45 protein-coding genes and 2 pseudogenes (1 of these 47 cut by a window edge) are annotated in these 57,671 nt (G+C 70.5%); 26 read left to right on the top strand and 21 right to left on the bottom strand.

Annotation, left to right across the window (positions count from 1 at the left end; all coding sequences use genetic code 11):
- Positions 1–525, top strand: the 3' end of a protein-coding gene (locus AAW14_RS04935) for an alpha/beta fold hydrolase (protein WP_265560247.1). It extends 612 nt beyond the left edge of the window; 525 of the gene's 1,137 nt are visible here — the last part of the coding sequence; the start codon falls outside the window, past its left edge; it ends in the stop codon at positions 523–525.
- A gap of 78 nt (positions 526–603) precedes the next feature.
- Here the strand turns inward: AAW14_RS04935 and AAW14_RS04930 are convergent, their stop codons facing one another.
- The 4 genes from AAW14_RS04930 to AAW14_RS04915 all read right to left on the bottom strand — a co-directional run bounded on the left by AAW14_RS04930 (position 604) and on the right by AAW14_RS04915 (position 7,155).
- Entirely contained in the window at positions 604–1,890 is a 1,287-nt protein-coding gene (locus AAW14_RS04930) for a vanadium-dependent haloperoxidase (RefSeq protein ID WP_265560246.1), read from the bottom strand.
- 883 nt (positions 1,891–2,773) lie between these two features.
- Positions 2,774–4,798, bottom strand: a complete 2,025-nt coding sequence (locus tag AAW14_RS04925) for a glycoside hydrolase (protein WP_265560244.1) — start codon at positions 4,796–4,798, stop codon at positions 2,774–2,776.
- Positions 4,799–4,948: 150 nt separating this feature from the next.
- The gene (locus AAW14_RS04920; protein WP_265560243.1) at positions 4,949–6,373 is read right to left on the bottom strand and encodes a sensor histidine kinase; all 1,425 of its coding nucleotides are present in this window, start codon (positions 6,371–6,373) and stop codon (positions 4,949–4,951) included.
- A gap of 38 nt (positions 6,374–6,411) precedes the next feature.
- A complete protein-coding gene (locus tag AAW14_RS04915; RefSeq protein WP_265560401.1) occupies positions 6,412–7,155 on the bottom strand; it encodes a response regulator transcription factor in 744 nt (247 codons plus the stop codon).
- A gap of 52 nt (positions 7,156–7,207) precedes the next feature.
- Here AAW14_RS04915 and tsaA point away from each other — a divergent pair, with 52 nt between their 5' ends.
- On the top strand, positions 7,208–7,804 hold the full coding sequence (tsaA, locus tag AAW14_RS04910; RefSeq protein ID WP_265560241.1) for a tRNA (N6-threonylcarbamoyladenosine(37)-N6)-methyltransferase TrmO: 597 nt from the start codon (positions 7,208–7,210) through the stop codon (positions 7,802–7,804).
- Positions 7,805–8,262: 458 nt separating this feature from the next.
- Positions 8,263–9,504: a MalY/PatB family protein gene (locus AAW14_RS04905; protein ID WP_265560239.1), complete on the top strand. Its 1,242-nt coding sequence runs from the start codon at positions 8,263–8,265 to the stop codon at positions 9,502–9,504.
- A 108-nt stretch (positions 9,505–9,612) separates the two neighbouring features.
- Here AAW14_RS04905 and AAW14_RS04900 read toward each other — a convergent pair whose 3' ends face one another.
- Positions 9,613–9,897 (bottom strand): hypothetical protein, encoded by a 285-nt coding sequence (locus AAW14_RS04900; protein ID WP_265560238.1) that lies wholly within the window; start codon positions 9,895–9,897, stop codon positions 9,613–9,615.
- A 439-nt stretch (positions 9,898–10,336) separates the two neighbouring features.
- Here AAW14_RS04900 and AAW14_RS04895 point away from each other — a divergent pair, with 439 nt between their 5' ends.
- Positions 10,337–11,842, top strand: a complete 1,506-nt coding sequence (locus AAW14_RS04895; RefSeq protein WP_265560237.1) for a vanadium-dependent haloperoxidase — start codon at positions 10,337–10,339, stop codon at positions 11,840–11,842.
- Positions 11,843–11,947: 105 nt separating this feature from the next.
- Here the strand turns inward: AAW14_RS04895 and AAW14_RS04890 are convergent, their stop codons facing one another.
- Positions 11,948–12,481: a TetR/AcrR family transcriptional regulator gene (locus tag AAW14_RS04890; protein ID WP_265560236.1), complete on the bottom strand. Its 534-nt coding sequence runs from the start codon at positions 12,479–12,481 to the stop codon at positions 11,948–11,950.
- Between AAW14_RS04890 and AAW14_RS04885 the strand changes: the two genes are divergently transcribed.
- From AAW14_RS04885 to AAW14_RS04875, 3 genes are all read left to right on the top strand, one after another.
- Positions 12,480–12,938, top strand: a complete 459-nt coding sequence (locus AAW14_RS04885) for a DUF4345 domain-containing protein (protein WP_265560235.1) — start codon at positions 12,480–12,482, stop codon at positions 12,936–12,938. The genes AAW14_RS04890 and AAW14_RS04885 overlap by 2 nt on opposite strands.
- A 139-nt stretch (positions 12,939–13,077) precedes the next feature.
- Positions 13,078–13,611, top strand: a complete 534-nt coding sequence (locus AAW14_RS04880) for a hypothetical protein (RefSeq protein ID WP_265560234.1) — start codon at positions 13,078–13,080, stop codon at positions 13,609–13,611.
- A 157-nt stretch (positions 13,612–13,768) separates the two neighbouring features.
- On the top strand, positions 13,769–14,749 hold the full coding sequence (locus AAW14_RS04875) for a trypsin-like serine peptidase (protein ID WP_265560233.1): 981 nt from the start codon (positions 13,769–13,771) through the stop codon (positions 14,747–14,749).
- Between the two features lie 65 nt (positions 14,750–14,814).
- Here AAW14_RS04875 and AAW14_RS04870 read toward each other — a convergent pair whose 3' ends face one another.
- The 11 genes from AAW14_RS04870 to AAW14_RS04820 all read right to left on the bottom strand — a co-directional run bounded on the left by AAW14_RS04870 (position 14,815) and on the right by AAW14_RS04820 (position 28,974).
- Positions 14,815–15,462, bottom strand: coding sequence for a nitroreductase family protein (locus AAW14_RS04870; RefSeq protein WP_265560232.1), 648 nt, complete (start codon positions 15,460–15,462; stop codon positions 14,815–14,817).
- Positions 15,459–16,358 (bottom strand): hypothetical protein, encoded by a 900-nt coding sequence (locus AAW14_RS04865; protein WP_265560231.1) that lies wholly within the window; start codon positions 16,356–16,358, stop codon positions 15,459–15,461. The genes AAW14_RS04870 and AAW14_RS04865 overlap by 4 nt, the downstream gene beginning before the upstream one ends.
- A gap of 73 nt (positions 16,359–16,431) precedes the next feature.
- A complete protein-coding gene (locus AAW14_RS04860) occupies positions 16,432–17,415 on the bottom strand; it encodes a ScbA/BarX family gamma-butyrolactone biosynthesis protein (RefSeq protein WP_265560230.1) in 984 nt (327 codons plus the stop codon).
- Positions 17,416–17,425: 10 nt separating this feature from the next.
- Entirely contained in the window at positions 17,426–18,370 is a 945-nt protein-coding gene (locus tag AAW14_RS04855) for a nucleoside-diphosphate kinase (protein ID WP_265560229.1), read from the bottom strand.
- Entirely contained in the window at positions 18,370–19,458 is a 1,089-nt protein-coding gene (locus AAW14_RS04850; protein ID WP_265560228.1) for an SDR family oxidoreductase, read from the bottom strand. Before AAW14_RS04850 ends, AAW14_RS04855 begins: the two co-directional genes overlap by 1 nt.
- Positions 19,459–19,576: 118 nt before the next feature.
- Positions 19,577–21,244 carry a hypothetical protein gene (locus AAW14_RS04845; protein WP_265560226.1) on the bottom strand — a complete coding sequence of 556 codons (1,668 nt, stop codon included), beginning with the start codon at positions 21,242–21,244 and terminating at the stop codon, positions 19,577–19,579.
- Positions 21,241–23,973: a phosphoenolpyruvate synthase gene (locus tag AAW14_RS04840; RefSeq protein WP_265560399.1), complete on the bottom strand. Its 2,733-nt coding sequence runs from the start codon at positions 23,971–23,973 to the stop codon at positions 21,241–21,243. The genes AAW14_RS04845 and AAW14_RS04840 overlap by 4 nt, the downstream gene beginning before the upstream one ends.
- A 639-nt stretch (positions 23,974–24,612) precedes the next feature.
- Positions 24,613–25,569 (bottom strand): hypothetical protein, encoded by a 957-nt coding sequence (locus AAW14_RS04835; RefSeq protein ID WP_265560224.1) that lies wholly within the window; start codon positions 25,567–25,569, stop codon positions 24,613–24,615.
- Positions 25,570–26,603: 1,034 nt separating this feature from the next.
- Positions 26,604–27,569 carry a DUF1152 domain-containing protein gene (locus AAW14_RS04830; RefSeq protein ID WP_265560223.1) on the bottom strand — a complete coding sequence of 322 codons (966 nt, stop codon included), beginning with the start codon at positions 27,567–27,569 and terminating at the stop codon, positions 26,604–26,606.
- Between the two features lie 221 nt (positions 27,570–27,790).
- On the bottom strand, positions 27,791–28,108 hold the full coding sequence (locus AAW14_RS04825; protein ID WP_265560221.1) for a hypothetical protein: 318 nt from the start codon (positions 28,106–28,108) through the stop codon (positions 27,791–27,793).
- 278 nt (positions 28,109–28,386) lie between these two features.
- A complete protein-coding gene (locus AAW14_RS04820; protein ID WP_265560220.1) occupies positions 28,387–28,974 on the bottom strand; it encodes a TetR/AcrR family transcriptional regulator in 588 nt (195 codons plus the stop codon).
- 77 nt (positions 28,975–29,051) lie between these two features.
- On the opposite strand from AAW14_RS04820, the gene AAW14_RS04815 reads away from it, so the two are divergent.
- Positions 29,052–30,449, top strand: a complete 1,398-nt coding sequence (locus AAW14_RS04815) for an FAD-dependent monooxygenase (protein WP_265560219.1) — start codon at positions 29,052–29,054, stop codon at positions 30,447–30,449.
- A 228-nt stretch (positions 30,450–30,677) separates the two neighbouring features.
- Here AAW14_RS04815 and AAW14_RS04810 read toward each other — a convergent pair whose 3' ends face one another.
- Positions 30,678–31,943, bottom strand: coding sequence for an alkyl sulfatase dimerization domain-containing protein (locus AAW14_RS04810; protein WP_265560217.1), 1,266 nt, complete (start codon positions 31,941–31,943; stop codon positions 30,678–30,680).
- 66 nt (positions 31,944–32,009) lie between these two features.
- Here AAW14_RS04810 and AAW14_RS04805 point away from each other — a divergent pair, with 66 nt between their 5' ends.
- Positions 32,010–33,170 carry a PucR family transcriptional regulator gene (locus AAW14_RS04805; RefSeq protein WP_265560215.1) on the top strand — a complete coding sequence of 387 codons (1,161 nt, stop codon included), beginning with the start codon at positions 32,010–32,012 and terminating at the stop codon, positions 33,168–33,170.
- Positions 33,171–33,625: 455 nt separating this feature from the next.
- Positions 33,626–35,901: pseudogene (locus AAW14_RS04795) on the top strand (isochorismatase family protein).
- 212 nt (positions 35,902–36,113) lie between these two features.
- Here AAW14_RS04795 and AAW14_RS04790 read toward each other — a convergent pair.
- Positions 36,114–36,467 carry a hypothetical protein gene (locus tag AAW14_RS04790; protein WP_265560213.1) on the bottom strand — a complete coding sequence of 118 codons (354 nt, stop codon included), beginning with the start codon at positions 36,465–36,467 and terminating at the stop codon, positions 36,114–36,116.
- A 250-nt stretch (positions 36,468–36,717) separates the two neighbouring features.
- On the opposite strand from AAW14_RS04790, the gene AAW14_RS04785 reads away from it, so the two are divergent.
- Both AAW14_RS04785 and AAW14_RS04780 read left to right on the top strand, forming a co-directional pair.
- On the top strand, positions 36,718–36,861 hold the full coding sequence (locus AAW14_RS04785) for a hypothetical protein (protein ID WP_265560212.1): 144 nt from the start codon (positions 36,718–36,720) through the stop codon (positions 36,859–36,861).
- A gap of 470 nt (positions 36,862–37,331) precedes the next feature.
- Entirely contained in the window at positions 37,332–37,901 is a 570-nt protein-coding gene (locus tag AAW14_RS04780; protein ID WP_265560211.1) for a carbonic anhydrase, read from the top strand.
- Between the two features lie 208 nt (positions 37,902–38,109).
- Here the strand turns inward: AAW14_RS04780 and AAW14_RS04775 are convergent, their stop codons facing one another.
- Positions 38,110–38,898, bottom strand: coding sequence for an SAM-dependent methyltransferase (locus AAW14_RS04775; protein WP_265560210.1), 789 nt, complete (start codon positions 38,896–38,898; stop codon positions 38,110–38,112).
- 466 nt (positions 38,899–39,364) lie between these two features.
- Between AAW14_RS04775 and AAW14_RS04770 the strand changes: the two genes are divergently transcribed.
- From AAW14_RS04770 to AAW14_RS04705, 14 genes are all read left to right on the top strand, one after another.
- A complete protein-coding gene (locus AAW14_RS04770; protein WP_265560209.1) occupies positions 39,365–39,892 on the top strand; it encodes a hypothetical protein in 528 nt (175 codons plus the stop codon).
- Positions 39,893–40,290: 398 nt separating this feature from the next.
- Complete coding sequence (locus tag AAW14_RS04765; protein ID WP_265560208.1) at positions 40,291–42,423, top strand: hypothetical protein; 2,133 nt, start codon at positions 40,291–40,293, stop codon at positions 42,421–42,423.
- 85 nt (positions 42,424–42,508) lie between these two features.
- Positions 42,509–44,167 (top strand): GT4 family glycosyltransferase PelF, encoded by a 1,659-nt coding sequence (gene pelF, locus AAW14_RS04760; RefSeq protein WP_265560207.1) that lies wholly within the window; start codon positions 42,509–42,511, stop codon positions 44,165–44,167.
- Positions 44,164–45,570 carry a hypothetical protein gene (locus AAW14_RS04755; RefSeq protein ID WP_265560206.1) on the top strand — a complete coding sequence of 469 codons (1,407 nt, stop codon included), beginning with the start codon at positions 44,164–44,166 and terminating at the stop codon, positions 45,568–45,570. The genes pelF and AAW14_RS04755 overlap by 4 nt, the downstream gene beginning before the upstream one ends.
- 159 nt (positions 45,571–45,729) lie before the next feature.
- Positions 45,730–46,731, top strand: coding sequence for a GDP-mannose 4,6-dehydratase (locus AAW14_RS04750; protein WP_265560205.1), 1,002 nt, complete (start codon positions 45,730–45,732; stop codon positions 46,729–46,731).
- A gap of 31 nt (positions 46,732–46,762) precedes the next feature.
- Positions 46,763–47,476: a nucleotidyltransferase family protein gene (locus tag AAW14_RS04745; RefSeq protein WP_265560204.1), complete on the top strand. Its 714-nt coding sequence runs from the start codon at positions 46,763–46,765 to the stop codon at positions 47,474–47,476.
- 7 nt (positions 47,477–47,483) lie between these two features.
- Positions 47,484–48,407 carry an NAD-dependent epimerase/dehydratase family protein gene (locus tag AAW14_RS04740; protein WP_265560203.1) on the top strand — a complete coding sequence of 308 codons (924 nt, stop codon included), beginning with the start codon at positions 47,484–47,486 and terminating at the stop codon, positions 48,405–48,407.
- Positions 48,404–49,066, top strand: a complete 663-nt coding sequence (locus tag AAW14_RS04735; protein WP_265560202.1) for a spherulation-specific family 4 protein — start codon at positions 48,404–48,406, stop codon at positions 49,064–49,066. Before AAW14_RS04740 ends, AAW14_RS04735 begins: the two co-directional genes overlap by 4 nt.
- Entirely contained in the window at positions 49,063–49,959 is an 897-nt protein-coding gene (locus AAW14_RS04730; RefSeq protein WP_265560201.1) for an endo alpha-1,4 polygalactosaminidase, read from the top strand. Before AAW14_RS04735 ends, AAW14_RS04730 begins: the two co-directional genes overlap by 4 nt.
- Before the next feature lie 120 nt (positions 49,960–50,079).
- Entirely contained in the window at positions 50,080–50,424 is a 345-nt protein-coding gene (locus AAW14_RS04725) for a cupin domain-containing protein (RefSeq protein ID WP_265560200.1), read from the top strand.
- 249 nt (positions 50,425–50,673) lie between these two features.
- Positions 50,674–53,355, top strand: a complete 2,682-nt coding sequence (gene lanKC, locus AAW14_RS04720) for a class III lanthionine synthetase LanKC (RefSeq protein ID WP_265560199.1) — start codon at positions 50,674–50,676, stop codon at positions 53,353–53,355.
- A gap of 41 nt (positions 53,356–53,396) precedes the next feature.
- Positions 53,397–53,510, top strand: coding sequence for a SapB/AmfS family lanthipeptide (locus AAW14_RS04715; RefSeq protein ID WP_265560198.1), 114 nt, complete (start codon positions 53,397–53,399; stop codon positions 53,508–53,510).
- 90 nt (positions 53,511–53,600) lie between these two features.
- Positions 53,601–55,358, top strand: coding sequence for an ATP-binding cassette domain-containing protein (locus tag AAW14_RS04710; RefSeq protein ID WP_416223255.1), 1,758 nt, complete (start codon positions 53,601–53,603; stop codon positions 55,356–55,358).
- Positions 55,355–57,367: an ABC transporter ATP-binding protein gene (locus AAW14_RS04705; protein ID WP_322741009.1), complete on the top strand. Its 2,013-nt coding sequence runs from the start codon at positions 55,355–55,357 to the stop codon at positions 57,365–57,367. Before AAW14_RS04710 ends, AAW14_RS04705 begins: the two co-directional genes overlap by 4 nt.
- On the opposite strand, the pseudogene AAW14_RS39420 reads toward AAW14_RS04705, so the two are convergent.
- Positions 57,290–57,649, bottom strand: a pseudogene (locus AAW14_RS39420) (LuxR C-terminal-related transcriptional regulator); the annotation flags it as partial. The gene AAW14_RS04705 and the pseudogene AAW14_RS39420 overlap by 78 nt on opposite strands.
- Positions 57,650–57,671 lie beyond the last annotated feature (22 nt).

Here is a 57,671-nt window from a genome sequence, read left to right as displayed (position 1 = left end):
GAGGCGGCGCTGCGCGCTCCGGAGCGGATCGGGCATGTGATGCTGCTCGACGGGGACGCCCTCGACACCGGCGCCGGTCCGCCGCCGGCTTTCAAATACGTGCTGATCGATCCCTACCGCACCAGCCTGCTGCGGCTCGGGCTCAGCTCCGACCGGCTGATCCGCTCCCTGTACAACGCCCAGTGCGGGCCGGGCTGCCCGCCCCTGAATGCATCCGGGCTGAACCAGTGGCGTCGGCCGCTTCAGGTGCCGGGCGCCGAGGCCGCACTGTGGAGCATGCTGGCCCAAGGCGTGCCCGGCCTACCCGCCGACCAGGTGGCGCGGCTCGCGGCCGTACCCATCCCCAAGGCGGTCGTGTTCGGTGCGCGGGACGACGTGTTCAGCGCGCAAACCCCGCAGGAGACCGCGCGACGCATCGGTGCACCGCCACCTACGCTCATCCCCGGAGCCCGCCACCTGACCATGATCTCCAATCCGCGCGACGTCGCGGCAGCCGTGGAGACGCTTGCTGCCCACTCGACATAGTCGGCAACGGTTCTTCCGTCGGCGCGCCTCGACCAGCGCCCCCTCCCTGCCCGAGCGTGGCCGCGCGGATGCGGGCGGTCAGAGATGGTGTGCCACGAAATCGGCCACCTGCGTCCCGAGTTGCTGACCGGCGCGGTTGTCGAGGGAGGTGTGCTGGCCGGACCAGATCCGGCTGAGCCACGCCTCGGTGGCGGCGTCCTGGAACCCGGCGAAGGTCCGGGTGACGCCCTTCGACGTCACCGCGAGAGGGTGCTTCGCACCGTAGAACCCGGCGAGCGTCGTTGCCGCCGCCTGGCTGAGAGCGCCGTGAGCGCCGGGGTAGGACGGATCCGGTGCGGTCGGCAGCAGGGGGGTCCAGTTGGGATCGCCGACGATGCCCGGGTTGTAGTGCGTACCACCGAGACGTATGGCGGTCACGGGTCGCCATACGCGGTAGGCGTACTTGGCGTCGTACATGGCGATCGCGGTGTCGGCGAGGGACAGATCGAGCCCGGCGAAGACCTTCACCGCCTGCTCCAGGCTTGCGTTCTGGGAGGTGACAAGGCTCTGTGCGACCTGGTTCCAGACGTTCCAGACGGGCGCTGCCGCCCAGAACTTCGCGGCCGCGGTCTGATCGGGAGTGCGGGTGGTGCTGGTCTTGTTCCCCAGGCCCTTGACCTCGTTCAGGGCGGTGGCGTACGCGGCGGTGCTCACCGCCGACGGCGCAGCCGGACGGAACTGGCTGCCGCTTGCCAGGACGAACGGCTTGACCGAACCCCAGTTGGTGAACACCGGAGCGGGGAAGTCGGGTGGCGTGCGCCGGTAGTCACCGACCTTGTTGCCGGGGCTGAACGGCGGCGGCTTGGCCGCGGAACCATCCCGGGACCGCAGGCTTATCAGACGGCGGGCGACCGCGGCTCCCACGCTCATGCCCGTCCGTTTGCCCGGGCCGTTGGGAATCGCGGACAACTGGCTGCTCAGCCGCTGGTCCACGCTTGCGCGTTTGGCCGGGTACAGGGCGACCAGCACATCGTGGGCTGCCTGGTCCGCTGCGGCATCCGCGCGGGCACCTCGCGGCGCCGACACCGTGAACAGGTAGGCGGGGCCGACCCGGGTGATCGATTCCACCGCGTCGTACTCGGCGGCCTGCAGGAGCGCGAAGCTGCGCGTGGGGTGGACGGTGGACGGTTGCGCCTTCGGATCGCTGAGGATGGTGATGAGCTCGCGGTTCCAGTCCACGACCGACATCCCCGAGCCCGGGGCGGCGGTGCGTACGGTCGGCGATTGAGCGGCGTCGGGGGCGGTGGACCCGAAGGCCGGGCTGGTGAGTCCGGCTGCCAGCGCGGTTCCGATCAGTACGGCGAGTGTCTTCTGCTTTCCACCCATAATCTGTGGCTCCTCATCGCTGGTGGCGGGCGGTGGCAACCGGTGGTCGTATACGTCGACCATTTGGGCCACTGCAGACCGGACGGTCAGCGGACACCACGGATCGAGCGGGGAATCCGCAGCGCGCACCGCAGTGAAGTACTCCGGACATCTGCTCCGGGGTTCGACGGGGATGGGGGAGCCGGTTCCCGTCCGTCTGACTTCCTGTACCGGCCCGGTCGTTGGAGAATCACGACCGGACTCACCGGGATACCGGCCCATCGGGCGGCACGCGTCACCCACACCAACGTTGCGGAGGGCTGACCGGGCGCGAATGGTCCTGCAACCCGATCACCTCTTTGCGTCATCAAGGTCGCTTGCCAGATACAGCCTGCGGGTACCGGATCCGCACCGCAACTCCGGCCCTGCGGTCATGGATCTGCCATCGGTACGGTGCTCCTGTCATCCGGTGGCGGCGCGCCGCCCGTGGTCGGGACATTCATCCGGTCGACCACGGCTGCGCCGCCGGTCGTGCGGTCACCCGCTCGGCGGACGGGCCGGGCGGACGGCACACGGGTGTGACGTGGCCGCCGCCGAAGCCAGTGCCCGCCGAACCGGTGCCCAGCCCGGTACTGCGGCTGGGCCGGGCGGGTAATGGACGTCCTGCAACGAGACAGGGGATGTCATCGCAGGCTACGGATCTTGAACCACGCATCCGTCGAGCTGCCGAGCAAGATCACACTCGCGGCCCCACTTGTCGTTCCTGATGCACCCCCCGCTCTGCTCTCGGAATGCGCGAGCCGCGAAGTCGGCCGTGGACTTCGTCGAGACCGGCTTTCGCGAAGCCCTCCACCCCGTGCAGGGCGCCGAACACCAACCCGGCGAACACTCCCCGTCACCGCGACTAGCGGTTGATGTCCGCCGGGCAGAGCCGGCGTGGTGCGGAGTCACCGCGCAGCTTCGCGTCCACACAGCCGGCCGGCAGTCCCTTGTACACGGTGGTCCCGAAGTTGGCTGTCACGACGAGGGTGTTGGGGCCGAAGACGGTACGTTGCACGGTGCTGTCCTCGGTGAGAGTGCGGAAGTCGGTCATCGGCCGGGTTCCGGCGGCCCGGTGCAGCGGCGAGAAGTACTTCTGGAGCGCGGCGAGTTCGCTGCCGTGCTGCTGGAGCGAGTCACCTCCGAGCACGAAGTTGAGGGGGGTGTTGTAGAGCATCGCGAGGAGGGCACGGGTGGACTTCTGGCGGGGCAGCTTGTCGTAGGACAGTTCCCAGCGTTCGGCGTTGACCACTGAGTCGTGCAGCGCAGTCTCGTACAGCGGGACCCGGTAGACCGGGTCGTACATCGCCTTGGCGACGTTCGCGGGCAGTTCGGCAGGTTTGAAGAAGACGCGAGGTGCGTCGGCGGGGGCGTAGCCTCCCCAGGTCTGCTTGTCGCGCTGCGCGGCCCACAGCCCGTCGGCCACCGGGGTGGCCGAGCCGTGGTCGAAGGCGAGTACCTGACTGGCCCAGGACCCGGCGGACTCCGAGCCCAGAACGAGGCGTCCGTCCTTGCTGATCCGCTTCATACGGGCGAGCCGGTTGGCGCGGTCACGTGCCTTTGTCATGGCGTGGCCGGGGCTGTGGTCCCGGAAGAGCTCACCGGCCGCGTCGACGTCGAGGAAGTAGCTGTCGGCGCCGTTGCGGGTCATCTCACGTGTGCGGTCGGCAAGGTAGTGGTGCCCGGGCTCGGACTTCTCGAGGGCCTCGGAGCTGAGGTAGCAGCCGCGGTCGTGGAAGCCGGGTACCGGTGCGCCGTCGGCGCCGCGGACGCAGAAGTCGGGGTATACCCGGCGGGGCCAGACGGAGGTGGCGGCGTCTGAGGTTGCCGGGTTCTGCCCGTTGGCGAAGGAGTCGTAGGGGCCCACGAGGTACCCCGCCTTCTTCGCGGCGCTGGTGGCGGCGGCGTCCATGGGGTGTCCGTCGGCGTCGTAGCCCAGCCACATGCGGTCGATGCCCAGAGCCTGCAGCCGTCGTGCGAAGTCGGCCCTGCGGGCGTCGCCCCACAGGTAGGCGTGGAAGGCACCGAGGAGTTTGGCGTTGGCCGGATTGTCCCGGATCTTGTCCCGCAGGCTGGTGTACTGTCCCTGCTCCGTCATCCACGCGCGGTAGTCGCGTGCGGCGGCGACCGGGGAGCCGTCGGTGAGCGAGAGGGCCACGGTGTATTCGGTGGTCCCGTCGCCCTGCGAGAAGTGGTGTGTTGCCGCGGTGCGCAGCCGGCCGTGGTCGGAGGTGACGCGGAGAGTGGTGCCGATGTCGCTGGGGACGAGGTAGCTCACGCCCTGGTGACCTCGGAAGGTGTATCCCCACAGCGGCATCGACAGGTCCGACTCCATGGCGAGATCGGTGTCGGTGAGCTGCGCGTCCGACGAGTTCCAGAAGTGGTCGGTCACCGGGATGGACAGGCCCTCCCCGCGGGGCAGTTGGACGGCCCGGGCCGCCGGGTCCGCTCCGGTCACGGGCCACGACAGACTGCGGGCGCCGCCTCCTGCAGCCTTGCCGGTGGCCTTCACCGACAGCACGAGCCGGCCGTTCTCGCCGGCCCGGGCGGTGACGTCCAGCCCGGTGTCGGGGTAGTTCCAGCGGGCGGTGCCAGGTGAGGTGATCACGGCGCCGGGCCTGCCCGGGGCGGTCGTGGCGGGGGCGGACAGCTCCACTGTTCCGCCTCCCGTGTCGGCCGTGACACGCAGTGAGGCGGTGTCGATGGTGGCGGTTCCGCCCCCCACCTCGATCAGGACACGGTGGTCGCTCGTGACGACCGGCCGTGGCGGGTTGTTCCCGGAGTGTGTGGTGGAAGCCAGGGTGGTGGTCGCGAGGGCGAGACAGGAGACCGAGCACGCCAGCACCGCCGCCGCCGTCATGCGGGTCCTCGTGAAGTGTTTGCGTTGCATGGGACGTTGATAACGAGCGCTGATAAGAACACTCATAAGAGTCCTCCTCAGGGCGCTCACGGGTGCCCGGCCCCGAGCGCGGGCCGGTATGGGCGCCGGGCCTTCCACTCAGGCTGGTATGCGACGGAAGGGAGAGCGCGGGCCGTGGCCTCACCGGGACGGCTCGGCGGTCGGCTCCGCACCGCTCCGTTTGTGCGGGACGCGCAGTCTGAAGCTGGCGCCGCCGTCCGGTGCGGTATGCGCGGTCAGCTCGGCACCATGGGCGCGGGCGATCTGCCGTGCCATGGCCAGGCCCAGACCCGAGCCGGGCAGTGCGCGCGCCTGACGCGAACGGTAGAAACGGTCGAAGACATGCGGAAGGTCCTCGGCTGAGATGCCCGGGCCGTGGTCACGGACGGTGAGTTCGGCGGCGTCACCGTCGACGATCAGCCGGACTTCGACAGGGGCGCCGGGAGGGCTGAACTTGGCCGCGTTGTCCAGCAGATTGGTCAGCAGCCGCGCCAGTCGGGCGGGGACGCCGACAAGAGCATGCTCTGCCAGATCCATGCTGAACGGGGTTTCCGGCCAGTGCGCACCGGCTTCCTGAACGCAGCGCGCCACCAGGCGGTCCAGACGCAGCGGCTCGACCAGTGCCTGTGGCTCTTCGTCACGGGCGAGCTCGATAAGGTCGTTGACCAGCCCGGTCACCTCGCGCAACTGCCCGCCGAGCGCTGCCGAGGCCCGGTCGCGTTGGGCTTCGGAGAGGCGGTCGGCACGGGCCAGCAGCTCGGCATTGGTCCGCAGCGCGGTGAGTGGCGTGCGCAGTTCGTGGGAGGCGTCGGCGACCAGTCGCCGCTGAGCGGCGATGGATTGCTCCAGCTCACCCAGCATGGTGTTGAAGCTGGCGGCGAGACTGGTGATCTCGTCGTGGCGCCGGCCCGCCGTCTCCGACAGCTCGATCCGGAGTGCGGTGTCGCGGGTGGCGGCGATCTGCTCGGCAGTGGCGGTGAGTCGGCTGACGGGAACCAGCGCCCGCCGCATGGCGAGATGGCCGAGCCCGGCGGCGAGCAGCGCCCCTGCCGCGCCCGCCCCGGCGAGCAGCATTCCCGCCTGGCGCACGCCGTGGTCCACCGTGTCGGAGCGGATCGCCAGTTGCAGCGCGCGATGGCCGTGCACGGGGGTGGTGAGCATCCGCATTCGGTGCCCGCGCACAGCGATGTTGCTGTAGTACGCGGTTCGGGAGCCGGCGGCGACCTGGCGCGTGGCGTCGGTGACCGGGAGGACCGGAGCCCTGCCGACCGCCGGGTTGTCTCCCGCGGAACCGCTGTCGACGGTGACGACCTGTGCGCACGCCGGGGCCGCGAGCCAGGCGCATTCGCCGTAGAGGGTTCCGGTGGTGCCGTCGCGGTTCTCCCGGGTGACGAGCGTGGCCTGCTGGGTGAGCTGGAGGTCGAGTTGACGCACCAGTTCGTAGCGGATCACGATGTACGCGGCCGCGCACACTCCCACCGCGACCAGCGCCACGGCTGCCGACGAGATGAGTGCGACACGGGTGCGCAGCAGCGGGCGGCCCGGCCGCACCCGGTGCAGGAGCATGCCGAGCGATCGTGCGAGACGCGCAGGACGTGACGTCGTCATCGCTGGGCCAGCTCGTAGCCGACGCCGTGCACCGTGTGCACCAGGCGCGGGGCACCATCGGCCTCGAGCTTGCGGCGCAGATAACCGATGTACACCGCCAGCGAGTTGGAGTCCGCAGCGAACTCGGTGCCCCAGACCCGTTCCTGGATCATCTCCCGCGGCAGTACCTGGCCCGGGTGCCGGAGAAGGACCTCCAGCAGGGCGAACTCGGTGCGGGTGAACTCCATCCGCCGCCCGCCACGCACTCCCGTGCGGTGGGCCACGTCCACGGTCAGGTCGGCGAAGGACATCACCTCCGCCGTGTTGTCGTCCTCCGCCCCTGCGGGAGCGGCGCGCCGCAGCAGGGCCCGTATCCGGGCCAGCAGCTCGTCCAGGGCGAAAGGCTTGACCAGATAGTCGTCGGCTCCGGCGTCGAGTCCGGCCACCCGCTCACTGATCTCGTCGAGCGCGGTGAGCACCAGAACGGGCGTACGGTCTCCGAGGCCCCGCAGCCTCCGGCACACCGACAGCCCGTCCAACACAGGCATGGCCACGTCCAGCACGACGGCATCGGGGGGGTCGGCGGCCAGGGCGCTCAATGCCTTCAACCCGTCTTCGGCTTCCCGCACCTCGTAGCCCTCGACAGCCAGAGCGTCCGCGAGCGCCGCCCGCACTTCGGGGTCGTCGTCCACCACAAGTACGGTCTTCGGGGGCGGTACGCAGTGACCCGGGGACGGTGATGAGGAGACGACGGCGGACATGAAGGCCTTTCGGAGGAGCACAGATTAGGACCCACCCTCGCAGAAAACGTTCTTGGCACTCCAGTGCGACTTCGTCATCCATCCAGCGGGTTCGTCGGGCGTCCGTGCCGGACATCCGGCCGGGAGCCAAGTCATCGCGTTCTCCGGTCTCCCAGCCGCGCGGAACCACCCTCGGGCTCACCAACCGGAACAGACACGCAGGCGACCGGGAAACCGGCTCGGGCGACGAAAGGACCGAGGACTCCTGACCCTTTACACGCTGCGCCCCATCGAGCGCGTCCAGTCGACGCTGACCGACCGGGCGGCGGCGCCCCGCCGGCCCGACGAGGGAGCCCCCGACGCCTGGCTCGTCTTCGACGACCGCTACGCCCCGGCCCTGGACGGCCTGGCCCCGGGCACCGACGTACTGCTCCTCACCTGGCTCGACCGCGCCGACCGCGACACGCTCACCGTCCACCCGCGCGGCGACACCGCCCGGCCCCTCACAGGCGTCTTCGCCACCCGCGCACCCGAGCGCCCGAACCCGATCGGCGTGCACACCGTCCACATCCTCGCCGTCACCGGCACCCTCGTCCACGTTCGCGGACTCGAAGCACTCGACGCAACCCCGATCCTGGACGTCAAACCCCTCCTCACCGCAGACCGCTGACAGCTCGGGACAGGCAGGACCGGTGACCGCAGGAGTTGTCGCCGTGGAGCCGCAGCCGCATCTGCTGCGGCAAGACCCCACCGGGTAGTCGGAGATCGGACGGCCCCTCCCGCCGCTCAGGGAGACGGGCCGGGGCGTGCCGTGGCTGTCGCGGTTGCACGCTGATCACGCTGCCGTGCGCGATGTACAGGTCCAACCGCTACGCCGCGTTCAGCTGGGCGAGGTGCAGTGCGTCGATGCGAGCGAGATGTCGTTCAGCCGCAACGAGCATGTCCCGCGCAGCGCATGCCGGTGCTGCCCGAGGCCAGTCGTCGGTGCGTCTCCACCTTTCGCCGGCCAGGCTGTGGTGGGGTAGGGAAGTTCGGAGACAGCCAAAGCCGTCCGGAGGACCGGCGCTGCCGTGACGCTGCCGAGGAACGCGTGAGCCCGCTTCTGCTCGGGCATGGGAGCGTAGTCTGATGGGTCGTATGAAGAGTGCAGGTTCTGATGGGTCAGAGGGCGCTCGAACGGATCCCCTCGTGCAGCTGTCCCTTGAGCAGCTCAGGAAGCGCACGAGCATGAAATGGCGCACGCACCCCGAGGATGTGCTCCCGCTCTGGGTGGCGGAGATGGACGTGCCTCTGGCTCCTGCCATTGTGGCAGCGCTGCACACGGCGATCGACCTCGGCGACACCGGTTACCCGTACGGAAGCGCCTACGCCGAGGCCCTCGCGGAGTTCGCCTTCGAACGATGGCGGTGGGACGGCGTGCGCATCGAGCATACGGCGATCGTGCCCGATGTCATGATGGGCATCGTCGAAGTGCTCCGCCTGACAACGGACCCCGGGGACGCCGTCGTCGTGTGCTCACCGGTGTATCCCCCGTTCTACGCCTTCGTCGCCCACGACGCGAGGGAAGTCATCGAGGCACCGCTCGGTCCGGACCTGCGGATCGACCTCCATGCCCTGGAGGAGGCGTTCGTACGAGCCCGAAGCCACGGCCGCCGCGCCGCGTTCCTCATGAGCAACCCGCACAACCCGACCGGTGTCGTCCACACCCACGAGGAGCTGGAAACAATTGCGGAGCTCGCTCGCAGGCACGACGTAAGGGTGGTGTCGGATGAGATCCATGCTCCTCTGGTATTGCCCGGGGCCGCCTTTACACCGTTTCTCAGTGTTCCGGGATCGGAGAACGCCTTCGTGTTGACTTCCGCCTCCAAGGCATGGAACCTCTCCGGTCTCAAGGCTGCTCTTGCTGTCGCGGGCACGGAAGCTGTCAACGACCTTCGGCGCATCCCCGAAGAAGTCGGTCACGGTCCCAGTCATCTGGGCGTCATTGCCCACACCGCAGCATTCCTCGAAGGCGGAGTCTGGCTCGACGAACTGCTGCGCGGGCTCGATGCCAACCGGCAACTGCTGGGACAGCTCATCGAAGAACACCTCCCCAACGTGCGATATCGCCCGCCCCAAGCCACTTACCTCGCTTGGCTGGACTGCACATGGCTGGGGCTGCACAGTGACCGGGGGACCGCGGTCCCTGGCGTGATCGGCGACATTGCCGGGCCGGCGAGGTTGTTCCTCGACGAAGCCAGGGTCGCCCTCAGCTCGGGACATGTCTTCGGCTCCGGCGGAGCGGGGTGCGTGCGGCTCAACTTCGCGACGTCACCCACCATCCTGCGCCAGGCATTGTCCAGGATGGGACGTGCGGTGCGGGACCTGTGAAAGCGGTATGCGGGACGAGCCGGCACATGCAGGGCGTCGGCCGCTGTCGAGCCGGATGCCTCGGTCCGAGACGGGACACGCGCTCCGAACCAGGGGCAGGATCGGACGCTATGCGGAAGCGACAACCTGCCCGGCCGTGACCTGGGGAGGGTTGGGGAGCAGGGAAGCGAGGTTGTCCCGCGCGAAGTCCGCCGCCCTCGAGACCGATTCCTCGGCACCCGCCTGGTCCTCGAAGACGCTGGTCGAGATCATGACTCCGTTGCCGGCATCGACCCAGTAGTAGGCCACGAAGCCGGGGACCTGGCGCATGAGCGGCACGAACCCCTCGCTCACCAGGCGCCCTGCCTCGGCCGTATCGGTGACCCCTTCGTACCGTCGGACTGCTGCGTACATGGCCGATCTCCTCGCGGGTTCCGGTTCTTCCTCTGTTGGAAGCCATACCCCCTGCGACGGCCGGCCGGCTCGCGAGACGTCCGACAATCACCGGAAGGGCCGCCTTCAGTGATCCGAACGGCGGCCCGTGGCCATGGGGAGCCAAGCGGCTCCCCTGGTCGCCGACGACGGCGCCACAGGGGCCGGAGCGCGGGCAATGCCGTCCATCGAAATCCCTGCGCATTCTCCGCCGCCGGTCCGGTGTCGACAGCCACCGGTCGGTGGATTCGGAATCACTCACCCGAGTGAAGATCCGTCACGCCTGGGCAATTCCCGCCCTGTCGACGAACAACGATGAGCGGTCAAGCATCTGCGGGTAAATCCTTTATGGACATAAGACACGCGGAATATTCGGCGTGGCTGGCATTCATGTTGTTATGGCCGACATTATTCTCCGCTGGTGATCACCGACGTCGAGAGGAATGTCGTGGCTCTCGAGCCCCAGCATGGCCGGCCGTTGGCCGCGAAGTCCGTACTCGCACGCTTGAAGTCCCGTGCCGGCCGGCGCCCGGCACGGCCATCGGCCGCCGTTGTGGCTGCCGCCCTGCTCGCCGGGCTGACTCCGGTGGCAGCCGGTGCACAGCCAGTCGCTGCCGCGGCACCGAACCACCGGGATGATCCGACGCAGTACTGGAACAACGTCCTGCTCCACACCTTCCGTGATGCGCGGGGCATGGACGCCGCGCCCGGCAAGCTGACCAGGGCCGCCGCGATGGTCTACGCGGCGATCTACAACGCCGAGAGCGCGTATCAGTACACGTACGGAACCATGAAGTACCAGCCGTACCTCAACCGGCCGCTGAAGTACGCCGACCGGCCGCCGCGGCGGCGTCCGGACGAGGAGGAGCGGGTGATCGACCGCACGGCGTACCGCATCATCTCGCAGCTGTTCCCAGGTGATCAGGCCTACATCGACGCCCAGTTCACGGCCAGGACCGGCACCTCCCCGCACTCCTTCGACATCATCAACCGCCTGGTGGTCGACCCGGTGGTGAGGCAGATCAACGCCGCCCGATCGGGCGACGGTTCGGACAACTCGCAGGTCTACAACGGCGACACCACTACGCCCGGCGCCTGGCGGCCGACCGGGGGCAGCTGCCAGCGGGCGAGCGACGCGGTGACCCCGAACTGGGGCATGGTCAAGCCGTTCGTGCTCAGCTCGGGCTCACAGTTCCGGCCTGCGACCCTGTCCGCCTTCGCGTCCTACGCCGATCTGCTGGCCAGCCCGGCGTACGCGGGCCAGGTCGAGGAGGTGCGACGGGTCGGCGCCGTCAACTCCACCGATCGTACCGTCGATCAGACCGCCGCCGCCTGGTTCTGGGCCAATGACCTGGACGGCACCTACAAGCCCCCGGGGCAACTGCTCGAGCTGACCGGGATCGTCGCCAGGCGCCTCGAGCTCGACAAGTACCAGACCACCCGCTTGTACGCGCTGGTGTCGCTGTCGTTGGCGGATTCCGCGATCGCGGTTTGGGACACCAAGTACGACACCCCGATCAAGCTCTGGCGCCCGGTGACCGCGATCCAGGCCACGGGCGGTGCGAACGCGAACTGGCAGCCCCTCAGCGCGGACCGCTCCGGGGCACCGTTCACCCCGTGCTTCCCCTCCTGGAGCTCGGGCCACGCCGGCCTCGCGGGTGCCTGGGCAGGCGCCATGAAGCGTTTCTTCGGCCGTGACAACATCTCGTTCACCGCGCATTCCGAGGACCCGCACACGCCCGTGGCGTACCGCTCGTTCACCAACTTCAGCCAGGCCGCCCGGGAGGACGCACTCAGCCGGCTCTGGCTGGGGGTGCACTACCGCTGGGACGTCACCGACGGGCTGGCGATCGGTGAGAACGTCGCCGACTACCTGTTCGCCAACACGATGCTGCCGACGCGACCGGGCCATCCGGCGCGACGGTGAACCGGCACCGCATCCGGCTGTCCGCTCGGACGTGTGGGGCGAAAAGGATGGGCTGACGAGCGGTTCGGTGTCGCTGGTGCAGGGCCCGTGGCGCGGGGCGGGCGGCTACCGCCCCGATCGTTCCTTCGCGTTCCGCTTCGGTGAAGTCATCTCGAGCGGCCAGTCCGGAGCGGGGCCCTCGTCCAGGAGGGGGCGGATGGCGCCCAGCACAGCGCCGATGCACACGTCACGCAGTTCGGCACGGGTGCAGGTTTCCTTGATGAGCCAGTCGACGCACAGCACCTGGACGAACACCAGCCGGCTCTTCAGGACGCCCGATACGGCCTCCCGGGTGCTCTCGTCGGCGGGCGTGAGCACGCTGAGCAGCCGCTCACGCAGGGCGTCGAGTTCGCCGGCGTTGATCGTCTGAACGAGACGGTCTCCGGCAAGGACTCGGTTCGCCGTCAGGACGGTGTTGCGATTCTCCGCAAAGTACTCGACATGCGCGTCCAGCCCCTCCCTCAGCTGCTCGACCAGGGTGTCGGCGGGATTGAAGCGGGTCCTGACGAGCAGTTGCTCGGCCACCTGCTGGTAGAGGGCGGCGAAGAGGTCGCGCTTGCTGGGGAAGTGCCGGTAAAGGGGAGGGTTGGGCCGGGCCATGGACAGGAGAAGGGCACTGCGGGGGCTCGTGTGGGCGATGGGGTATGCCTGCGTGGCGATCGGGCTGTTCCACGTGCTGCGCGGGAACGCCGCAATCCCGAGCGCGAGTTCGGCCGGCCCGACGGTCGACAGCCTGGGCCGGTTCCTCGGCGCGATCTTCGCCGGGTACGGGCTCGGCCGGCTCTGGGCGGCGCGGCAGTCACCGATCCCTGCGACGGCGGTGCGGTGGCCGGCCGGGGTGTTTCTGCTGGGTGCGCTCGGGCGGCTGCTGTCACTCGCCGTGGACGGGTGGCCGCACTGGTTCCAGGTGGTGCTGGGAGTCGTCGAACTGGTGCTGTCGCCGCTGTTGTTCTGGCCGGCGGACGCCGATGAGAAGGCACTCCACGTCCGAGGCCAGAGAGGGAAGGCGAGACCAGTCGCCCCTACGCGACACGGACCGCAGGGTGCTCCTGGATGAGGCTGTGCCGGCGCTGAGAGCGCGCCAAGCGGATGATCATCAGATTTTCTGCATGTCGCTTATGACATGAATTGCCACTGTCTGTACGTTCATCCACGCATCGGCTCACAGCCAGCGTCTCTCAGACAGGAGAAGTGAGATGGATTACCGTTCCACCGCTGTTACCGCTGCGATCGCGACCGGTGTGGCCATGGTGGCCTCCGGCATCACCTACACCCCTGCAGCCGCCGGCACCACCTACGCTTCTTCAGTCTCCGAGCCAATGCAGGCCAGCTCGGCCCGGCCGGCGGTGGCAGCCGCCGGCCCCGAGGGCGGCAGTGGCGAAAGAAGCAGGGGCTACGAGAGCGGGGACGGCCAGGGCTACGGCTTCGAGCACGAGGGCAGGATCCACGTCAATGAGCGGGACTACTACGCCTTCCCGGGCAGCTGCATCACCGTGATCAGCGGCCTCGGCGCCAACAGCCTCAACATCCGCAACGACAGCGGAAGGACCGTCGAGGTCTTCAGCGGGGTCACCTGCGACAACGGCGCTCCCATCGCCACCGTGGGCCCCGAGAGCGCCGCCAACGGCATCGTCCCCGCGGTGGTGGACGACATCACCGTCGACAACGCCGTGGTGGGCAGCTTCCGGGTGGTCGGCTCCGAGCACCATATGCACTTCGACGGCGAGTGACCGAGTCACTTGCGTCACATGGGTAACGGGAACCCGGTTGCCCGCAATCGGTTCGTGAAGCGGCCGAGGATCGCGTCGCGCAACGACAGGCGCTTCTGCCCGCAGCGTCACTGACCCTATGGTGAGCCGTCACTTGTCTCCGCCCAGAGGGGAACTGATGGTGCGTAGGACCAGGATCATCCGTTACGCCGCCGCGTGCGCGGCAGCCCTGCTGCTCTCAGCCGGGCTCGCCCCGGCGGCCTGCGCCGACGGTGCCCCGGCGGGCCCGAACCCGGTTGCCGTCCAGCTCAACGCCTACTGGACACCGGCCCGGATGGCGGCCGCGCTGCCCGGCGACACCGGCAAGGGCGCCGAGGCCCGGCGGACGGCCCCCGCCGTCTCCCCCATGGTCGACGGACCTCAGCCGGGTGAGTACATCCCGCCCAGCAGAAGCTTCGACGGCCTGCCCCAGGCCGGCACCTTTTTCTGGACCGACACCACCGGCACCGGGCGCACCTGCAGCGGCTCCGTGGTGCGCAGCCCCGGTCACGTGCTGGTGCTCAGCGCCGGGCACTGTCTGAAGGGCTACTCCGGCACTTCCCCCAAACGCAACCTGGGCTTTGTGCCGCAATACCACGACGGACTCAAACCCTTCGGTATTTTCCCGGTCCGCAACAACGGTGTCTACGTGCCGCAGCAGTACTACGACCTGGGCGAGCATGCGGGAGCCGAGTACGACTTCGCCTTCGCGGTCACCGAGCCCAACCAGAACGGGGCGCTCGTCCAGGACGCGGTCGGCGGGGTGCAGTTGCTCACCGGGACGGGGTACTTCCACGCCCCGGTGAGGATGATCGGGTATCCGTCGGGCGCGGAGAAGCCGCTGGAGTGCTGGAGCTGGACCACAAAGTGGGCCAGCGACGACCCGGCCGACCCGGGCACCTACCCGCGTATCGCCTGCGAAGCCTTCGTGGGCGGGACCAGCGGCGGACCGATGCTGCTTCCGTGGCCCGGCGGCTGGGCGGTCATCGGGGTGATCGGCGGCTACCACACCGGCGGCAACACCCCCCAGGTCTCCTACAGCGCCTACTTCGGCACCGCCACCCAGGCGCTCTACCGCGCCGCGACTACCGGCGCCCCACCCGCAGGCCCCACTTCTTGAGACCCAGGACCTGGAGGAGGCACGACATGAAGCCCTCGGCGGGCGGCCCGCCAGCCGTGTGCCGTTCAATCGCGGCCTTGCCAGCCGTCGTGGTGCAGGACCTCCTCGAGCGGCAGGCGTGGCCCCGGCCGGAAGGTGGTGCGCAGCGGGTACGCCGTCGGCAGCAGCGCACCCTGGCGGACGGTGGCCGGCAGGCCCAGCAAGTCGGCGACCTCCTGCTCGCGGTCCAGATGGACCGCGGTCCAGGCGGTGACCAGACCACGGCTGCGGGCGGCCAGCGCATAGCTCCAGGCGGCCGGCAGCAGCGATGCCCACAGAGCTGCCTGGTTGCCCGTCGGCAGCCGCCCGTCGGGCAGTTCGAGGCAGGGGATGACCAGGACGGGCACCCGGTGCAGGCGGTCGGCCAGAGCCCGGGCAGCGGTGAGCACGGAGCGGGTTCCCTCGGGCACCTCGTCCAGCCGCTCCAGGGCTGCGGCGTTACGGTCGTGGAACGCGGCCCGGTACACCTCGGCGACGTTCGCGCGGACCCGTGGGTCGGTGAGCAGGATCCAGCGCCATTTCTGCCGGTTGTTGCCGTTGGGTGCCTGCAGGGCGAGGCGCAGGCAGTCCTTGACCAGTTCCGGGTCCACCGCCCGTTCCAGGTCGAGGCCGCGCCGCACGGAACGCGTGGTGGTCAGCATCTCCTCGCCGGACATGGGAAGTTCAGCGCTCACGGCAGCAGCACCGCCCGGACGACCAGCGCGAGGTAGGTGCCCACGACGAAGCCCATCGCGGTCGGCAGCGGCCAGCCGCCGCGGCGCGCGGCAAGGAATCGACGGGTTCCCCAGGCGGGAAGTGCCGCCGCCAGGCACGGCAGCAGCCCCAGCGGGCCGTCCGGCGCGAACAGGAGGACCTGGCAGCCCACCGCCCCTGCCGCGAGGCCCGCGGTGACCGCCGCGCTGCGCCTGGGGCCGAGGACGGCCGAGTACCGGCGGGCACCCGGCTCCGCCTCCCAGGCCGTCTTGCGGGCGAACTCGAAGTGCAGGAACACACAGGCGCACAGCGCGAGCAGCACCGCCCCGTGCCAGTCGGCGGTGACCGTCCCAGCGGCGGCCAGCGACCCGTACACATAGGCGCCGAGCAGCACCTGCACGGGGTAGGTGACCGCGAGGTTGAGCAGTTGCCGGTTGCGCACCGCCGACGACCGTCTCTCCAGGGCGGCGAGGAACAGCGCGTAACCGAGGGCCGCGAGGACCAGCAGGACGGCCGTCGCCGACTGGGCCGCGTTCAGGCCCGCCACCACTGCGGTGATCGCGGCCATGGCGCCGCGAAGTTCGCGGACGGTGATCGCGCCGGTGACGAGTGGCCGGTCCGGGTGGTGCACGCGGTCGTACTCGAAGTCCTTCTTCTCGTCCAGCATCCGCAGGAACAGCAGCGCCAGCACGACGCTGACGACGCGCACCCAGGTGGCTCCGGACGGCCGCCAGGCCGTGCCGCTCAGTGCCACCGCCGAGCTTTCCAAGGCCAGGACCCACAGCAATCCGTAGGTGGCGTAGATGTGGGGCGGGAACATGCGCAGTATGAAACGGCCGAGCCTGGCGGGTACTTGGGGTGCGGCGAGGGTGGTCACGAGGGGTGTTCCCCTGTTCGGTGTGTGTCGTGGTGCCGTGGTGGGGTGTGGTGTTTCGGTCGGGTCGGGAGGCTCACGCCCCGGCGTACGTTCCCGGGCCCGTGCAGACGCCTGTCAGGTCCGTCGTGTCCCGGTCGGCGAGGCTGATCCGGGCCTCGGCGACCATGGCTCCGGGCTGGGTCAGAGTGCACTCGATGTCAGCGCCTGGCAGTACCGGAGCGGTCCGGCACTCCAGGGGCAGGTCCATCTCGGCGAAGCAGCGGAACCGCGCGGCCAGGCCGACCGGCAGCGCCGTGGGCGAGCGCACCGTGCCCGCGGCGACGGCGGCCGTCACGGCCAGTTGCCGGAAGGCCTCCAACTCCAGCATTCCGGGCACGTGGTCGACCCAGTGGTCGTACAGGATGGGGTGTGCGGTCTCGGCGACCAGGCGTGCCGTGCATATGCCGCCGCCGGAGGTGTGCGGCGGGGAAATGACCGTATTGGCCGGGTCGCGCCGGCCGACGAGGCCGGGATCGATACGTGGTCCGGGCAGTGCGACGGGAGGTTGGGACAGGCCGAGTGCGGCGCGTTGCCCGGCCCGCAGGCGCGCCCAGTGCTCCGGCCGCATCCAGGAATAGTCGATGCGGGCCAGCAGGGCCTCGTGTGCGCCGATGGACGCGGTGAAGCGCAGCCGCAGGCCTGTCACGCCGGACCGGTTCCGGATCCGGTGCTCGACACGGGCGGCGATGACGGTCTCGGTGGGTGTGTCACCGGACGCCAGCGCAGCCAGGTCCGGCACCTCGAACTCGACGGTGCGCAGCAGGAACTTGTGGCCCAGCGGGACATCGAGGTAGCGGTGGGCCACCACGAAGATGCCCTGCCTGCACGCCTCCAGCAACAACAGGGGGTCGTGGTGGGCCCGGGAGCCGAGGGTGTCGTCGTAAAAGGCGTGCAGCCGGGGAAGTTGCGCGGCGAGCAGCATCTCGTCCTCGCCGTGGCGCTCAGCGTCGGTCAGGAAGACCTCCGCAACGGCAGCGCGGTGCACCAACTCCTTCGGAAGTGTGCGGGCGAACTGCACGAGCCGCTCCTCAGGTCAGGGCGCCGCGGACGGCGTCCAGGTGGCGGCGCCACTCCTCGACGCCGGCTCCGTCCAGCACCGGGGCGCGGCCGGGCTGTCGCATGGGCAGCACCTTGGAGCCGACGATGACCGTGTCCCACGGGTCGAGGTCGATCCCGTGCTTCCAGGCCGTTTCCAGCAGGAAACGCGGGCCGGCGGACGGGTCGGCTGCGGAGTGACGGGAGACCTCATCGCGCAGTCTTCCGACCGCGGGGTCGAAGTCGAGTTCACGCGGCTTGGTGGCGGCATACAGCCGGTCGGCCAGCTCGAGCGCGCAGGCGGTGCGGTCCTCGTCCGCCAGCGCGGAGCGGAAGAGGCGGTCACGCGCGGCGTCGTCGAAGTGCACGGCCAACTCCCGTAGGACATCAGCGGGTTCGTCGGGAGTGTGTACCAGGTTGAGCAGGTAGCTGTAGCGGCCGAGGAGGTGGCGCAGCTGGCCGGGCTGCCGGGCGTCCGGGTCGGTGGGCCCCTTGAGGCGGGTGAGCTCGACCGAGGCCGGGACGTCGAGGTCGTGGTCGGGACGGACGAGGAGAACGAGGGCGTCGGCGTCCTCCAGGAAGAGCGCTGCGAGCCGCCTGCGGTACGGGGTGGCCAGGTTCCACTGGAAGTACCACAGGGAGCGGATCATGGTGCGGGTCAGGCGGGTGACCGCCGCGCCGACGATCCGGAAGCCCTGCTCGCCCAGCCACTCCACGGCCGTGTCCAGTCTGCGGGCCACGACGGCGTCCGGCTTGAGCAGCAGCGCGGCATGACGGTGGGCGAAGCCGGTGACGTCGTGGGTGAGGGCGAAGAGTTGTTCATGGCTCTCCTGGTAGTAGGTGTCCGCGCCGTACAGCCGCTGTTTGTCCGGGTGGCAGGTGAGCAGCGGTGAGACCGGAATGCCGTGCGCGGGCCGGGCGAGGCGGGTAGGGGTCATCAAGGGGTGCTCCCGTCGGTTCGGGTGGCGTCCGGCTCCCGGCGCGCGGCGCCGCCGAGGTAGCCGGTCCTGAGGCAGTGGTCGAGGAGGCGGCGCAGGTAGGGCCGTCCGCCTGTGGGTGCCGGACCCTCGCTGAAGGCGGCAACCTGCGTGTCGTCGAAGTGGATGCGCCGCCGGAAGTAGGTGTCGTAGAGGGAGATGACGCGGTCGTAGTAGGGGCGTTCGCGATCGGACAGGGCCGATACCGAGAAGGCGGACGGCGGGACGAACCTGGGCACCTGGAAGGACGGGTACTCGGCGAGGACGTCGGAGAACTCCCGCAGGGTCAGCTCGTGGCCGACGGCATGCAGGGTGAGGCCCTCGGCGGCCTCGAAGCGGAGGGCGGCCTCGGTAACGAGGTCGGCGACGCGGTCGACCGGGACCAGGTCGAGGGCGGCGTCGTAGTGGCCGGGCACGGTGCGCACCAGGCCCTTGGTGAGGACCTTGAGCACGGGGTAGATGGTCTTGAATTCGCGGACGCGGCCCGTGCGGGCGGCGCCGGTGACGATGCTCGGGCGTACCACGGCCACCGGCAGGCGCTCCGAGGCGGCCTTGCGGACCAGGGTCTCGGCGGTCAGTTTGCTCTTCTCGTAGTCGTTGCCCGGGCTTTGGCCGACGTCGAGTTCGTCCTCGCGGGCTCTGCCGTCGCGTTCGCCGCACACATAGGCGGTGCTGACGTGTACCAGTGGGGTACGGCAGGCGAGGGCGAGGTCCAGAACGTGCCGGGTTCCGGCGACGTTGATGCTCTCGTACCGCTCTTCGGGCAGTCCGAAGTCGGTGACGGCGGCGCAGTGCACGATCCGGTCGGCGGCCGCGACGACATGCCTGACATCGTGGGTGAGCCCCAGGCCGGGGCGGTTGATGTCGCCGGTGATCCGGGTGAGGTCGCCGGGCCCGGGGGTGAGTCTTCTGCCGTTGTTGCGGACGAGGTCGCCGTTGCGGTGCACAAGCGCCAGCACCGTGTGGCCCGCGGCGGTGAGCCGGGCGGTCACCTCGGCGCCCACGAATCCGCTGGCGCCGGTCACCAACACCGTCATCGTCTCGGCCATCAGTCGCTCCTCCGGGGGAAGCCCGTGGTCGTGCCCGTGATGGTGAACGGGCGGGCCGCCGGGAACCGGCGTGCCGTCGAAGTGCGGGACGTGCTGCGGGCGGGGGCGCGGTCGGGTGTCATGCGGCAGCCCGTCGCGCGGTCTGGTGTGGCTGGGCACCATTGCTGGCGAGCAGGTCGCGGGCCTCCTCGATGGGCAGCTCCGCGTCGAGATAGGCGCCGATGCGCAACCAGTCGTAGCCGAGCTGCAGGGTGGCCCGCCAGGTGTCGGCGGAGTCGAAGGACGCGGGGAAGGCGTCGGCGCCGGCGGCGTCCCGTACGAGGGCGGCACAGGCGCGCACCTCCGTGAGAAGGCCGTCGCCGTGCTCGGCGGAGTCGACGGTGCGCCGCAGCAGTGCCTCCGCACGCGCCCGGATCACCCGGGTGGCGGGTGGCAGCAGGTCGATACGGCGGACCAGGTCGGAGTCGGCGGGCAGCGGGTTGACACCGTACGCGCTGAAAAGGCCCCGCAGCGCCGCGTGCACGGCGCGGCGCGCGGTGAGTTCGGCGACCCGCCACTGACCGCGCTGCAGGGCGCCGGTCAGATCCTCGACGGCGTTCTCGACGACCACGTTGGACCACACCAGGGCCATGGTGGCGGCGGAGAACCGATCGGCGGGCAGCGGCACCAGATCGATGGCGTCGGGGCCACTGACGGCCGCGCCGCGCACCGAGAGCAACGGCTGCACCGTGGACGGCGGCGGAGTGACGGGACCGGGCGGCGCGGCCAGCGGCAGCGACGGGGTGACCGTGCCACCGCCCTTCCACACCAGCCGGATCAGTCCGTAGCGCAGGAACGCGGCCAGCCGCGGGCCGGGGTCGACGATACCGGTGTCCGCGGTCGCCGCCAGGACCTGCGGGAGCGGCCGGCCCAGGACGAGGGAGCGCCAGACGGCTCCGGCCCGGTCGCCCAGGGCGAACACCTCGCGCCGCCCGCGGATGACGTGGATCCGCTCACCGGTCTGCCAGGTGGTCACCCCGGCGACGCGTTCGACGGTGAGCCGCTCGGGTCGCCAGGGGACCTCGCCGAGCCGGAGTTCTTCGGCGAAGGCGAGGCACGCGGCCAGATGGCCGCGGGCGGCGTCGGCGTCGCCGGGCGCGGGGGCGGCGGCTTCCAGCTCCCAGTACCGGTCCCGCACCTCCGGCCGGTCGGCCCGGTCCAGTTGCAGGGACAGCCACTTGGGTTCGAGGTAGGTCTCGCCCAGCCCGGCCGCCCATGACTTGACCGTCTGGACGAGTCCGGCGCGGCTCCAGTCGACCGCCTCGTCGGCCTCACCGAGGCAAAGCAGCGCCATTGCGTATCGCAGGGACTGACGGGCCCGGTGCGCCCACCAGTCGGCGGCGATGCGGCGGAACCGCTCGACGGGCAGCATCGCCTTGACCTCGCCGACCAGGGCGTGGCCGCGCAGCGGGTGGCTGTGCAGCAGCCGCTGGCAGCGGTTGAGCAGGTCCTCGGAGAGCCGTCCGGGCCGTTTGGCTCCGTCCTCCAGCGTGCGTAACTGGTCGGTGAGTTGACGCACCGACCGGGTGCGGATCTCGACCCGGCGGCCGTCGACGAAGAGCAGCGACGGCATGGTCGGCAGATCGTCCTCGGAGCGGCCGATGAGCAGGAAGTCGATGTCGGAGGAGGGGTTGCCGAACCCCTCGGCGATGGATCCTTCGAGTGCCACGGCCCACTCGGTTGCCCGGGGCAGTTCGGCGAGGGACCTGTCGAGCAGGCCTTGCAGTTGGTCCTCGGTGAGGATCACCGATGTGTCTCCGTCCTGGTGTCCGCGTTCACGGTCGTGTCGTCCTTGGGCGGGTCGCTGAGTACGGTGACCGTCCCGGCGGCGCCGTCGACGCGCAGCAGGGTGCCGGTGCGGATCTCGGTGGTGGCGCCCTTGACCTGGACCACGGTCGGGATACCCAGTTCCCGTGCCACGACGGCGACATGGGTCAGCGGGCTGCCGCGTTCGATGACGAGGGCGGCGGCCGAGGGCAGCGCGGGCACCCAGCCGGGGTCGGTGCGGTAGGCGAGCAGGATGCCGCCGCCGATGTCGCGCGGCGTGTCGGTGACGACGGCAGGACCTTCGGCGATGCCGGGGCAGCAGGGCGTGCCGCGCAGTTGGCGGGCACCGCTGCGGGCGACCGGCCCGCTGGTCCAGCCCGCCCGCTCCAGGTTGCCCGACCAGTACGGGGCCCCGCGGGTGCTGAAGCGGGACGGGGCGTGCAGTGCGGTGTCGGCGGCGAGTTGCCTGCGGCGCAGCGCGGCCAGTTCCTTCAGCTCGGTGTGCGCGATCATGCCCTCGAAGGCGCCCCGGACTTCTTCCAGACGCAGCATGAACACGTCGTCCCAGGCGTCGATGGCTCCCTTGCGGGCCAGGTCCCGGCCCATGGCGCGCAGCATGCGTTTGGCCGCGCCGAAGGCGCGGGTGCGGCAGAACCTCAGCCGTTCCCGGTCGGCGAGCGCCGCCCTGGCCTTGCCCCGCACCCGCTCGTACACCCAGCGGCGCGGGCCGCGCAGGTGCCGGCCGAGGTAGGCGTCGGCCTCGCCGCCGCGGTCGCCCGCGTTGCCGGCCGTGGTGTCCGGCAGCGCATCGCGCAGCAGGGTGAACAGTCCTGCCGGGTTCTCGTGCAGGTCGGGCACCTCCAGTTTGAGTTCGTCCGGGCTGCGGTAGCCGTAGTCGGCTCTGTACGCGTCCACCGCGGCCAGGAACTGGCTGTGGCCGGCGTCACGGAGCGCCAGGTAGGCGTCGGCGTCGGGGGTGTGTTCCAGCAGGTGCCGGACCTCGGCGTCGGCTCGTGCCATCGCCGCCAACTCGGCCAGTGCCCGCGCCGGTTCGGCGGACTCGACGTCGCCCCCGGGGGCGGCCACGGCCCAGGTGAACCATTCGGGGGCGTGCGGCAGCCACCTCCTGTTGAGCAGGGCCAGCAGGCCGATGGAAAGCAGGATCGTGGCATCCAGGGCCTGCATCGGGCCCCATTTCTCGATGAGCTCCCGCTGCAGTCGACGGAAGCGACGATAGGTCTCGTCACCGGGCAGCGCATCGTAGTCAACATTGTTGAAGATCGCGTAGGACCGGTAGAAATCCCGGTGAAATGATTCCACGGATTTCCGGATGGTCAGGAATCTTCTGGCGAAGACCACCGTGCGGGCCAGTCGCGCAACACGGCCGCGCAGCCCGGTCCGGGGTGTGAAGGGATGAAGTGCGTCCGCGGTCTCATCGGAAATGCTCTCCGCGACACCCAGGGATTTCTCGAGAACTCGACGGTTGAGTGTATACAACGGCGCCAGGCGCACCATGCGGTACCAGTGGTACAGGTTGTAGTAGACCCGTCCATGCACATAGCCGAGCAGGTGCGGGGTCCACTCCTGCACCTCGCGCAGTTCCTCGCCCTTGACGCCGAGCGCGCGAGCGTAGCTCTCGTACACCTTGGCGTAGGTGTCGGCGGCGAAGCTGTAGGTGAGAGGGGAGACGACACCGCTGAAGCTCTCGATGATGTTGGAGTTGTCCCAGATCCGCAACTCTCCCGCGGGCTCCGGCGCGGTGCGGGCCGCGGCAGCGAGCGAGGTGACGGGGCGGCTCTGCAGGATCCACAGGGTCCCGTCGGCGATGGCCCACTCGATGTCCTGCGGGGCACCGTAGTGTTCGGTGGCGCGCACTCCGGCAAGGTGCAGCCGGGCCAGGTCGTCGGCGGTCAGGGACAGCGCGGTGCGGTCGTCGTCGGAGACCTGCGACACCTCGCAGCCGGGTCCGGTGCCTGCGTCGTAGCGCTGCTGTTTGTCGCCGACCACCGTGCTCACCGGCTCGCCGGTGGCGGCGTCCAGGACGACGGTGTCGGCGTCGACGGCGCCTGAGACCAGCCCCTCCCCCAGTCCGTGGACGGCGCTGACCACATGGCGGTCCGTGCGGCCGGTCGTCGGGTCGGCGGTGAACAGCACGCCGCTGCGCTCGGCGGGCACCATGCGCTGGACGATGACGGCCACGCCACCGGCGTCGGGCGGCAGTCCGCGTTGCGCGCGGTAGCGCAGGGATCGTTCCGAGAATCCGGAGGCCCAGCAGCGCCGGACATGGGCGGTGACCTCCTCGGGTCCACAGACGTTGAGGAAGCTGTCGTACTGGCCGGCGAAGGAGTGCTGCGAGCCGTCCTCCTCCGCGCCGGACGAGCGGACGGCCACCAGGCCGCCGCCGGCCTGCCGGTAGGCGAGGTCGATGGCCGCGGCGACGCGCTCGTCGAGGGACGCGGCCTCGATCAGACGGGTGATCTCCTCGGCGACCTGCCGGGGCCTGCTGTCCCAGCCGTCGGCAAGGAGGTTCCCCAGGCGCTCGTCCAGTCCGCTGCTGCGGCAGAATTCCGCGAAAACGTCGAGGCCGAGCACCGACCAGCTCGGTACTTGAAATCCGGACACGGTCAGGGCGTGGAGGTTTCTTCCTTTTCCACCGGCCCATTCGGCCATCAGGGAATCCTCACTGGAAGTTGTGAGAACGTGAAGCACCCGGTGGGCGGACCCCGTGGTGAGCGACAACTCGTTTCCCTTCGAACGACTTTTACTCAACCTCCCCGAGATGTTTCACGGTGGGACCCGTCAAAACCCCCGGGTTGGCCGCGGTCGGCGTTTTAACTGAATATCGCCGGTCGTTCACCGCCGCGTCAGGACGGTCGAAAGGGTCTCCCACCCCGCGGGACCGGCGGGTCATGGCTGGTCCGGCCCGCCTCCGGGTCGAGGGCCGAGAGAGGGGAACCGGAAGAGCAGGCGACTGATGGCGTTGGCGGCTTCCGCTTCGGGTGGCCGAAGTTGACCGGCACGATGCTTGACGAGCACCTGGGAGAGATCCGCTTCTGGACGCACTTCGTCGGCTTCCGGCGCAGCCGACCGGGGACAGCGCCTCGCAGTGCGTGGCCATCGAGCAATGTCCGAGTACGCACGCACGGCCGCCGCCCTGGCGCGGTGATCCATCCTGGACATCGAGCCCGACCACCACGCCGGCGTCGCCGTCGCGCGAACCGCCGGCTTCCTTACCTGCACCGCGGCACCCGGGACCGTCACCGACACCGGGCGGACCCACGGCCTACTCGCCTGGGCGCACCACCTGACTGTCGGCCAAGGTTGAAGAAGACGCTGAGGGCAGTTCCGTCACAGGCCGGTGGAGGCCCTGTTCTGCGCCTGTTCGAATTCGGTCAGAGGATCGCCGCCGACGCGCCAGGGCCAGGCGGTGACCGTGCCACTGAGCGCCTCGAAGACCAGGCGGGCCTCGTGCCGTCGATCGGCGGCCATCAGCGCGTAGGCAAGGAGGTTCAGATCGGCAAGAGCCGCGGCATGGCGGAAGAAGTCAGGCCGGACCCACGTATGGACCGCACGGTCGAGGGTCTGCGCCGCAGACACGTGGGACCAGTGGTTGCGCGCCACCAGCGCTTCGAGTCCGCCCCGGGCAATGACGGAGTGGTACTGCAGGACCTGGGCGGTGAGTTCCGTCGCCGCGCAGGGTGCGTTTGCGGGCATGCGGGCGGAGAGGGCGTCGACGAACTCCAGTACCTGGATGCGCGATCCCGCTTCCTGCGGGGTGAGGTAGCGCAGCATGCTCAGGTACGCCTCGCGGTTCCAGCGGTCGCGCGACAGCACCTCGTTCCACACTCCGAACACCTGTGGCTGTTCCCACCGCTCGAGGCGTGACACCCCCAGCAGCACCACCCATGGACTGGGGTCTTCAGGTGCGAGGTCGGCGGCCCGGAAGCAGATCTCGGTGACGGCGGCCGCGTCCTCCAGGTACCCCTGGGAACGGCCGCGTGCGAGTTCCGTCCACGCGTGCAGGACGAGTGCACCCGTGTTGCGCGGTTCGCGCCTGGCCCAGGCCGACGGCAGATGTGATGCGGCCAGGTAGTCCGCCAGGACCGACATGCGGTGCGAGCGACGGTCCCAGTCACCCGCGTCCTGCTCCATCAGGCGGGACATCTGAGCTATGCACAGATCCGCCGTCGCGATGGTGCCCGACATGGTGGTTGCCCGGAGCGACTTCAGAAGCTTGCGCAGGCCCTCGTCGTCGAGTTCCGGGGCAAGGCGCGCCTTTCTTCGGCGGCTTGAAAGAAATGCCATGCTGGGAGGCTAAGGGGCACGGGCCGTTACGCAAGGTTTCCGTCCGGATCGTTATCAGTTACATGCCTGACCTTGGGTTACCGGCCGTAGCCGAAGAATGACCGCCGTTCCGCATGTGCCCGCCGGGGCAGGGCGGGTCCATGGAGATGAGGTCGATGACGGCCGTTCGGAAGCCGTCCGCGCCACGCTGAGCCACCGGCGGCCAGGCTGTGGAGGCATGGCGCAGCCCGGTCAGATCGGGCGGCTGGTCGCGGGAATCGAGCGGCTGGTCGCGGGGAAGGGCAGCGGCAGGCGATGGCGCGCCTGCCGCCTCACCAGGCGTGTTGACCTGGAGCGATGTTCATGGGGCAGTCGTTGCAGCGGAAGGCGCTCCGGGGGTCGCGGAGGCGGGCGGCCCGGGGGGGGTGACTCGGATGCCGCGAGCGGGAAGGCGGAGCCGGTGACTGGCACGGCGAGGCAGGGAAGGCGAGCTCTCTGCGCTGCACGTCCCGGCAGCCTCCGGCCGCGCTTTCGATGATCGCAATCCAGCCGGGACTCTCCGCCCGGAAGAACCAGCGGTCGCCCGGCCGGGAGGAGCGGCCGGATCCGGCCGCGTCGCCGCAGGCCGGTCCCGTGCGCCAGGAGAAGTCCAGTACCAGCCACTTTCCGTCACCCTCCTGTGAGGCCGAGTATGTGTGCTCGGCCGCGACGGCCGCGGTCAATGCCTGGTCGTAGGAGGCGGCGGTGCAGTCGGCGGTCGGCAGCCCAACCGGCCGCACGGTCGCAACGCAAGCGGCCCGGCGCCGTCGGCCGTAAAGCGCACGTCATGGCCGACGATCACGTCCGGGTGGCCGAGCGGCCCGGGCAGCCGGACCCGCGCCGTCGCAGGACTCTCCCTGCCGCACTTGGCACGCTCGTCGTACGACGGCGAGGAGAAGGTGATTTGAACCCGTACGACGCTCGACACGGGGTCGGTGAGCACCGCCTTGAGCCCCCGCATACACGCGTGTTCGCCACTGGGCACCTGCAGAGCTGTGACCGGGAAGGTTCACAGGTCAGTGCGGGAAGGCTCTCGGCGGGCGTTGACGGGGCAGCTCGTCGCGGAACTTCTCGATGATGGTGCTGATCTGCCGCATGAGCGAGGTCCTCTCCAGTTGGTCCAGGTAGAGGTTGCGGCGGGCGAGTCCAGGGGCGTCCACGCAGAAGTACAGGGTCATCAGCGGGTTGATGAACAGTTCGCTGTCCCTCGTGCGTTCGGTGAAGTGGACGTTGCCGAAGTCACCGCGAACGGCGGCGGCGATGGAGCCGTTGACGATGCTGGGGTGGCTGGGGGTGCACTGCTGGGCGTGGGTCACCGCATCGAGGTAGAGCGCTCCCTCGCGGCTGTGGCGTGGGACGGAGAAGGCACCGAGGTAGGCGCCGTCGCGTTCCAGGGCGGCCAGGTTCTCCAGCGCCAGGCTGTGGTTGACCCCGTGGTAGGAGTCGACGCCGAAGCCGAGGCAGGCCACGAGCCGGTGCGGAATCTCGTCGAGTCCGCTGACGGCGGCCAGACTGACCATGTCCTCCTCGGGGGTGCCCAGTCCGTGCTCGTCTCCGCGCATGAGGATGTCCGTGCCTCCGTCGACCAGCACGAGGGCGTCGACACCACCCAGGTGGCTGATCAGCGAGCGATATGCGGCACGTAGCGGCTGCACGCCCGTACGCGGGAACGCGTACACCGTGGAGGGCAGGTTCTGCCGGTCGAGCCACTGGGCGAGGGTGCGCTCGGGGAAGTAGTCGCCCCGGAACGTCGTGTCGGGACGGACGGCCGCGACATCCTGCTCCAGCCATACGTCCAGGTTCAGGCCGTACAGATCGGCGAACGAGAGGTTGGCGAGGTGCACCTCTTTCCCGGCTGAGCGCAGGGCGAGGGCCAGCGGGAGGCCGGCGTAGATGTCGAAGCCGCCGCCCGCACCGGCGACGAGTATGTGCTGCGCGTCGCGCAGCCGGGTGAAGAAGGGCGGCTCTAGGAGGGAGAACACCCGGGGACGCTAGCAGGGCCGCAACTGAGCGTCAGGGGCCAGGCCCGGCGAGGCGGCTCCCCGACGTCCGGGACCCGCCTCGCCGGGGCTGTCCCAGGGGAGCCCGGATGCGCAGCAGCCTTGCCCGCGCTGCGTGATCAGCCGCGCCCATCGCCCGGGGCGGGATCCCCGATCACGACGATGTGAAACCCGTCGTGCAGCCGAAACGGCCGGGCCGGCCGTCAGATCTCGGAGTCGATGCCGGTGATCACCGCTGATCCCAGGGGTGCGATGGTTTGGTCCAGCCCGGCGGCGCGCAGAGCGGAGTCGGCGAGTTGCCGGGCGTCCTGTTCGGCGTGGGGGCCGCTGTCCGCCTCGATGGTGAGGCGGATGGTGAAGGTGTTGTCCTCGTTGACGGTGAGCGCGTCCAGGTCCGCCTCGCTGCCCATCTGGGTGCGGTGCGGATCGGCGGGACGCAGGGCTCGGGCCAGTTCGGCTCTGGTACGGGTTCCGACCGTGTCGGTGAAGGTGCCGGGCACGGTGATCACGTACGTAGTCATGTCGGTCCTCCTTCGGACAACACGCCGCGTACCCAGGTTTCCGGGCCTGGCCACACGATCCGAGGCCGCCGGTCACCGAAGCCGCGTACGGGACACCGTGAGCCGGTGACGCTACGGGACACCGTGAGCCGGTGACGCTACGGGACACCGTGAGCCGGTGACGCTACGGGACACCGTGAGCCGGTGACGCTACGGGACACCGTGAGCCGGTGCACATCGCCGGGAACGGGACACGCGGCCGACCGCGCGCAATTGCGGGGTCGGGCCCCGGCGAACCGTCAGGGCCGTTGCGCAGGGTAGTCCCGTGCGTTCAGGGCCCGGTAGGCGAAGCGGGTGATGACCTCGACGGCCTCGTCCTCCGGCATGTCAAACCACACCTGGGCGAGGCTGTCGATCATCGCGACCAGCAGCGTGAGGCTGACCTCTGGGGAGGCCGGCAGGTTCCGGACGTTCACCAGGTGGCCGGCCAGATCGTCCAGCTGTGTGCGGCGGAAGCGGCTGAGGGTCCGGGCGAAGTCGTCGCTGACGAGGGCCGCCTGGTTCAGCGCGAGCATGGTGGCGGCGTGCTCGCGATGCACCTGCCAGTACGCGGCCACGTGGTAGCGGATCGCGTCGGGGTCGGAGAAGTCGCTCTTGTGCTCGGGTGCCGCGGCCTTCTCGTCGCTCGCCGAGGCGATGTCGGCCAGCAGCGCCTCGAGCAGCTCCTCCTTGCTCGTGAAGTGGTTGTAGAACGAGCCCGCCGACCGCCCGGCCTCTGCCGTGATGTCGGTGATCTTGGTGTTCAGGTAACCGCGGGTGGCGAACAGACGCTTGGCCGCCTCGATCAACGCGGCCCTGGTGTCGGCCGCCTGCTCCGCACGTTTCACGCACCCTCCTCGCCTTATTGACAGCGCACGCTAGCAGCGGACACGATGAATTTATATTCACTGAATGGAGATTCATTATGAAGGCGCTCGTCGTGGGCGGTGGACCGACCGGACTGACTCTGGCGATCGACCTGGCCCGCCGAGGTGTCCGCGTACGGATCGTCGACAAGGCTGCGGGATTCTTCGAAGGGTCGCGCGGCGACGGAATCCAGCCGCGCACACTGGAGGTCTTCGACGACCTCGGCGTACTGGACGCCGTACTGGACGCGGGGGCGCCGTCGGCCGCCATCCGCGTGCACCTGGACGGCCGCCCGGCGGGCGAGCGGCGGATGGTCGAGCCGCGTGAGCCCACTCCCGACGTGCCCCACCCGAACCCGTGGGTGCTGGGCCAGTCGCAGCTCGAGGGAATCCTCCGGGCGCGGCTGTCCGAGTTCGGCGTACGCGTCGAACTCGGCGCCGAGTTGGTCGGCCTGGCACAGGACAGTGACGGGGTGACCGCGCGCCTCTCCACGGACGAGGTCCACCGGGTCGACTACCTGGTCGGCGCCGACGGCGGCGCCAGCTTCGTGCGCAAGGCGATCGGAGTGGCGTTCCCGGGCACCACCGACGAGTCCTTCCGGGTGGTGGTCGGTGACGTGGCCGCGCCGGGCCTCGACCCCGAGGTGGGTCACTGGTTCGCCGCGGCGGACGACCCGATGTCGGGCATCATCATGACCCCGCTGCCGGGCACCGGGATGTTCCAGTTGGCCACGCCCCTGGGCGAGGGCGACGACGCCTCCCTGGAAACCATGCAGGCTGCCCTGGACCGGTTCTCGTCGGGCGTACGCCTCACCGGCCACGGCTGGTCGACGGTGTGGCGGCCGAATGTGAGGCTCGCGGAGCGGTATCGGGTCGGACGCGTCTTCCTGGCCGGCGACGCCGCGCACGTGCACCCCCCGACGGGCGGACAGGGCATGAACACGGGCGTCCAGGACGCCTACAACCTGGGCTGGAAACTGGCCGGGCAGACCGCACTCGACAGCTACGAGACCGAGCGGCGCGCCGTCGCCGCGCACGTGCTCGGCGTGAGCACCGATCTGCTGCAGAGATACGCCGAGGGCCGGGAGGACGCGCACCGCCGCGGCGAGGAGAGCTTCGGTCTCAACATCACCTACCGCGCCACGGACGCCGTGGGCGGCGTCATCACCGGCGATCGTGCGCCCGATGCCCCGGTCCTGAGCCCAGCCGGCAAGCGCATCCGTCTCTTCGACCTCTTCCGCGGTCCCCACTTCACCCGCCTGAACTTCGGCGGTCACGCCTCCGTCCCCGACGACCGCGAGCACACCCACACCGTGCTGCGGCCCGGCGAACAGCCTCGCGACGGGCGTGACGGCGACGAGCACTGCGTCGTCGACGCCGAGGGACACGCGTACTCGGCCTATGCGGCTTCGCCGGGCGACAGCTTCCTCGTCCGCCCGGACGGCTACCTGGCCTGACCTCCCCGAACCGGCCGGATGCGCTGCCGCCAGGTCCCCGGTGCACGGCGAGTGCCATCGGGGGCTCGGAGGTACCGGCGAACGTCACGCCGCAGGAGTGCCGTTCGGCCTGGAGGCAGGCGATCTCCTCGTCCTGCCGGGGCACTTGACGACGGGCAGTGCTGCACGATCCGCTGGCTGGACGGTTTGCCGCGCGGGATCGCCGGTGAGGGGCGGGGAGGCCACGGGTCAGGGCTTGTCATCGCATTGTCGGCGCGACTCGGCGGCGGCCCAGGTGAATATCCCTCTGGCCATCAGGGAGGACTCGGACTCGGCGCGGGCCTCGTTGACCTCGGCGCGCGCCGCGTGCACGGCCGCGTCGCCCGGCGCGGCCTGGACCGCGAACTCCGCAAGGTGGCCGGCGACCCTCAGCTCGCCCGCGTCGACGCAGCGACGGGCCGCATCCGCCAAGGCGGTCGCACCGCCTGCCAGGTCCGCCAGTGCGATGGCGAGCCGGGCTTCGGGAGCGGGCTTGAGGTGCGCGGGGTTGCCGTCGTACCAGCCGGCGTAGCGCCGCCACAGGTTGCGCACGATGAACTCAGGTTCGTCGTACTTGGCCTGGAGGTAGACACGGTCGGCCAGGTGCGCGGGCGGACGTACGGAATGGATCAGATCATCCAGGCGGGCACCGGAGTTGAGTCCGTCCAGCGTCTGCTGGACCAAGCTCTCCAGCCATTCGGCGGTCTCGGTGAGAGCCAGGCGTATCCGGTCGGCGCCGAAGACCGGTGCTCCGTGCGAAGGCAGCATGATCTCCGCACCGAGGGCGGCCATCCGGCGCAGTGCGACCGCCCACTCCCGCGGATAGCGCTGCACCTTCTGCGGGTTGCCGCAGTTGGGGGTCACCCATATGAACATGTCGCCGGGGCACAGGATGCGGTGCTCGGGGATCCAGGCGACGGTCGCGTCGTCGGTCTCGCCCCGCACGTGGAACAGTTCGAAGGTGAGCTCGCCGCGGTTCAGGGTCATCGCGTCCCGGTACGTCAGGTCGGGCCTGCGGTACTCGGTCGGCCAGGTCAGGTCGGGGGCCTGGAACTGCCTTTGGTTGATCACCGAGTTGTAGCCGCCCGTCAGCAAGTAGCGGTCGAACCGCTCGCCGATCTTCTCGTGGGCCAACACGGTCGGCCGTGGCGTGTCCTGCGCATCGAACGGGCCCATGCCGAAGACGTGGTCGATGTGACCGTGCGAGAAGACCGCGGTCGTCACGGGGAGTCGGCTCCACGCGCGCACGGCCTGGTGGAGCGTTTCCGCGGCCCACGGGTTGCCGGTGTCGAACAGGATGATCTCGCCGCCCGTACGGAAGGTGATGACGTTGCCGAAGCCGGGGAACCAGCCGACGCCGTCGACCACTTCGCTCACGCCGGAGCCCGCCTTCCCGGCGTGCACGATGCTGTCGTCGACGGCGCCGCGCCAGACCTGGTCGGCGTAGTCGGTGATGGAGAAGGTCATGGTGTCCATGCCACCGTGCCCCACCTGCCGGGACAACCGGCTGTGAGGCCACCGAAGGCCGCCTATAGTTGTGACATGTCACAACGCGGCGCCGTGCGAGACGACGCGATGCGGCTGGCCTTGCGCCTCGAACCGCAGGTCAATCAGCTGGCCAGGAAGATGGTGGAGCGTCAGCGGGCCGAGGTGCCCGGTTTCGACCTCCTGCCCGGCGAGATGCGGGATGTGGAGATCGCGGCGACAGCCCGCCACGCGATCCGTGGCTTCCTTCGCCATGTGCAGGGCCTGCCGGACACCGACACCGAGGTGTTCCGGGAACGCGCCGCACAGCGCGCCGAAGAAGGCGTTCCCCTGGTCCAGTTGCTCAGGGGATACCACGTCGGTGTCGAGGTGCTGCTGGACGCGCTCGGCGCAGCGGCCCGTCCCGGCGAGGAGGCGGCGTTGCAGTCGCTGACCCGGATGCAGCTCAGCGCGCTCAACGCCACCGTCGAGAACGTCATCGAGGCGTACCTCGCAGGGCTTGCCGACCAGCAGGCGGCGGCTCGGGAGCTGGCCCGGGCGCTGATCCGCGGTGACGCGCCCGAGGAGGTCGCCGGCCGCTACGGGCTTTCCGTGGAACCCGGTTACCTCGTGCTCAGCGTCCGGGCACATGGGACCCAGGAGCCGGTGACCGCACGCAGGCTGCTGCGCCAGGTACTCGCCCGGCTCGCCCCGCTCGCCGAAGGGCGCGCACTCAGCCTGCCCGACGCATACGGCGGCTGCATCCTGCTGCCCGCCCGGACCGCGCCCGACGCCGTGGCCGGCCGGCTCTCCACCGGCCTGCCTGTGCCGCCGATCGTCGGCGCCGCCACCGCGGCCACCCCCGAGGAGGTCCCGGCAGCGGCCGAACGAGCGCGCCGCATCGCCGCCGTGGCGGGCGAACCCGGCCTGCATCGGCTACGGGACGTGCTGCTCGAGTACCACCTGTCCGGAGCCCCGGACAGCGCCACCGAACTGCGCGCCCTGCTCGAACCGTTGGACCGGCAAACCGGGCTGACCGCGACCGTGGCCGCATTCCTCGCCTGCGACTTCGACCGGCGTCGCACGGCCCGGGCGCTCGACGTACACCCCAACACCGTCGACAACCGCCTCGCTCGCGTCGCCGAGCTGACCGGCGTCGACCCACGCACGGCGCGCGGCGTGCAGCTCTTCGGCACCGCGCTGACCTTGCATCGGCTGGCCGACCGGGATCCCTGCTGAAGCGTGCCTGCCGCCGGCTCAGCGGGTCCGGCCGGTCGGCGTCCACTGGCGAACGACCCCGACGATGCACCGGCCGGGGCGCTCGGGGGTGGCTCAGCGCGCGGGGAGCGCGGCTTCGTCCCGCGCCTTGCCCAGCCGCGGGACCGCCAGGCACGGCCCGGCCACGAAGTTGCTGAGCTTCGCCGCGTGATGTCGCGGGCCTGGCGGCGCGCGCCGAACTGTGGGGACGGGCGCCCTCTGCGCGGCATCACAGGAAGATCATTCGTGGTGGGTGGCCTCCGTCAGCAGACCTTGGGGGGCGGCCAGCCGGTCGAGCAGGCCGGTGAGTGCGGCCCTCTCCGTCGCGGTCAGGTTCGCGGCGAATTCGGCGTCGGCGGACTGTGCCAGCTCTCCGCAGGCTGCGAGCAGTTCCCGGCCATGCTGAATGATTCGTTTGATGACCGAAAGGGTCAGTCATGCTCAGTCCTGCCACCGTCCAGCTGCACTTCGCCGATCTCCAGGAAGGCATCGTCGAGCTCAGCGGCACAACTTCACCGGCCACCATCAGGCGATCCGTGGACTTCCTGGCCCACCTGGCTCAGCTGCTGGACATCCCGGTCACCCTCTCGGCGGCACCACGCCCGGGTGGCCCCGCGGTCATCGAGGAGGCATCCATCCCCCAAACGCCCGTCTTCGTCCGCAGCGGACCGTGCGCCTGGGACGATGCGGCCACCCGCCGGGCCATCACCGCCCAGCCCGGGAAGAACCTCGCCATCTGCGGCGTGACCAGCGAGATCGTCGTACTGCACACGGCACTTGACGCCATCGCGGCAGGCTATGAGGTCTCCGTACTCCTCGACGCCTGCGGTGGACTATCGCCGCGCACCGAGCAGGCCGCCTTCCGCCAGATCGAGGCGGCCGGAGGCCGGATCACCAGCGTCGCCAGCCTCGCCACCGACCTCGTACGTGACTTCACCACCCCGACGGGCCAGGAGGTCATCTCGGCCCTGCACGATCTGATCCAGCACCCCGCGGCCGAACCGGCACGGTAGCCACCAGCGCATGCCCCGGCCTGGACGGCGCACTGCACCGCGCGGACGGCTACCAGGCGGCGTACTTCCTGTCATACCCGCTGGTCGCCGCGTTCAAGGGGATGAGCGTCGCCACGCTGCAGACACTGGTCTACCTCTTCGCGATGATCAAGATCGCGACCACCTTCACCTGGATGATCGTCGTCTCGCTCAGGACCGACATGGGTGTGGCCTGGCACCGCTTCCTCGCCTTCCCGAACATCTGGTTCAAGCGCAACGCCAAGGGCGCGCCCGCGCTCGGCGCACTGTTGCCGATGCACTCGGGCGGCCAGCCGATCGACTTCGAGGACCCGGCCGACGACGCCGTCTTCGGCGTCTCCCAGGTCGAGGAGTTCTCCTGGAAGGGCATCCTCGACTTCTCCACCTGCACCGAGTGCGGCCGCTGCCGGTCCCAGTGCCCGGCCTGGAACACCGGCAAGCCGCTTTCGCCCAAGCTGCTGATCATGAACCTGCGCGAGCACGCCTACCACAAGGCCCCGTACCTGCTCGCCGGTGAGGACAAGTCGAACGTCCCGGCCGCCGCTGCCGCCGAGGCCGAGCGCCCGCTCATCGGCACGGCAGAAGAGAACGGCGTCATCGACCCGGACGTGCTGTGGTCCTGCACCACCTGCGGCGCCTGCGTCGAGCAGTGCCCGGTCGACATCGAGCACATCGACCACATCGTCGACATGCGCCGCCACCAGGTGATGATCGAGAGCAGCTTCCCGACCGAGGCGGGGACGATGCTCAAGAACCTGGAGAACAAGGGCAACCCCTGGGGCCTGGCCACCAAGGCCCGCCTGGACTGGGTCAAGGAGCTGAAGAAGGAGACCGGCATCGAGGTCCCCGTCATCGGCGAGGACATCGACCCCGCCGAGGTCGAGTACCTCTACTGGGTCGGCTGCGCCGGCGCCCTGGAGGACCGGGCCAAGAAGACCACCAAGGCCTTCGCCGAGCTGCTGCACACCGCGGGCGTCAAGTTCGCCATCCTCGGCAAGGAGGAGAACTGCACCGGTGACTCCCCGCGCCGCCTCGGCAACGAGTTCCTGTTCCAGATGCTCGGCGCGCGGAACGTCGAGACCCTGAACGCGGCGCTGGAGAACGCTCCCACCAAGCGGATCGTGGCCACCTGCCCGCACTGCTTCAACACCCTCGCCAACGAGTACCCGCAGCTGTGCGGCCACTTCGAGGTCGTCCACCACACCCAGCTGCTGCAGCACCTGATCGACGAGAGCAAGCTGATCCCGGTCAACCCGGTCGAGGGCCTGATCACCTACCACGACCCCTGCTACCTGGGCCGCCACAACAAGGTCTACACGCCGCCGCGCGAGATCATCGAGAAGGTCCCGGGACTGCGCAACGAGGAGATGCACCGCCACAGGGAGCGCGGCTTCTGCTGCGGCGCCGGTGGCGCGCAGATGTGGATGGAGGACCGGATCGGCAAGCGGATCAACACCGAGCGCGTGGACGAGGCGCTGTCGCTCAACCCCGACATCGTCTCCACCGCCTGCCCATTCTGCCTGGTGATGCTCTCCGACTCGGTCAACGGCAAGAACAACGAGGGCGCCGCCAAGGAGGCCCTGTGCGTCGTGGACGTGGCCCAGCTGCTCCTGGAGTCGGTCAAGGCCGACCCGGCCGCGCCCGAGGCCGAGGCCGAAACCCCGGAGCCGGTCTCGTCCTGAGCCCGTGTGGGAGTGGCTGTTGCCGTTCCGCTGTATGTCCGAAGTCGGCCGCTGACGGACGATCGACCCCAGGCCCGAGAGCGGCCGGGGGCCGAAGACCGCCTACACGGTCTTCGGCCCCCGGCGGGGTGTCACGGCTGCGGCCGTGCAAGACGGCGCGTGGACCGGGTGCAGCCGAATCGCCGCATCACGGGCACGCCCGCCAGGGCGGGCTAGCGGCGGCCGACGTGGTGGTCGTGATGCCAGTGCCGGTCGCCGAACCAGCCGTGGTGCCGGCCACGGTTTCGGTCCCAGCCGCCGAAGTGATCGCGGAGACGCGCGGTGCCGCGGTCGCCGGACCAGCCGCGATTCCGGTCGCGGTCGCCATCGCGGTCGCGGTCACGGTCACCTACGTGGTCGTGGTAGCTCCCGACGACATGCGAACGGTAGCCGTACGAAAAGCTTCTTCCCTTGTCACGATCATGGCCGCCCCCGTCGGCGAGGGCAGGCAGGGCGGCCGCCCCGACAAGGGCGGCCGACGCCACGAAGGTGGCGATCAGGCGGACAGTGGTACGAGAAGCAGACATGGAGCTGTCCCCTCACGGTCGTGCACGCCCACCCTGGCGGGGGCCGACGTGCCATCCGAATTCTCGGTTGGATGCCGAGACCCGCCACTGTGGACTCCCTCGGCGCCACCGGATCGCCAAACCAATTCACGTTACAAAACGCCGACATATCCGTAACTGTCCCTTGTATGCGCCATCGATGCTGCAGAGGGCCCGGGGCGCCGGCCCGTTGCCGCTCCCGACCCTGCTCTGATCAGGCCAGGAGCACCTGATGACGAATGGTGCCCAGGACGGGCTCGCCGCCTCGACTCCCTCGACCGGCTCAACGGTCTCGGTAACGACGGAGGGCCTGCATTCGGGTGATCCGGGCGGACACCCGGTACGACGCCCGCAGACCACCCGCTCGTCCTCCTGATGCTTCTTCAAGTCCTGGGCCGCAGACGGGCACCGCCCAGAGCGGTGCCGGTGCACTGTGAAGGCGGCGGATGTCAGCACATCCGCCGGTATCTCTACCCGCGGGCGCACAACGGGGGCACACGCCACGCATGCCGCGCCCCGGCAGCAGGATCCCTGCCGCCACCCGGGTCGGTCGGTGTGGGCCGTCGGTGGCAAACTTGGCCGCGCCCGCTTGCGCCTGCGGTCGCGTCACCCCGCCTCGCTGAACAATGGCCCCGGTCAAGACACACGGACGGCTCTGCACGGCACCGAGGGGAACGGCCGATGGACACAGCACGACTCCCGAATCGTAGAGCTCTGCTGGCCGGCGGACTCGCGAGCGCAACGGTCGCGCTCGCGGGATGCTCATCGACGAGCGCCGCCTCACCGGCGAGAAGCGCCTCGCCAACAGCGCGCCCGACCACGCCTTCCGCTGCCTTCGCAAGGCTGATGGAAGGCAACAAGCGCTGGGTGAGCGGACACCTGCAGCACCCCGACCGGGATCCGGACCGGCGCCAACTCGTGGCCCAGACACAGGAGCCCTTCGGGGCGGTCCTCTCATGCATCGACTCCCGAGTGCCGCCCGAGCTCCTCTTCGACACCGGGCTGGGTGACCTCTACGTGATGCGCACGGGCGGACAGGCAGTCGGCCCGGTGGTCACCGGATCCGTCGAGTACGGACCCATGACGAGCGGCACCCCGCTCGTCGTGGTCCTCGGCCATCAGCGATGCGGCGCAGTCAAGGCGGCGTACGAGTCCCTCCGTGGCGGCAAGCCGCTGCCCGGCAATCTGCAGGCGATCACCAAGGCTCTGCAGCCGGCGTACAAGCAGGCAGTACGGGAAGGCGGCACCGACCCGGTCGAGACCATGACCCGTGCCCAGATCAAGTTGACCGCGAACAAACTGCGCTCCAATCAGGACCTCGCCCCTCTCGTGCGGAAAGGCGCGCTTGCCGTGGTCGGCGCCTACTACTCGCTCGACACCGGCGCAGTGGAGGTCCTGACCGGCGCGCCCTCCTGAACCGGTCGAATCGGTGGGCGCTCGAGTTCCTGCCTGCGGGGAGCTCAGTTGTCCAGAGGGGAACCGGTGGGGGATCGGGGCGAGCGCGTTGTCGGGCACCGTCCGCACGGCAGCGCAGCTTCGTACCGCGCCAGGACTGTGGGGCTGACCACCCGTCGTCGTGCCCGGTTCTCCATCCGCCACGGGTGAGTTGGGAACAGCGGCTTCGTCAGGGGATGCGGGCCACTCCGGCATAGACGCCGCTGCCTTCCGACGACGGCACCGGATGAGCCTTGAACCACTCCGTGGCCGTCACCAGGCCCGGGTCGACCAGGTCCAGGCCGTCGAAGAAACGGGCCACCTCGGCGCGGGGACGGAAGCCGAGATGGATGCCGGCCTTGGCATACTCGGCGGTGGCCCGTGCCGCCAGTTCGGGGTAGATGTCGGACGCGGCGTGCGACATGACGAGGTAGCTGTCCGACGGCAGGGCGGCGAGCAGTTCTCGTACGATGCCGTGGGGTTCGTGGTCGTCGGGGATGAAGTGCATCAGCGCGATCAAGGAGAGCGCGATGGGTCGCTCGAAGTCGAGGACCCCACGGGCGTGCTCGAGGATCTCCGCCGGTCGGCGCACATCGGCCTCGATGTAGTCGGTGATGCCTTCGGGTTTGCTGATCAGCAAGGCCTCCGCGTGCCGCAGCACGATCGGGTCGTTGTCGGTGTAGACGATCCTCGCGGACGGCACGGTCTCCTGCACGATCTGATGCAGGTTCGGCTCGGTGGGAATGCCCGTACCGATGTCGAGGAACTGGTCGATGCCCTGACCGGCCAGCCAGGCGGCCGCGCGGTGCATGAACTCGCGGTTCTGCCGAGCGGCGTCATGCGCCTCGGCGGGCAGCCGCTTCCCCACCGCCTCGTCCACCGGGTAGTTGTCCTTGCCGCCCAGCAACCAGTCGTACACCCGTGCCGGATGCGCCGTACTGGTGTCGATCCGCCGAGGGTCGGGGGTGCCGGTCGCCATCAAAGACTCCATCGCGCGCGTGGATCACCAACATTGCCGATCGTTGAAGTCTCGCACATCAAGTACCCGGTTGAGACGCGTAGTTGACATGGCTCGCCGCCGCGGTCCGGCGTCAACCCCATTCCTTGGACCGGGCCTTCTTCGGCGGGTCGGGGGGTACAAGGCCGGAAATCGCCGGATGGCGGAAAGCTTCGCGGCGACGCATGACGCGGGTGGCCTTCCGGGGCACCTCGGACATGCGGTACGCGCCAAAGTCCACGCGGACGCGGGATGGTTCCCGGGGGTGCGGCCGGCCGGCCGGGACGCTCCGGCACAGGCCCGGGTCGTGCTCGTTTGGCGAGCCCACCCCCGACGTCACAGCTTCGACACGTCTCCTTCACGCAGAGCACACTTCCGGCCGGTCCGGGTTCCGGGCGTACCCGGAGCGGCAGACGATGCGCTCGCCGCATGCCTAGCCTCCCGGGCCATGCGATCACCTCTGATGAGACGCCTCGGCCTCACCGCCGTCCTCGCCTTCGTCCTCGCCGTGTTCGGCCTCGCCCCCAGCGCGAGCGCGGCCGACCCCGCACCGGTCACACTGACGTTCGCCACCGACAGCGCCACCACAACCCCCGGCGGGACGGTGAACCTGTCGATGACGATCACCAACAACAAGACCTACGACATCTGGTTCGTCCACCAGACGATCGACCCGACGTGGCTGACCACCCAGCGCCCCGACCTGAAGTACGGCTTCACCGGCTGCAGCCTGGCCACGGCGGCCGGCACCACCCCCTGCTCCGGCACCGGCCCGGCCAACCTCGGCGGCAACTACGGCGCCACCATTCCGCCCGGGCAGAGCCGCACCGTCACGCTCTCCCTGAAGATCGCCACCGACTCCGGCTGCAACGGCAACATCGGCTTCTACTCGTACTACTACGCCGAGTTCAGCGACAGCAGCAACACCAGCGGCGGCCCGGTCTACACGCCCGTGACGCGAGTGCTCTGCGCCTGACGGACCCTCCGGCTCCGTGGTGGAAGATGACCTGAATCGGCCCGCGACCGGCCACCCACCGCGGTCTGGACCACCGGCACTTCGCCCGGCGGACCCCATCGGTCCGCCGGTGCGCCCTTCGGGGCCCGGACCAGCGCACGGGGCCGCCCGCATGCCCGGGGGCGTGCGCCCCGGCAGCCGTGGAAGGTCCGAACAGGGCCCGAAAGCGCTCAGTTGGACACCTGCTCTTTTCCGTCACGTTTCACAACTCGACCACGAAAGCTACACACGGACATCAGTATGTGACGCGACGAATGCGTCGACGAACGGCTTCTGAGGGGGACGCCTACGTCGCGCAAGGGGGTGCGTCCGCTCCGCGGGAGTGTGCTCACCCCTGCCCGGGGAGGGGACTTCACCGCATGAAGCGGACCATACGCACCACCGCGCTCACAGTTGGCGGGCTCATCGCCGCACTGGCCCTGCCGACCGGAGCGGCCCACGCCGACACCACCGCACCCCGCATCGACTTACGCGTCCTGCTGGTGAGCGACGGCGGCCCGTCCACCGACGCCATCGCGGCGGAACTGGACGCAGCAGGAACGCCGTATACCGAGGTCGACCTCAACCGGTCCGACCGGCCCACGATCGACGCAGGGTTCCTCGCCGACACCGTGGACGGCCGGCCGCGGGCCAAGTTCCAGGCCGTGGTCCTGCCCGACGACAACCCGTTCGCCTCGGGCTCCGCCGAGATGGCGGCACTCGCGGCATACGAGCAGACGTACGCGATCCCGCAGGTCGACGCGTACACCTACGCGCGTCCGGAGGCGGGTCTTCAGTACCCGGTCCAGGGCGGCTACTCCGGCAGCATCGACGGCGTCCGGGCCGATGTGACCACCGCCGGCAAGGCCGGACCCTTCGGATACCTCAACGGGGTGGTGCCCTTCGAGGACAACTCCCCTACTGTGAGCGAGAGTTACGCCTATCTTTCGACGCCCGCCGCCGGAGCGGATTTCACACCGTACGTCGACGCGCCCATCCCGGGTACGTCCAAGCGCGGCTCGCTGGTGGGCGAGTACCGGCACGACGGGCGGCGCGAGCTCGTTGTCACCTTCGTCTACAACCAGTACCAGGAGCAGTTCCGGCTGCTGGCCCGGGGCATCGTGGAGTGGATGACCGGCGGCGTGCACCTGGGCGCCTCCCGCAGCTACTTCGCCGTACACGTCGACGACGTCTTCGCCGCCGACGACCGGTGGGACACCCAGCTCAACTGCACACCCGGCGACATCGACTGCACCAACGGCGCAGGCACTCCCCGTCCGATCCGCATGACACCCGCGGACGTCGACTACTCCACCGCTTGGCAGAAGGGTCACCACTTCACCTTCGACCTGGCCTACAACGGCGTCGGCAGCGTCGACCAGCGCACGGACAACAACGGCGTCGACGAGCTCGCCGACAAGCTGATCGCCGACCGCAACGAGTTCCGCTGGGTCAACCACACCTTTACCCACGCCTTCCTCGGCTGCGAGCAGGACACCACCGTGGTGCCCTGGAGATGCTCCACCACCCCCGACGGCAGCACCAGGTGGGTCAGCCGCAGCACCATCTCCGACGAGATCGCAACCAACCGGGCCTGGGGGCAGGCCGCCGGGCTGCCGCTGGACAACAGCGAGTTGGTCACGGGAGAGCACTCGGGCCTGAAGGTGCTGCCGCAACAGCCGGACGACAACCCAAATCTGGCCCCCGCCCTCGCCGACAACAAGGTCACCTGGCTCGCGGCGGACAACTCCCGCGACCCCGGGCCGCGTCAGGTGGGCGCGGCCACGACCGTGCCCCGCTACCCGATGAACGTCTTCTACAACGCCGGTCACGCGGCGGAGGAGGCCGACGAGTACAACTGGATCTACACCAGCCGCGCCCAGGGCGGCAGTGGTCTGTGCGAGGACAGCCCGGCCACCACAACCTGCCTCCCCGCACCGCTGAACACGACCACCGGCTACTCCGACTACATTGTGCCGCTGGAGACCCGGATCGCCCTCGGCCACGTCCTGTCCGACGATCCGAAGCCGCACTTCATCCACCAGTCCAACCTCGCCGAGGACCGCATCGCCTACCCGGTGCTCAACGGCGTCCTCGGCGGCTACCGAGCCCTGTTCGCGGCCAACACCCCCGTGGTGAACCTGCGGATGAAGGACATCGGCACCGAACTGCAGCGCCGCGCCGCGTGGCAGGCCGCCCTGCAGGCCGGGAACGTCACCGCCTACCGCATCGGCACCACCGTGACCCTCCAGGCACCGGCCGGTGTGGCGGTCACCGCAACGCTGCCCGCCGGCACCCAGCTGGCCGGCACCGCCTTCGGCACCGCCTACGCGGGAGAGGTGTCCGGCTGGACACCCTCGTCCGGCGCTCCGCTCGCCTTCACCCTGCCGACGTCGGCCGCGGCCCCGTCCGCGGCCGCCCACGTCAAACCCGCCCCGGCGACCCGCCCCGCCCCGCACTCCCGCGTCCCCGCGGGCGTGACCAAGCAGGTCCCCTACCGCCCGGAGCACTGAACGGCGCACCGACCGTAGGTCCCGGCCGCCCACGCGCGGCCGGGGCCGGCACGCCCACCCCACACCTCGGCCGTGGAGCACATCGATGCACGTTCACCACGGCGCGCGACGCCCCAGCGCAACGCGCGTCACCCTACTCACCGAAGGCACCTACCCGCACAGTCACGGCGGCGTCAGTGTCTGGTGCGACCAGCTCGTCCAGGGCATGCCCGACATCGACTTCGACGTCATCGCCGTCACCGGCACCGGTCGCGAACCTGTTGTGTGGGACCTGCCCGCCCAGGTCGCCGGTGTCCGCTCCGTCCCCATGTGGGGCGTCCCTCCGGAGGGCCGACCGCCGCGGGGCCGCGCTCGCAACCGGCTCACCGCCGCATACGAGCGGTTCCTGACCGCGCTCCTCGATCCGTGCGCCGAGGACGGGTTCGCCCCCGCCCTGTACACGATGGCGCGGGCCGCGGCGGACGGGGCGCTGAGCCCGTTCCTGCGGAGCGACCGGGCCGTCGCCATCCTGGCCGCGGTGTGGAGCCGTCCGGGACTGGTCGTGCGCGAGGCGCGGCCGACCCTGCACGACGCGCTCACCGCCACCGGCCTGCTGGAGCACGCGCTTCGTCCGCTGGCCGCGCCGCCACCGGACCGCGGGGTGGCACACGCGGTCAGCGGCGGCGTCGCCGTACTGCCGGGGCTGGCCGCTGCCGAACAGCACGGGGTTCCGCTTCTGCTGACCGAGCACGGCGTCTATCTGCGAGAGCGCTATCTCGGGTACCGCACCGCCCCCTACCGCTGGCCGGTGAAGGCGGTCGTCCTGGGCTTCTTCCGGCTGCTGGCGGAGGAGAGCTACCGCCGGGCGGACCTGATCACACCGGGCAACCGCTACAACCGGCTGTGGGAGGAACAGGGCGGTGCCGACCCGGAGTCGATCCGCACGGTCTACAACGGCGTGGATCCCGCCGCCTTTCCACCGGCCGGGCCCGAGCCCGAGGTGCCCACCCTCAGCTGGGCGGGCCGAGTCGACCCGATCAAGGACCTCGAGACCCTCATCCACGCCTTCGCCCTGGTCCGGGCGGAACTGCCCGACGCCCGGCTGCGGTTGTTCGGCGGAACACCGCGGGGCGGAGAGGCATACCGGGAGCGCTGCGAGGCCTTGGCCGCCGAACTCGGACAGGCGGACGCCGTCACGTTCGAGGGCCGGGTCGAGGACATCAAGGATGCCTACGCGGCCGGCAACGTCGTGATGCTCTCGAGCATCAGCGAGGGTTTCCCGTTCACGCTGATCGAGGCCATGTCTTGCGGGCGGGCGACCGTGTCCACCGATGTGGGTGGGGTGCGGGAGGCGGTCGGCGACTCCGGTCTCGTGGTTCCACCGCGTGACCCGGCCGCCATGGCCGCCGCCGTGCTGCACCTGCTCGGTGATCCCGGGGGGCGGCGGGCGATGGGCGAGGCGGCCCGGCTTCGGGTGATCGAACAATTCACCTTGCGCCGGACCATCGACACCTTCCGTTCCATCTATCTGGAACTGTCGGTGCGCCCACGACGGACAGCAGTCGGCCGGACCGACGGGAGAACCGTTTCGTCGCCCGCGGCCGCCACCTCCGCACATGCACCCGCCGCCAAGGCGCCGGTTCCCCGGCCCCGGACGGTCGCGCAGGCCTCCCCGGTCACGCCCCATGCGGCGGGCCAGGCCTCACCGGTCACACCCACCGAGGCGGGCCCGGTCGGCTCGCGATCGAGGAGCGTGGCCATATGAGCGGCCCGATGGCCCTCGAGCCGGGCGGAACGGAGCAGGACACGCTCGCGCTTCGGCTCGCGGGGACACGACCGATCCGCCCGCGCCGGTCCGACGACAGCACACTCGCCCTGCGCCTGCCGCAGCACGGCCCGCACGACGACGAGGTCAACCGGCTCGCCGCCGACCTGGCCGATCGCATCGGTCCTTCGGTCCATCCCTACGAGGTGGCCGCGCTGCTGGAGGCGGAGGGCCTGTCCGCCGATGTGATCAAACACCGGTGCGGGCACCCCAACCTGTTCTCACTCGCCTCGGCGCTGTACGAACGGGTGCCCCGAACCTTCCCCGAGCCCGCGCAGTCCCCGGATCCATGGCGTCCGGACCATGTGCGCTGTCTGCTGCGCGGAGTCCTGTTCGCGCTGCCTGGACTCGCATATCTGCTCGCCGCACCGCTGTGGCACGCCAAGGACCACGCTCCCGCCCTGATCGTGGCAGGCATCGTCTCCTGGGCCTGGGGGCAGGCGCTGGGCCACCGCGCACATCTACGGATGGCCACCGGGCGCCGGGAGGCGGGCCGCACACTGCTGACGGGGGCTCCGCTGGGGGCGGTCGTCGCCACGGCCGTCGCGACGCCGGCAGCCGGAGGCGGTCCGGTGACCTGGGTCGCACTCGCGCAGTCGTCGTATCTGTCCGCGGCGGGCGTGCTGCTGGTCCTCGCCCGGGAACGGTGGCTGCTGGCCGCGCTCACCCCGCTCATCGCAGGGGCCGCGCTGCTGCCGTGGTGGGAGCCCGGGACGCTGGCGCGCGCCGGCCTGCCCCTGCTCGCACTCCTGGCCACGCTCGCCGCCACGGCCAGGGCCCTGCGGCTCGTCCTCGCCGCCCCGGCGGTTGCCGACGGCCCCAGGCCGCGGCTGACCGCGTCCCTTCCCTACGCGCTGTTCGGTCTGGCGGCGGCGGTGCTGGTGCTGCTGGAGAGCCGGCGGCACCCGTACGCGGTGATCGTGCTCACCGTGAGCATGGGACCGGCCGAGTGGCTGCTGTACCGCTACCGCGGATGGTCGCTCGCCGCACTGCGCACGACGGCGACACCCGCCGCCTTCCTGCTGCGCTCGGCCGGCATCCTGGGCCTCTGTCTGTTGGCCTACCTGCTGCCCCTGCTGCCCGCGGCCCCGCTCACCGGTGCCGGCCCGGCCGAATTGCTGCTGCTCGCCGCCACCTTGTGGACCGCGCTGCTGCTCCAGGCGTTCGGAGCGGCGTGGCCGCCGGCCGTGATCTGTCTCCTGGCCGCGGGTGGCGCCGGCGCGGTCACCCTGCTGCGGCTGCCGCCGGGTCCGGCTGTGCTCTCCCCGTGCTGCGGCGCGGCCGTGCTGTGTCTGTCGGTGTGCGTGCTGCGGCTGCTCGGCCGACCCGCTCCGCACATGTGACCGCGTACGACCATCCGACCGCACCCCAACTCCGGGCGGCCGTCTCCGGCCGTCCGGGCCGGGGCCCGACTCACGACCGCGCCCGACACCCGCTCCGTCGGCCCCGCCAGACCGCACCACCCCGAAGGAACCGCTCAACAGACCCGAAAGGAAGTCGAGTTGACCTCCGCACCGCTCGCCGCTGTCACCGGAGCCGAGGGTTTCATCGGCTCACACCTCACCGAAGCGCTCGTCGTCTCGGGACACCGGGTCAGAGCCATGGCCCAGTACAACTCCTTCTCCTCCTACGGATGGCTGGAGACACTGCCCGCCGACGTCCTCGACCAGGTGGAGATCGTCCTCGGCGACGTCCGCGATCCCGGCTCGGTCCGCGGGCTGCTCGAAGGCGCCGACTCCGCCTACCACCTGGCCGCCCTCATCGCGATCCCGTACTCGTACCAGGCACCGCACAGCTACGTGGACACCAACGTCACCGGCACGCTGAACGTGCTGGAGGCGGTGCGCGCCCTGGGCACGCCCCGGCTGGTGCACACCTCCACCAGCGAGACGTACGGCACCGCGCAGACCGTGCCGATCACGGAGGACCACGCCATCAACACCCAGTCGCCGTACGCTGCTTCGAAGGCGGGCGCGGACCGGCTCGCCGACAGCTACCATGCGAGCTTCGAGACCCCGGTCGTGACGCTGCGGCCGTTCAACACCTTCGGACCGCGCCAGTCGATGCGCGCGGTGATCCCCACCGTCATCGGCCAGGTGGCGGCCGGTCGGCGCACCATCACCCTCGGCGATCTGCGTCCCACGCGCGACTTCACCTATGTCAAGGACACCGCGCAGGCATTCCTCGCGGTGGGGACCGCACCGGCGGAGCGGGTGGTGGGCCGCACCTTCAACGCCGGGACGGGCGGGGAGATCTCGGTCGGCGACCTCGTCGCACTGATCGGCAAGGTGATGGACACCGCCCTGGACGTGCGTGAGGACTCCGAGCGCCTGCGGCCCGCCAACTCCGAGGTGATGCGGCTGGTCGCGGATGCGACCCGGCTCACCGGGGCGACCGGCTGGCAGCCCGCCCACACATTGGAGCAGGGACTGGCACACACCGTGGAGTTCTTCCGTGACCCGGCCAACCTGGGCCGCTACAAAACCGGCATCTACAACATCTGACTCCGTCCGGCGTCCACGAAGGAGTAAGCCCATGCACGCAGTGATTCTGGCCGGAGGCAAGGGCGTCCGGCTGCGGCCCTACACCACGGCGCTGCCCAAGCCGCTCGTGCCCATCGGCGACCAGCACGCCATCCTCGAGATCGTGCTGCGCCAGCTCTCCACGGCAGGCTTCACCCGCTGCACGATCGCCATCGGCCACCTGGGCGAGATCATCCGCGCCTTCGTCGGCGACGGTTCCCAGTGGGGCATGACCATCGACTACGCCACCGAGGAGAGCCCCCTGGGCACCATGGGCCCGCTGCTCACCATGCGCGAGCGCCTGCCCGAGACGTTCCTGGTGATGAACGGCGATGTCCTCACGGACCTCGACTACGCCGACGTCCTGCGCAGGCACCGAACGTCGGGAGCTCCCCTGACCATTGCCACGTACGCCCGCAAGGTCCACATCGACTTCGGTGTGCTGACCACCGACGCGAGCAAGGTCGTCGCCTTCACGGAGAAGCCCAGCATGGACTACCGGGTGTCCATGGGGGTCTACGGCCTGTCCCGTTCGACGCTGGACGGCTACACGCCCGGTCTGCCGCTCGGCTTCGACGAGTTGGTCCTTGACCTGCTCTCGGCCCGGCGTCCGCCGCACGCCTACGAGTTCGACGGATACTGGCTGGACATCGGCCGCCCGGACGACTACGACCGGGCCAATGCCGAGTTCACCACACGCAAGTCGCTTCTGCTCAAGGGAGCCTGAGCCCCGCATGCGTATTCTCGTCCTCGGCTTCTCCGGCTATCTGGGGCGCCACATCGCCGCGCACCTGCGGGATGTGCCGAACACGCAGGTGCTCGGCGCCGGCCGCGGTCCCGACGCCGACTACGGCGTCGACCTCGCCCGCGACGAACCGGAGCGGCTGGCCATGACCCTGAAGTCGGCGGCGCCCGACGCCGTGGTCAACTGCGCGGGTGTGACCGGTGGCGACGCCGTCACCCTCGCGGAGGTCAACGCCCGCGGCCCGGCAGTCCTGTGCGCCGCGCTGCGCGAGGCGGCCCCCGCGGCCCGCGTGGTCCACCTCGGCTCCGCCGCCGAGTACGGCCCCGGTGTCCCGGGGACGAAGGAGACCGAATCGGCGGCCACCCGCCCGCTCGGCCCGTACGGCGCCACTAAACTCGCGGGCACGGTCACGGTGACCACCTCCGGCCTGGACGCCGTGGTCCTGCGCGTGGGCAACCCGGTGGGGCCCGGAGCACCTCCCACCGGGCTGCCCGGCCGGATCACGGCGTTGCTGCGCGCGGCCGGGCAGGACCCGGAGGCGGTACTGCGGCTCGGCGACCTGTCCGCGTACCGCGACTTCGTCGACGTACGCGATGTCGCCCGGGCGGCGGTACTCGCGGCTACGGCACCCGGGCGGCTGCCGCCTGTGCTCAACATCAGTGGCGGCGAGGCGTTCCCGGTGCGCGAACTGGTGCGGAAACTGGCGCGCCGGGCCGGCTTCCGGGGACGGGTCGAGGAGAACGCGGACGGCTCGACCCGCTCGGCCGAGGTGTCGTGGCAGTGCTCCGCGGTCAGCGCCGCCGATGATGCCCTCGGCTGGCGGCCGTCCCACACCCTCGACGAGTCCCTGGCCGCACTGTGGGCGGCCACGGATCCGCGACCGCGCGAGCCGGGAGGCGACAGCACGCCATGACCCTGCTGATTCCGCTGTACGTCCACCCGGCCGAGGACCCGGGCACCTGGCACCGTCTCATCGCGTCCGCCGCGGAAACGTACGCGGTCGTGCTCAACCCGGCGAGTGGTCCGGGGACGGGTCCCGATCCTGCGTTCGCCGCGGTGGCCGACGCCCTGCGGGCGGCCGACGCCCGCGTGCTGGGCTACGTGGACACGGACTACGGTGCGCGCGACGCGGCCGAGGTCACCGACGAGGTGCGCCGGCACCGGGAGTGGTACTCGGCCGACGGCTGCTTCCTGGACCGCGTGACCGCAAGGTCGGACGGGCTGCCCGCCTGCCGGAAGCTGGTCCGGTCCGTCCGTCGGCTCGGCGCCGGGACCGTGGTGCTGAACCCGGGTGTCCATCCCGCGCCCGGCTATGCCCGCCTGGCCGACCTGACGGTCACCTTCGAAGGCCACTGGTCCACGTATGTGTCGGCGTTCAGCCGACCGGCCTGGGCGGCGCGGCAGCCGCCCGAACGGTTCTGCCACCTCGTGTACGGGGTACCCGAGGCTCTCGTACCGCTTGCCGTGCGCACGGCACGCGAGCGCGGTGCGGCGGTCTGCGGACCCGTGACGGGGAAACCTCCCAACCCCTGGGCCCAACTGACCCCCGCACTGACCGGGACGGAGCGATGAGAAGCAGGACACTGGGCTGCGCGACTCTCCTGGCCGCCCTGGCGGCCGCAACGCTGACCGCGTGCTCCGGCGCGGACCCGGGAGGCGGCGAGGACGGGCCGTCCCGCCCGCACGGGACAGCACCGGGCCCGGCTCAGACCGTCGGCCCCGGTGCGACGCGCCCGCCCACCGCCGGACCGTCCGCCCGGCCCCACCCGCGGTGGCAGCCCCGCCCCGGTCTGGCCTGGCAGTGGCAGCTCGAGGGAAAGGTAGACCCCTCGGCCGACGTGCCCGTCTACGACATCGACGGCTTCGAGAACACCGCGTCGGACGTCGCCGGTCTGCACAGAGCCCGCCGCAAGGTGATCTGCTACATCAACGTGGGTTCCTGGGAGGACTTCCGCCCCGACAAGGACAGGTTCCCGCGCTCGGTACTCGGCGCACCCAACGGGTGGCAGGGCGAGCGCTGGCTCGACATCCGCCGGATCTCCGTACTCCGGCCGCTCATGGAGCGACGGTTCGACATGTGCCGGGACAAGGGCTTCGACGCGGTGGAGCCCGACCTGGTGGAAGGCTACGGCAACCACACCGGCTTCCCGCTCACCGCACGTGACCAGGTCAGGTACAACCGCATGATCGCGGACATCGCACACGCGCGCGGTCTGTCCGTCGGCCTGAAGAACGACCTGCCACAAATCCCGCAGCTCCTGGGCGACTTCGACTTCGCCGTCAACGAGCAGTGCGCGGAGTACGACGAGTGCACGAAGCTCACTCCCTTCATCGCTGCCGACAAGGCGGTCTTCCACGTGGAATACACGGAGCCGACCAGCAACTTCTGTCCAACGTCACGCAAGCTGAGGCTGTCGTCGATGCTGAAGAAGCCGGAACTCGGTGTGTGGCGCAAGGCGTGTTGACCTGCCGTGATCCTGGCGCGAGCGGTCGCCTCTCCCCCGACGAAGTGTCTTCCGACCCGGTCCGATGCCCGACAACCTGTCCGCGGACCTGTTACGAAAGGCCCCGCTAGGGTCGCGGGCATGACCCACAGCCTCGTTGTCCGTATCGCCGACGCCGTGCTCGAACCGGAGACGCTCGACCCGGCGCAGATCGTCTCCGGCACGCCCGAGGTCACCGGCAAGGTGATCTGGGAATCGGAGGACGGCCGACAGGTGCGTGGCATCTGGCAGATCACACCCGGTGTCGTGACCGACACCGAGGCGAACGAGCTGTTCGTGGTGATCAGCGGCTCCGCGACGATCGACATCGAGGGCGGTGGGACGCTGCGCGTCGGCCCCGGCGACATGGCCGTGCTGCGCGAGGGCGACCGTACGACGTGGACGGTGCACGAGACGCTGCGCAAGGCGTACGCGATCAGCCTCTGAGCGCAAGGACACCTTCGACGGCCCACACCCGGTCCGCCTCGGTGACGGTCACCACGTGAGAGGTCCTCCGAGGTGCCGGGCTGCCGGCCGGCCTCCGGCATGCGCGGTGACGTATGCGTTCCTCACGGCCCTTCCATGACAGAGGTGACCCACACCTCCTGACACTCGTGACTGTCGGCCGCCCCATGCGAGGTGGAAGGCTCAACAGCACACGGCGCGGGTGACATGGGCGCGGAAGGGGGCAGCGGCATGGACGAGCGGTACGAGGTGTACGCGCTGGCCGACAAGGACTTCTACGAGAGGCCGGACCGTCTCTCGGCGGACCCGCAGGAGGCGGCGCCCTCGTACCGGACGGCCCGGCGCGCGGTGCCGGAGGGATGGCGGGCGGACCAGGTGGGTGACTGGCTGACGCTGACGCCGGTCGGTCCGGACGGCCGGCCGCAGCCGGCACCGGTTCAGGGCTGGAAGGTGCACGCCTCCGCCACCCTCGCACATGCGGAGCGGATCGCGGCAGAGGTCTGGGACTACTGTGTGCCGCGTCGGATTCCCTTCAAGTTCGTGCCGTCTCCGCACCTGCTGCACCTGCGCAATGCCAAGTACGCGGCCCGCGGCACGAGCGGCAAGTTCGTCACGCTCTACCCGGCCGACGAGGAGCAGCTCCACCAGGTGCTGCGTGAACTCGGCGCGCGGCTGGAGGGCCTGGAGGGCCCTTACATCCTGACCGACCTGCGCTGGGAGAACGGGCCGCTGTATGTGCGCTACGGCGCGTTCGCCCACATGTACGTCGTCGACGACCGCGGTTCGCTCGTCCCGGCGATGCACGACGGAACGGGCCGGCTGGTGCCCGACCGGCGTCAGCCTTCCTTTCATGTGCCGGAGTGGGTGACGCTGCCGGAATTCCTGGCACCGCAGCTGGCGGCGCGCAACGCGACCACCGTCGGCGATCTGCCGTACCGGATCGAGAAGGCACTGCACTTCTCCAACGGCGGCGGAGTCTATGCCGCCACGGACACCCGCACGGGCCGCAAAGTGGTCCTCAAGGAAGGTCGCCCGCACGCGGGACTGGCGGCCGACCGGGCCGACGCGGTCGCCCGACTCGAGCGGGAACGCCAGGCGCTCGAGCGACTTGCGGGGCTCGACGTGGTCCCCCAGGTGCGCGACTGGTTCTCCCTCGGCGATCACAGGTTCCTCGTCATGGACTTCCTGGAGGGCCGCCCGCTCAACGCCTTCTACGCCGAGCGGCATCCGCTGCTGACGACGGACCCGGACCCGGCGGAGGTCCGCGCGTACACCGACTGGGCCCTGCGCATCCACCGGGCCGTGGAGCAGGCGGTGGAGGCGGTGCACGCGCGCGGGATCGTCTTCAACGACCTGCACATGTTCAACATCATGATCGGCCCGGACGAGGAGTCGGTCTTTCTCCTCGACTTCGAAGCGGCGGCGCCCGTCGAGGAGAACGGACGCCAGGTCGTCGCCCATCCTGGTTTCTTCGCCCCGCCCGACCGCACGGGCACGGAGGTCGATCGCTATGCGCTGGCGTGTCTCAGGCTTTCCCTGTTCATGCCCCTCACCACACTCTTCGTCGTCGACCGTGGCAAGGCCGCCCATCTGGCCGAAGTGATCGCCGGTCAGTTCCCGGACCTGCCCGGGCGATTCCTGGACGAGGCGGTCGCGGAGATCACCCGCGAAGGCGTCACGGCAGCACGGCAGGAAACAGGTCGGGGGCGGCGGTCCTCCGGGGACGTCGGTTCGGTGTTGCCCGCCCGGTCCTCCTTGTCGTTCGCCTCGCTCGCCGAGCCGGGCGACTGGCCCTACAGCCGCGACTCCATGGTCAAGGCGCTTCTGGCCTCGGCCACACCGGAGCGGGACGACCGGCTCTTCCCCGGCGACATCGCCCAGTTCTCCGACGGCGGCGGGCTGGGACTGGAGTGCGGCGCCGCGGGCGTGCTCTACGCGCTGGCGCAGACCGGAGCCGAGCGCTACGAGGAGGGCGAGCGGTGGCTGCTCGACCACACCGATCCGGTGCCCCCGGGTACTCCGCTCGGCCTGTACGACGGCCTGGCGGGCGTGGCCTACGTCCTTGACCTGCTCGGCCACCGGCAACGTGCGCTGGATCTGCTCGAGGGCGTACTGCGGGAGCGGTGGCAGCGGCTGTCCTCGGACTTGAGGTCGGGACTGGCCGGGCTGGGGCTGGTGCTGGATCATCTGGCCCGCGGTACGGGCGAACCGGAGCTGGAGTCACGCGCGGCAGAGGCCACGGTACTGCTGATGGAGCGCCTGGCCGAGCCCCGCCCGGGAAAGGCGAAGCCGCGCTCCGGACTCCTGCGAGGCGCGAGTGGGGCCGCCTTGCTGCTGCTGCGACGGTACGAGGCGACCGGCGACCGGGCACTGCTCGGTGCCGCCGGCGAAGCACTCCACCGCGATCTGGAGTGCTGCGTGGTGCAACGCGGTGGAGGCCTCGAGGTCGACGAGGGCTGGCGCACCCTGCCCTACCTCGGAGACGGCAGCGCGGGTATCGGCATGGTCCTCGACGACTATCTCGCCCACGGAGGTGAAAGGCGCGAGGAGTTCGAACGAGCCCGCTCCGGCATCATGGCGGCCGCCACCGCCCGCTTCTATGTACAGCCCTGCCTGTTCGCCGGCAGTGCCGGGCTGCTCCTGCACCTCAGCCGCACCACCGCACCGGGCGCGACCGGCGAACACATCGCCGGTCATGTCACCGGCCTCAGCTGGTTCGCGATGTCCTACCAGGGCCAACTGGCCTTCCCGGGGCACCAGATGATGCGGCTGTCCATGGACCTGGGCACCGGAACGGCAGGGTGCCTGCTCGCGCTCGGCGCGGCTCTCGACCCGACGGTCCCCGCTCATCTGCCCTTCCTGCCGCCGCACCGGCGGACCATGAACGCGGCCGCGGATCCCACGCGGTCGTGACACAACCCCGTCCCCATCGGAACACGACGAAAGGAACGATCATGGCCCTGCTCGACCTGCAGACGATGGAGTCCGAAGAGCACACGCATGGCGGCGGCAGCATGGTGAGCCTGCTGTCCTGTGTGAGCGCCGCCAGCGTGATCCTCTGCGTCTGACGGCAACCGTCGTTCACTGCCCCGGGCGGCCCGCCGCGAGGAGGAGCCGCCCGGGGCTCCGTACACCACGGGATGTGAGGCCCCAGCGGGATGGCCAACGTGCGTGAGAACGCCGGGACGGTTCCGGTGACCGGTGCCGCGCTGCTGCGGGAGACAGTCCGCCACAGTGCCGTCGTCTGTGTGGTGCTGTGCCTGGTGAGCACGGCGACGGCGGCGGCGAGCCTGCTGCTGCCGGCCGCGCTCGGCAGGGCCCTCGACCTGCTCCTGGCCGATGCGGGAGATGGCCGGGCCGCCCGCTGGGTGCTGCTGTGCACCGCACTGGTGCTGCTGTCGGCGCTGCTCGACACGGTCGAAACCGTACTGGACGGCACCACGAACGCCCGCACCACCGCATGGCTGCGCGAACGGCTGACCGGCCATGTCCTGGCCGTAGGTCCGCGGGCTGGCCTGCGCTTCGGTCCGGGCGACCTGGTGGCACGACTCGTCGGCAACGCGGCTCAGGCCGGATCCGCGCCCGCCGCCGTGGCGGCCCTGACCGCGGCGGTCGCCCTTCCGGCCGGAGCACTGGTGGCCCTGGGCCTGATCGAACCCCGGCTCGCCGCCGTCCTGCTCGGCGGTGCGCCCCTCCTGATCCTTCTGCTGCGGGCCTTCGCCCGTGACTCCACGGGCTGCGCGGCCCGCTACCAGGAGGTACAGGGCCGTATCGCCGAGGCACTCGCGGAGGCCGTGGGCGGCGCGCGCACCATTGCCGCCGCCGGAACGGCCGACCGTGACACGGCTCGTGTCCTGCGACCGCTGCCCGAACTGTCCCGGCAGGGGCACGACATGTGGCGCATTCAGGGGCGGGCTGCCGCCCAAGCGGTCGCGATCGCACCGCTGCTGCAACTCGGAGTCGTCGCAGCGGGCGGCATTCTGCTCACCCGGAACGAGCTGACGGTCGGTGAGGTGGTTGCGGCCTCCCGCTATGCGGCCCTTGCCACGGGTGTCGGTGTACTCGTGGCCCCGCTGTCCGGGCTGGCACGGGCGCGGGCTTCGGCCGCCCGGCTCGGCGAGGTTCTCGCCGAACCCGCCCTCCGCTACGGTGACAGGCGTCTTCCGCCGGGAGCGGGCCGGCTGGAACTGCGCGGAGTAACCGCACGACGCGGCGGGCGCACCGTGCTGGACGGTGTCGACCTCGTCGTCCCAGGTGGCACCTCCGTGGCCGTGGTGGGCCGCTCGGGCGCCGGCAAGTCGCTGCTGGCGGCCGTGGCGGGCCGGCTGACCGACCCGGACGACGGCACGGTCCTGCTCGACGGGGTGCCCCTGACCGAGGTGACGGGTACCGATCTGCGGCGCGCCGTCGGGCACGCCTTCGAACGCCCCGCCCTGCTCGGCGAAACAGTCGCGGACACCATCGCCCTGGGCTCGGCCGGGCTCACCCGGGACCGGACCCGGCAAGCAGCGCGCGCCGCCCGCGCCGACGCCTTCATAGCCAGGCTTCCACAGGGGTACGACACACGGTGCGCCGACGCTCCGCTGTCCGGCGGGGAGGCCCAACGTCTCGGCCTCGCAAGGGCGTTCGCACACGAGGGACGGCTGCTCGTCGTGGACGACGCGCTCTCGAGTCTGGACACCGTCACCGAACGACAGGTCACGGACGCGCTGTTGGCGAGCACACCCGACCGCACCCGGCTCGTCGTCGCCCACCGGGCGGCCACGGCCGCCCGCGCCGACTCGGTCGTCTGGCTGGACGACGGCCGGATCCGGGCGACGGGGTCCCATGCCAGGCTGTGGGAGTCGGCCGAGTACCGACGGGTTTTCGAGCCGGACGGCCCGCCCGGGACGTCGGACGAGGGCGGCGCCCTATGACTCCGCCGACTCCGCCCGGCGTGTACCGGCGGGGGTTGCGGTTTCTGCGTGTCCGCCGAGGCGCGCTTGTGCGGCTGGCCGGCTGGTCCGTGCTGGAGACGGCGCAGACCTTCTGCACCGGGTATGCCCCGGCCCGTGCCCTCGACGACGGCTTTCTCGCCGGAGATCCGGGCGTCGGGCTGGCGTGGCTGGGGCTGGCGGCGCTGGCCGTGCTCGCGGGCGCGTTCGGCGCGGGGCGGGTGTACGGCGCCGTGGCTGCGCTGGCCGAGCCGTTGCGCGACAGCCTGGTGCGGCAGGTGGTGGGGAGGGGCGTGCGGGAGGGGGACCGCGGGGCGCTGTCCGGGCTCACACAACAGGTGGAACTGGCCCGGGACACCTTCGCCGGTCTGGTCATGGTCTCCCGGTCGTTCGTGTTCACCTCGGTGGGCGCGCTTGTCGGGCTGTGCTCGCTCGCGCCGCCGCTGCTGCTGGTCGTCGCGCCGCCGCTGCTGCTGGGCATCGGACTGTTCGTGGGCACGCTCCGTCCGCTGGCGCGTCGTCAGCGGTCCTTCTTCGTCGCGGACGAGGCGATCGCCGCCCACCTGGGGATGGTGGGCGGCGGACTGCGGGACGTCACCGCGGCGGGTGCGGAGCAGCAGGTGGGCGCCGACGCCGCGATGCGGGTCGACGGCGAGCTGCGCGCCGCCCTGGCACTCGCCCGCTGGGGGGCCGTCCGGGTCGCCGCGCTCGCCGTCGGCGGCCAGCTGCCGGTCGTACTGCTCCTGATCGCCGCTCCCTGGCTGCTGCACCACGGGATCGGCGTCGGCGCGCTGGTCGGTGCGCTCGCCTATCTCACCCAGTCCCTCCTACCGGCTCTGCAGAACCTCGTCCACGGCCTGGGAACCAGCGGCTCCCGTCTGGCCGTGGTCCTGGACCGTCTGGTCGGGGCAGGGTCGGCCCTCGAGGCCCGTTCCCGAGGGCCTGCGTCCCGGACCGGGCGGCCGACGGCTCCGTCCGGTACCCCACGCGCGTCCGCTCCACCTCTCCCGCCCGCGGGCCGGGCACCGAGTTCCCGACCCGCCGAAGGCGAGATCTGCGCCCCCGTGCCCCGCGTCGTCGCGGCCCGTCCGCACACACCTTCCCCCGCCCTGGTCATACGCTCGCTGTCGTTCTCCTACGGCGCCGCCCGGGAGGCGGTCGTCGACGGGCTCGACCTGTGCCTCTGGCCGGGCGAACACCTCACGGTCCTCGGCCCCAGCGGAATCGGCAAGTCCACGCTCACCGGGCTCATAGCGGGCCTTCTGGAGGCCGACCGCGGCACCATCGAGGTGTACGGGCAGCAGGTGCCCGGACCTCTCGCCGCCGCGCATCGTGTGGTGATCCCGCAGGAGGCCTACGTGTTCACGGGAACGCTGGCCGAGAACCTGGGCCACTTGCGGCCGGACCCCGTGCCGGAGCCGGAGTTGCTGGCCGCCGCGGACGCGGTGGGCCTCATGGAATTCCTGACCCGGCTGGGCGGCCCCGCCGCACAGATCGAGCCGTCCGCGCTGTCCGCGGGCGAACGCCAGATGATCGCCCTGACCAGGGCCTATCTGTCGAAGGCCCCGCTCGCTCTGCTCGACGAGGCGACCTGCCATCTGGACGCGGTGGCCGAGGAGCGGGTGGAGCGGGCCTTCGCGCAACGCCCGGGCGGGGCCCTCCTGGTGGTCGCGCACCGCACCGGTTCCGCCCGGCGATCGGACCGGGTGCTGGTGATGGACGGTCGGCAGACCCTCTGCGGGACCCACCAGGAACTGCTGCGCCGCTCCGCCCTCTACCGCGATCTGGTGGGCACGTCGTCACCCACGCCGGGACGTGCCCCGGCGTGGTCAGAGCCATCCCTCTCCCTGCGAGATACGAATGGCGTCGATGCGGTTGCGAGCCCCGGTCTTCCGCGTGATCGACGCCAGGTAGTTGCGTACGGTCCCATGAGACAGATGGAGGTTCCCGGCGATCTCCGCGACGGAGGCACCGGCAGCGGCGAGGGATAACACGCTCAGCTCCCGCAGCGTCAGGGGCATCTCGGCCGCACGCAGAAAGCCGAAACCGAGCGAGTCGTCGACGAACCTCTCCCCTTGCGCAACCCGTCTGATCCCCGCCACCAGCCGCTCCGGCGCACTCTCCTTGGCGACGTAACCGCGAGCCCCGGCCTCCGCCGCCCGCCGCAGCAGACCGGGCCGGTCCGCGTCGGCCAGTACGAGCAGCCGGGGCGTCGACGCACCGCGGCCGCCCCGGCCGTTGAGCGCCGCCAGGGAGGGTAAGCCACGGTCCATACAGTCGAGGTCGACGGCACAC

Source organism: Streptomyces hygroscopicus (assembly GCF_026168105.1).
Taxonomy (GTDB): Bacteria; Actinomycetota; Actinomycetes; order Streptomycetales; family Streptomycetaceae; genus Streptomyces; species Streptomyces hygroscopicus_D.
This window is presented reverse-complemented; position numbering and strand designations above follow the sequence as displayed.

Excerpts from the sequence above, each read along its gene's own strand:
- AAW14_RS04930 (WP_265560246.1), bottom strand. The coding sequence starts at position 1,890 with ATGGGTGGAAAGCAGAAGACACTCGCCGTACTGATCGGAACCGCGCTG.
- AAW14_RS04925 (WP_265560244.1), bottom strand. The coding sequence starts at position 4,798 with ATGCAACGCAAACACTTCACGAGGACCCGCATGACGGCGGCGGCGGTG.
- AAW14_RS04920 (WP_265560243.1), bottom strand. The coding sequence starts at position 6,373 with ATGCTCCTGCACCGGGTGCGGCCGGGCCGCCCGCTGCTGCGCACCCGT.
- AAW14_RS04915 (WP_265560401.1), bottom strand. The coding sequence starts at position 7,155 with ATGTCCGCCGTCGTCTCCTCATCACCGTCCCCGGGTCACTGCGTACCG.
- AAW14_RS04905 (WP_265560239.1), top strand. The coding sequence starts at position 8,263 with ATGGGTCGTATGAAGAGTGCAGGTTCTGATGGGTCAGAGGGCGCTCGA.
- AAW14_RS04900 (WP_265560238.1), bottom strand. The coding sequence starts at position 9,897 with ATGTACGCAGCAGTCCGACGGTACGAAGGGGTCACCGATACGGCCGAG.
- AAW14_RS04885 (WP_265560235.1), top strand. The coding sequence starts at position 12,480 with ATGGACAGGAGAAGGGCACTGCGGGGGCTCGTGTGGGCGATGGGGTAT.
- AAW14_RS04890 (WP_265560236.1), bottom strand. The coding sequence starts at position 12,481 with ATGGCCCGGCCCAACCCTCCCCTTTACCGGCACTTCCCCAGCAAGCGC.
- AAW14_RS04880 (WP_265560234.1), top strand. The coding sequence starts at position 13,078 with ATGGATTACCGTTCCACCGCTGTTACCGCTGCGATCGCGACCGGTGTG.
- AAW14_RS04875 (WP_265560233.1), top strand. The coding sequence starts at position 13,769 with ATGGTGCGTAGGACCAGGATCATCCGTTACGCCGCCGCGTGCGCGGCA.
- AAW14_RS04855 (WP_265560229.1), bottom strand. The coding sequence starts at position 18,370 with ATGACCCCTACCCGCCTCGCCCGGCCCGCGCACGGCATTCCGGTCTCA.
- AAW14_RS04850 (WP_265560228.1), bottom strand. The coding sequence starts at position 19,458 with ATGGCCGAGACGATGACGGTGTTGGTGACCGGCGCCAGCGGATTCGTG.
- AAW14_RS04835 (WP_265560224.1), bottom strand. The coding sequence starts at position 25,569 with ATGGCATTTCTTTCAAGCCGCCGAAGAAAGGCGCGCCTTGCCCCGGAA.
- AAW14_RS04825 (WP_265560221.1), bottom strand. The coding sequence starts at position 28,108 with ATGACTACGTACGTGATCACCGTGCCCGGCACCTTCACCGACACGGTC.
- AAW14_RS04815 (WP_265560219.1), top strand. The coding sequence starts at position 29,052 with ATGAAGGCGCTCGTCGTGGGCGGTGGACCGACCGGACTGACTCTGGCG.
- AAW14_RS04810 (WP_265560217.1), bottom strand. The coding sequence starts at position 31,943 with ATGGACACCATGACCTTCTCCATCACCGACTACGCCGACCAGGTCTGG.
- AAW14_RS04805 (WP_265560215.1), top strand. The coding sequence starts at position 32,010 with ATGTCACAACGCGGCGCCGTGCGAGACGACGCGATGCGGCTGGCCTTG.
- AAW14_RS04790 (WP_265560213.1), bottom strand. The coding sequence starts at position 36,467 with ATGTCTGCTTCTCGTACCACTGTCCGCCTGATCGCCACCTTCGTGGCG.
- AAW14_RS04785 (WP_265560212.1), top strand. The coding sequence starts at position 36,718 with ATGACGAATGGTGCCCAGGACGGGCTCGCCGCCTCGACTCCCTCGACC.
- AAW14_RS04780 (WP_265560211.1), top strand. The coding sequence starts at position 37,332 with ATGGAAGGCAACAAGCGCTGGGTGAGCGGACACCTGCAGCACCCCGAC.
- AAW14_RS04775 (WP_265560210.1), bottom strand. The coding sequence starts at position 38,898 with ATGGCGACCGGCACCCCCGACCCTCGGCGGATCGACACCAGTACGGCG.
- AAW14_RS04770 (WP_265560209.1), top strand. The coding sequence starts at position 39,365 with ATGCGATCACCTCTGATGAGACGCCTCGGCCTCACCGCCGTCCTCGCC.
- AAW14_RS04765 (WP_265560208.1), top strand. The coding sequence starts at position 40,291 with ATGAAGCGGACCATACGCACCACCGCGCTCACAGTTGGCGGGCTCATC.
- pelF (WP_265560207.1), top strand. The coding sequence starts at position 42,509 with ATGCACGTTCACCACGGCGCGCGACGCCCCAGCGCAACGCGCGTCACC.
- AAW14_RS04755 (WP_265560206.1), top strand. The coding sequence starts at position 44,164 with ATGAGCGGCCCGATGGCCCTCGAGCCGGGCGGAACGGAGCAGGACACG.
- AAW14_RS04745 (WP_265560204.1), top strand. The coding sequence starts at position 46,763 with ATGCACGCAGTGATTCTGGCCGGAGGCAAGGGCGTCCGGCTGCGGCCC.
- AAW14_RS04740 (WP_265560203.1), top strand. The coding sequence starts at position 47,484 with ATGCGTATTCTCGTCCTCGGCTTCTCCGGCTATCTGGGGCGCCACATC.
- AAW14_RS04735 (WP_265560202.1), top strand. The coding sequence starts at position 48,404 with ATGACCCTGCTGATTCCGCTGTACGTCCACCCGGCCGAGGACCCGGGC.
- AAW14_RS04730 (WP_265560201.1), top strand. The coding sequence starts at position 49,063 with ATGAGAAGCAGGACACTGGGCTGCGCGACTCTCCTGGCCGCCCTGGCG.
- AAW14_RS04725 (WP_265560200.1), top strand. The coding sequence starts at position 50,080 with ATGACCCACAGCCTCGTTGTCCGTATCGCCGACGCCGTGCTCGAACCG.
- lanKC (WP_265560199.1), top strand. The coding sequence starts at position 50,674 with ATGGACGAGCGGTACGAGGTGTACGCGCTGGCCGACAAGGACTTCTAC.
- AAW14_RS04715 (WP_265560198.1), top strand. The coding sequence starts at position 53,397 with ATGGCCCTGCTCGACCTGCAGACGATGGAGTCCGAAGAGCACACGCAT.
- AAW14_RS04710 (WP_416223255.1), top strand. The coding sequence starts at position 53,601 with ATGGCCAACGTGCGTGAGAACGCCGGGACGGTTCCGGTGACCGGTGCC.
- AAW14_RS04705 (WP_322741009.1), top strand. The coding sequence starts at position 55,355 with ATGACTCCGCCGACTCCGCCCGGCGTGTACCGGCGGGGGTTGCGGTTT.